This window comes from Paenibacillus sp. V4I3 (genome assembly GCF_030817215.1).
Lineage (GTDB): Bacteria > Bacillota > Bacilli > Paenibacillales > NBRC-103111 > Paenibacillus_E.
On sequence record NZ_JAUSZA010000001.1, the window covers coordinates 57,672 to 115,342 of the forward strand.

Here is a 57,671-nt window from a genome sequence, read left to right on the forward strand (position 1 = left end):
ATTGCTAAAATCGGTTACGATTTGAACCAATTTCTCATTTCCGCGGAGATGACTAATTTGCATGTTTTTACGAACCAGTGCAATCACTTTCGTGTATGCCTGATCTTCTAGAAGCAGCTTAATCAGCTCACGGCCAACTAATCCGGAACCGCCTGCTACAATGGCTGTGATTCCCATATAAGCCCTCCTAATTAAACTTCCCAATCGTTTCTGAGCTTCTCATAAAGTTGAGCTAAATATGCAGCAGGATCCAATGTAAACCCTAGGTCATGTTCTAACTTATTAGAAAAATGTTGAGCAATCGGTACGGCTAACTCCTGTAATCTTACATTGTGCATTGTCGGTATTCGCTCAACCCAGGCTTGTAAAAGCTGCCAGTCTATCGCAGTAATCTCTTGTCTTTTGGCTTCCTCTATCTCCACGGTGAGTATGGGGAAATTCTTTTTGGAGATTGCCTTATCGATATGTTTACGACGCTTCATTCGCTCAAAACGAGCCTCAATCACAACAATGGTTCCGGCTACCATATCACCAATGCGCTTATCTTTTGAACTAAAGATGATACTGACTGCTCCTATGAAGTAAAAAGTTGGCATCATATCCAGCAGACGAAACAAGTTACGAATCAAGATCGATAATAGTGTTGCAGACTGCCCGTTATTTTGGAGCACGCGAAGTCCTAGGATTCTTTTCCCTGGCGTTTGCCCTCCCATGAAGGCTTCCGTACAAACGAAATAGCCTAAGTTCACTACAATCCAAAGTATGATGGCAATCGCGATCAAATAATCAGCAAGAGCAGGCAGCCAATCACCCGAATATAACCTGCTCACCAAAATAGCGAATAAGAATAAAAGGCCATTCATCACAAGCAAAATCAAACAATCAAGTAGATGCGCTATCGCCCTGCTGCCAATGCCTGCGGTTTGAAATTGCAATTGCACCTGCTCAGGTGTAACTATGGTTAGTTCTTTATCCAGAGACTCGTTCATAGCATCTCCTTATGATTTCAAAATTATGGTAACGAATGTCATTGATATGCTAAAATGAACAAGCAAAACTCTTAGATTATGCTTACGATGCAAGTTTTGCCAAAGCAAAACTCTTAGGAGGTCCACCCCATGAATATCTCGCGCTTTATTCGAGAACATAAATCGCAATGGACAGAGCTTGAGCAGCTGCTGATTCAGCTTAGTAAGCGGAAGAGCAGTTTGCAGGCCAGCCAAGTGAATCGATTCACTGAACTTTACAAAGTCGCATCTGCTCATCTCGCTACCTTACAAACTCACATGCCTACGGATGAAACAACCCTATATCTGAATCATCTCGTGTCCCAAGCTCATAATGCGATGTATAAAGAAAATAACAAAAGCAGTAAACAGATGAAGGAGTTTTTCCTCCACTACTTTCCATCGCTAATACGCGCGAGAAGTCTATTTGTGGGCTTTGCCCTTTTCTTATTTTTGCTTGGTGGGCTGCTCGGCTTCCTGTCTGTATGGAACGATCCATTAAATCTATCCATGATCATGCCAGGGGCCATGGCCGATAGTATTGACCCTTCCAAAACCGCCGATCCACGCGGCGACCTGCATTCACCACTTGTATCAACAGCCATCATGACGAACAACATTCGAGTCGCCGTTCTCGCTTTCATAAGCGGTGTAACGCTTGGGATCGGGACCATCTATTTAATGATAAGCAACGGCCTTATTGTAGGAGCATTAGCTGCCGTTTTCATGCAATCTGGGAAAAGCTATGTATTCTGGGCTTACATATTGCCGCATGGCATTATTGAGCTTACCGCTATTTTCATCGCTGGCGGCGCCGGTTTGTATATGGGGTATCGATTCTTCGTTCCAGGGCCATATCCGCGCAAACTGCGCTTTCTGGAGTCGGCCAAGGAATCGGCCCAGCTCTTGATCGGCACGATTCCTTTATTCATCATTGCAGGGATTATTGAAGGTTACATTACACCGTCCACGATGTCGCTTGAGGTTAAATATCTCATAGCCGGAATGACTTTATTGTTACTCGCACTCTATTACGGATATGGCATTAGTCATCGATCTAAACAAAAACAATTAACGCTATAAACGATCTCGCGATTTCAAATCCAAATAAGCATTAACAGCGCTAAGTGTCAGTTGGTCGGCAGGGACATCCATCACCGGGATGCCACGGCCGGCCATTTTGGTTACATAGGCGTAACGGTCTGTTGTAAATTGGTGGGCAATACTTTGCCGATAAGCCTGGCGGCTATCCTCAGCGCGAATACGTACCCATTGATGAAGAAGCGGATCCTGCAAGGACAAGAGCAGCACATGGTGACTTCTGCGCAATCGCTGCACATATGGCAGCATCTCTTGATCATACAGATAACTTTCCATATCGGAAAATAGCACGACAAGCGAGCGTTTTTTCAGAAAGCGCAGCACATGAGAGAAGGCGATCTGTGTGTTAGACTCCACGAAATCCGTCCTCAGATCATACACGGCCCTCGTTAACTCCTGAAGATGGGAAAGCCCTTTTCCAGCCGGTACGTACACTTTCACTTGGCTTGCGTAAGCAATTAACGCTACTTGATCCCCTTGTTTAAGAGCTACGGCAGCAAGTGTTAATGCAGCTTCCAGTGTCCGGTCAAGCTTCACTTGTCCCTCAAGCTCGATAGCCATTTGCCGACCACAGTCCAACACTAAGGTCACAATCTTTCCTTTTTCCGGCTGGAAAAGGTTCGTCATCAGCTTCGTCGTGCGAGCAGACGCTTTCCAATTGATATGTCTCATATCGTCGCCTTGCACATAATCACGGATATAATGAAACTCCGAGCCGATACGCTGCTTTTTGAATAGTCGCTGGCCTTCTAATATTAATGCATCCTGTACAGCGCCTAGTACACCTCGTACCTGAGATAAATCAGGATAGATATCAATCTTATCTACCTGTTTCAATCGCACTTGCTTCTTCCAAAGCCCCATGCCTCCGGAGTAGCGCAAGTATACATGTTCGAAGAAGTATTCCCCTCTTTCGAGAGCCATCGTTGTATAAAAGAAAGAGGCTGAAGTTCCTCGGAACGCGCCGCTCAAATGGTTGCTTACCATGCTGAATGTTTGGGGCAAATGATCCATTAATTCAACGTGAACAGACGGCTGTTCCTCGGATTCAAGCTCAAGACCCACCTCAAAGCTGCTTCTGACATCCATCTGCTCCGGAAGTTTGCGCCGGATTCCCCAACTGCTGCGTTTAGGAAGCAGTAAAAGATCAATGCCACTTAACACGCAGAGCAGTGCATTCCAGCTCCAGAATACAGGTAGGGCGGCATCAAATATAGAGGCTATTAACGTGACTACTGCACCTACGAATACGAGTACAATGAATCGGTTCGTTGGCAGGATAAAGTCCTGAAGCAGGAATTTATCGAGGAACCGGAATAGAGCCGAGCGTCTCTTGGATGATGTGGTCACTTGTTCCGCCCTCCAATTCCGCTTGCGGTGTTAACAGCAGTCTGTGCCGCAGTGCAGGTCGCGCTACAAGCTTAATATCGTCAGGCGTCACATACGTTCGTCCATCCAGTAAGGCCCAAGCTTTACTTGCCATCAGGACGGCAATTCCTGCCCGGGGACTAGCTCCCAGCTGTATGCGTTTGGACTCGCGGGTCTTGCGAATAATTGTGGCAATATAGGTGTATAAGGATTCCTCCACAACCACATCGGAAAGCCTGCGCTGCAGCTCTGTGATGCGTTCTGGGGTCAGTATGGCCGCGAGTGACTCCTCTTGATGCTGCCCAAACGGTACGTGGCGGCGAAGAATTTCTACTTCAGCTTCTTCACCAGGATAATCAAGCACCAGCTTGAACAAGAAACGATCGAGCTGTGCTTCTGGTAGCGGATAGGTACCTTCGTATTCAACGGGATTTTGGGTGGCTACGACAAAAAAGGGATTTGGGAGCTTGTACGTATTCCCCTGAATCGTTACTTGGCGCTCTTCCATTGCTTCTAGGAGAGCCGCTTGTGTCTTCGGTCCGGAACGGTTAATTTCATCAGCCAATAGAACATTCGTGAAAATAGGACCTTGAATCGTAGTAAATGAATGATCCTGCATATGATAAATGACGCTGCCCGTAATATCTCCGGGCATCAGGTCTGGCGTAAATTGAATACGGCGGTAATCGCCGCCTGATAATTCCGCAAGGGTGCGCGCCATCTTGGTCTTTCCTAGACCCGGCACACCTTCCAGCAGTACATGACCGCCAGCCAATAGGGCGGTGACGAGCAGCCTTATGTTCAGCTTTTGGCCGAACAAGCGCTGCTCCATCGATTGGATTAATTCATTCATTGCGCTCACTCCTTCTCCAAGTAGGCGATCATCTCGCCCATCTCCCGCGTTCGCTGCACGAACGCTTGGGTGCTCACGCCCCGCTGCTTCGCAGCGCGGGGCCCAGCAGAGCCGCCGCTAGCAGGCGGCTCCTCCAGCAGGCGCGCGAGCTGCGCCGCCTGCGCCTCAGACATGCGGCCGTGTGCAGCTTCTGCGGCCTGCAAAGCACTTGCGCTGGGGCTAAGCCCCCAGCGCTGATGCAGCAGCTGCCGCAGGAACAGCTGCTGGTGCGCAAGCGCCTCGTGCTGGTAGCCGAGGCGCTCGTACCAAGCGGCGACGGCGTGCACGCCTTCGTCGCCGCGGCGAACCGTCCACGCCCGCGGCGTGTAGACGGGGCCAAAGCGCTTCCCGCGCAGCCAGAGCCACAGCAGCAGCGCGAGACCAAGCTGGCTGCTTGCGAGCACGAGCCACGCGGGGTAGACGGCAAGCAGTCCGGCCTTCGTCCCGAAGCCGTGATGGGTCTCATCAACCCACACGGCGTCCCAGGACTTCGCGAACAGCGGCCAGATCAATGCGAAATGGGACTCCTGATCAATCGTCCCATTCTGCATCCAGTTCGGGGTCAGCACCACGGTGATGCTGCCCGAACCTTCTTCTATACGGCTGGCGAGCACGCCGTGTTCATCTTCGAACAGCACCCGCCCGTTTCCACCGGGCTTAATCCGGTACGGTGTATCCACCCGTCCCGTCAGCAGCCCCTCTGCTGGCGTGTAATCCGGCGAGACCCTAATCGTCGAGACAGACGTCCTCTCTTCCGTACTCTCTTTCGCACTCTCTTTCGTACTCTCTTCCGTACTTCCCTTCCCAATCTCCCCCGCCAACACAGTCCCCCAAGGCTCCCACCCTTCGGGCTTGCGATCAAACAGAACAACATCATTACCCTTCCGAACCCAACCCAACAGCTGCTCGCGATCTGCCTTGGTCACAGCCGACGGCTGTAAGGCAACCAACAGCATCGCTTCACCATTGGGCAGGTTTTTCCAGTTGAGACGCCATTCCTTTACAGCCTTCTGCTTTGTACTCAGCAGTTCTTTCCAAGCTTTCGTGCCGTCGATATCCGCCGAGAAGGACAGATAGGGAGGTTGATCTGGGTGCTTTGGCTTTACTAGCCAGTAGCCTAATGCGAGAAATAACAGGATGCTGAGTGCTAGTCCCACATGCAGCTTATTCAGCCCTCTCATGTGCAAAGCCCTCCTCCCTGCCGATAACACGGGCAATCTGTTCATACATAGAAGTAAACTGTTCCTCTGTTACAACTTCCTTGCCATACCAAATGCGTTCAAATAAAAGCGAGCTATCATGGAACAAAGGGACTAGGGAAGAAGCTGAACCTCCCAGCTCCTCCGCATACTCCCAGTTCGTCTTCCATTTCTCCACACGAATCATACGTTTAGCTTCCATAAAGAACAGAAGTGACAGAAAGACCGAGCGTACGCCCTCTCTCCAGTCCCCAGTTCCCCTTAGCTCCGCTGCTTGCTGCCAATAGAAGCGATAAGAACGGCTAATTTCTCCTACAGGCAAGTAAGCATCAGAGCGGATTCTCTTTTGCCAAATAATTTGCTTCAAGAACCAATAAATCGCAAATGCAGCAATTCCAAGAAGTGTAACGACAACACCAACTGTCATCCAGTCCGTTACCGAATCAGAAACTTGAAAATCTGGCAGCCAGCTCCGTATTTTACGAAAAAGCGGCTTCAACCATGCCCAGAACGAGCTGTTCTCTTTGACCTTATAAGCCGTATATTCGCTTTGATTTAAGATTTGATTTAATTGCTCTTTATCCTCTTGCAAAGAAGTCGCTAAAGCTGCATTAATCATTCTTTTTATCCAAGTCTATCGGACGAAGATCTTCAAAAGTATCAAACGGCTCCAGTTCTTCCGCTGGTTCAGTTGGAGAAGTTTGTATGGTGCTTTCAATCAACGACTCAAGTCCCAGCCCCTCATTACGAACCTTTAGATCGAAATAGCTAACCGCATAAGGCAGAAACCATAGGGACATGATCAATATTGAAATTAAACTTTGTAATAACTGAGCCCCTAGTCCTAAACCCAAGACTGCAGCAATAATCAACTGAATGACGAATAGGAAAAGATACAAAATGAGCGAAAGTACGAAGTACATCAAAAATAGACGCCAGAAGCTTTTGCGGGTCAATTTCCAACTGCGGCCTAGACCAACAGACTCTTCTTCCAGCGCGACAAAAGGCAAATAATAACACCAGCGAATGAAAAAATAGGAAAAGGCGAAGATGGCTCCAAGACCAAGGATGACGAAGAAGACAATGGTTAGTGCCATCGCACCTCCACCAAAACCTCCTACCGAACTGGATAAGCTTCCTCCTATTGCAAAGACGATAGCAAAAATGGCAATAATAATAACGAGACCTATGTATATTCCGAACATGATAAGGCCATACAAAAACGTACTTCCTGCTAATGGCCAAAATCGACGGAACGATTTGCGCAATAGCCCCCCAACTCCCGGTGTTCCTTCGCCGAAAAGGTTCGCTTTAACCAAATGTAAGACAGAAGCTACCGAAGCTGGCATAAGGCCAAGAATCATGATTGGTACTAAAACCAACACAAAGAGGAGTGTCTTCCCTATGTCTTTCGGCGTCTGATTATTTTTCATAAAAGAACCGGATCCAAACATATCCTGCATGGATGCTCCACTGCGAATCTGCTCAAGAATGGATGATGACGTACTTGCCGTCTCTTGATACGTCAGCAAATGCTGCAGTAAGTAAAATGGACCATACAAGATCAGCATGATAATTGTCAATGTCACAAAATGCTTGCGGTACAAATGGAAACTGCGATCTAATATTCTTCCAATTCCCATTGGTCTTAATGATGCGTTTTGCATGGAGAACCCCCTAAATGTTGGTAATTCAAATACTCTCTGACTATTATACACTAAACCCTCAAATTTCTGACCATCAAATTCTACACAAAAAAAACTAGATCAATACCTATCATTGATCTAGTTCTACTCTGTTTCTTCCACCGGATTTCGCGCGATAGAGTGCATGGTCTGCTCTGGAAACCATATCTTCAAGTACCATCGTACCGAACACCAGAGTAGGAGAATATTCAGCTACACCTATGCTCGCTGTTAGTCTTACGGTAACCTGCTCATCCGAGTATGGTTCTTCCATGATATGTCGTCTCAGATCCTCTGCCAAGCTTACACTTTCTTGTGCATTTTTACGCAGGGCAAGCAGGATAAACTCTTCGCCTCCATAGCGTGCAACAATCGTATCTGTTCCCGAATGCCGCTGTAGTATAGAAGCAACGTGATGAAGGACGCGATCACCCACCAAATGCCCATAGGTATCATTGATTTTCTTAAAATGGTCAATATCGAACATCATAACGGAGCACATTTGCCCTGCAGCAATACTGGCTTGAAGCTGTTTATTTCCTTCTTGCATCATATAACGGCGATTATGAATTTCTGTCAATTGATCCACCAATGCGGAATGCTCCAATAGCGAAATATTCTTCTTGAGCTTATCAGACATCAGGTTGAATGTATTGACCAACTGCCGCAATTCAATCGGAGCCATTCTAATTTTATCCGCATCAATCTGATAGTCGTAGTTCCCGTTCTGAATGATCTTTGTACCGCGAAGCAAGTATCTAATCGGTCTCTCCATTCTAGATGCAATCGTAACGGCAGCACCGATACTGAAAATAAGTGCTATAAGTGAAATGATAATAATCGCAATACTTAATTGATTTAATTTTTGAAATACTTCTCTCTGTGTGATCTCGCCTACGACAACCCAGCTTTTTCCCGTAGACCATTTATACTGGCCATATACCCTTTCACCGCGAAATCCGATGTAGGAATCATTCGAAGTGTTCCCTGTCTTGGCTCTTTGCATAATTTCAGTTTTCATCGGGGCATTGACAAATTCTTCGTTTTTACTTGTATCATTTGAGGCTGTGACAATATTCCCGTCCGAATCCAACACATAAACTTCCCCAGTTTCACCAAAACTTAGCTGCTTCATTAAACTATTCAGCATTTCCAATGTTACTACGCCTAGCACAGCACCTTTGAAATCATTATGGTCGCCAAGCACGGGGGCAGAGAACGTTATGATGGGTCTTCCTGAATCTTTGGATATGATAACGCCGGAGATAAAGCTTTTCTTCTCAAGCGCTTGTTTAAAATAAAGTCTATCTCCGACATACAACTGGCTTCTAGGATCCGTATCTGAACGAATATATCCATCTTTTTCTATGTAACTAATCGACAAGAATTCAGAATTCACTCGTGAATAATCTTGAAATTCTCTTTTCAAATCGCCTATTTCATGAAATTTGGCATGGTCGGATACGGCGAAGCGTTTAATTGTATCCAGTTTTTCCTGATTCCATCTTTCAATATACAGACTTTGTAAGGTGATTACTTGTTTTAACTGATTTTCCGCTTCATCTAAACGATCTTTCTTCTCTATAAAATAAAAAGGGACAATAATTGAAAAGGCTAGTGCTACAATGGCAACGCCAATCCATAATTGAAACCTCATTTTAATCGTTTGATTGGAAAAAAAAGAATATATGGGTCTCATTACGATTTTACTCCTTCTCATCCCTTATTTCATCATTATACCCTTATATTAGGACAAGAACAGACAATTTTCTCCTTTTTTTCAACAATAAAAAAGCTCTCATCCGAATCGATTTGAGCTTCAGTTTCGAGCTGCAGCGCATTGAAAAGCATGCTTTTTTCGCTTATGCTAATTTGTAAGCAGAAATGAGGTCATTTTCCCTATGAAAATTCTAGTGCTCACCGAAAAACCAAGCGTAGCCAAAGAAATTGCCCGCGTCCTTGGCTGCAACCAAAAGCAAAAACACCATTACGAAGGTGCCAAATATGTCGTCACTTGGGCACTGGGCCATCTCGTTACCCTTGCCGAGCCTGATGATTACGATCCCAAGTACAAAACTTGGAACCTGGAAGATCTCCCCATCATCCCTGAGCGTATGAAGCTTAAGGTGATGAAGGAAACATCACAGCAGTACCGTGCGATTGAGCAGCTTAGCCGCCGGGGTGACCTCGCAGAGCTGGTCATTGCGACGGATGCGGGGCGCGAAGGCGAGCTCGTCGCGCGCTGGATTATGGAACTGATCCGCTGGAAGAAGCCGTTCAAACGGCTTTGGATCTCGTCGCAGACGGATCAGGCGATTCGCGAAGGCTTCGCGCAGCTGAAGCCGGGCACGGACTACAACCGGCTGTATCAAGCAGCCGTCTGCCGTTCCGAGGCCGATTGGCTAATCGGCCTGAATGTCACCCGCGCGCTGACCAGCAAGTTCGGCGCGTCCTTGTCCGCTGGGCGTGTGCAGACGCCCACGTTGGCCATGATGACGGGCCGCGAGGCGGAAATCCGGGATTTCCGATCCGTCGACTATTGGTTGATCGAAGCCGATCTGGGCTCTTTCCGCGCGGTGTGGCGAGACCCCAAAACAGGCGATTCGCGCATTTTTGACCGCGAGCGCGCAGATGCCTTAAAAGCGAAGCTGCAGGGCCAGAGCGGCAAAATCCTGCACGTGCAAAAAACCGAAAAGCAGATTCCGCATCCGCTTGCTTATGACCTAACCGAATTGCAACGCGATGCTAACCGCAAATTTGGTTTTTCAGCTAAGCAGACGTCGAATGTGCTGCAAAGATTGTATGAGCAGTACAAGTTGGTCACCTATCCGCGTACCGATTCACGTTACTTGACCTCGGACATGGTGCCGACCCTGCTCGGCAGGCTCAAGGGTGCAGCCATTGGCCCCTACGCAGCGCTAGCGGCTCCTTTTATACGCAAACCGTTAACGATTACGAAACGCATTGTCGACGATACCAAGGTAAGCGACCACCATGCGATTATTCCTACTGGAGAAGCCATTTCACTCGCCACCTTAAGCGCTGACGAACGCCGTCTCTATGATCTCATTTTGCGGAGATTTCTAGCCTTATTCTGCGGTCCTTGCCGCTATGATGAAACCAAGCTGACTGTGGAAATAGCCGGAGAGAAGCTATATGCATCGGGTAAAGTGGTTAAACAAGCCGGTTGGAAAGACGTGTACGGAGCCACTGATTTCACCGATCCAGATCGGGAAGATACCGAGTCTGATGAAGACTCTGCTCAGCTGCTGCCCCAAGCTGCCGAAAAAGACGCCGTAACCGTCCGTAACGCCCGTCAATTAAGCCGCCAGACGAAACCGCCTGCTAGATACAACGAGGCCTCCTTGCTTTCTCAAATGGAAAAATGGGGCCTCGGCACGCCCGCTACACGCGCTGACATTATTGAGAAGCTTGTGTCTTCCGACACCATTGAACGTCAAGGCTCCTTACTCGTTCCAACTGGCAAAGGGACTCAGCTCATAGAGCTCGCTTCGGAGGAGCTGCGTTCTCCTGAGCTTACAGCCCGCTGGGAGCTGGAACTAGAACGCATTTCCAAAGGCAAAGGAAGCATGGAGCAATTCCTAAGCGGCATTCGCAAAAAAGCAGCCGAGCTGGTCGATGAGGTCAAGAAAAGCTCTGCGGCCTATAAGCCGCATAATTTAACGGGCAGCAAATGCCCGGATTGCGGGGAGTTTCTCCAAGAAGTAAAGGGGAAACGAGGCCGCTACCTCGTTTGTTCCAGCCGCGAATGCTCCTATAAACGCGAAGCTGATGGACAACTGACCAACCACCGCTGCCCGCAGTGTCATAAGAAAATGGAGATCCACACCGGCAAATCCGGCAAGTATTTCCAATGCCGTCCTTGTAACGTTGTCGAGAAAATAGACAATGAATCAACTGGCGGCGGCCGGCGCGCTTCTGCCAAAGCGAACCGTCAGTTGATCGAGAAGTTTTCCGATCAAACCCAGCTTGGCAACTCACTTGCTGACAAATTGATGGCTGCGCTGCAGCAGAAGAATGACGAGTAGCCAAATAAAAAAAACCAAGCGAGACTGCTGTCGTCGCTTGGTTTAACTCTCTATTTACTACTCACAGCTACTGTTCCTTTTACCGCTAGTTGAAGCTGTTCCAAACTCGTAATTCCCAAACTAATGAGCGCTTCTCCCGCTTCCATGTGGACATTCGCTAGCATATGCATACTTGTATTGGGTACAAGTGATTTTCGGAATTCATGAAATAAGACAGCGTTGTACGTTTTAAGAACTGTCATGAATTCTACCGTTGGAGGGATAAATGAACGGATTTCGGAAGCTTTCCAGAAAAAATCCCTCACTAACATAATATCAGCACCCGTGCGGGTCAACTTTCGAATCATTGCAAAAAATTCATCGATCAATATCTGTTTATCCGGCCTCATGTGACCATCCTCCAGTTCAGCGTCTTCTCGTTCAAAAACCGTCTACTTGAAGGATATCATAAATAGTACTTTTGATCTACCTGTATAGTTTAATATACCTATATTATTGAAAATTTTTCTGTTTTGGTAACAGCTTATGCCGATATGAGAGAAACATATCCAGTACAAAAAACACCACACCCAAATTAATCGCTAAGTCAGCCAAATTCATCACACCATGGCCAGATCGAAAAACGATGAAGTCGGTCACTTTACCAAATAATAATCGTTCGATGTCATTACCAATAGCCCCGCCCACGAAAAATGCGGCACCAACCTCTTTGAAGAATCCTTGAAAGCTTCCTTTTTTTCTGTAATACAAAATAACAGCAATAATCACAACAGCAAGAATTCCTAAATAACGCGCTGAGCCCTGCAGCGAACTGCCTGCTGCTCCACTATTTTGATAATGCGAAAACGAAATGATGTCTTTATAAAACGGCATAGATTCGCCTACTTTTAAGATAGACCGAATCCACACCTTCGAAATTTGATCCACGGCTGTCACTACAAATATGATGAGATAAAATAACATTAGACGCCTCCTCCCGCAAATATCACCTCATAGATTCTATATTACATGATGACACCACTCGACTGCGAATGTTGCCAATAGCTCTTATAAAAGCAAACACAAATAACTACCTCAGACTCTGTCTGTGATAGCTATTTGCGCCCTCTTTTACCCTTCCTATCAGGTTAAGGACAGAAGTGTTTTTAGCAGCTCTCCGGGAGAGTTTACTAAGTAATCGGGCTTTCCACTGAGCAATAAATGCTGAGAATCATAGCCCCATGTAACGGCAACTATGGGAACGCCTAGTTTCCTGCAAGCTTCGATATCCCTTAATTCATCTCCAACATAGATCATCCGCGAGGGGGAAGTCCCCCATTGTTTCATTACTTTGCGAATCGAATGATGCTTACCAAAAATATGCTTAGCCGAAATGATTTCCTTGAACGCGCCATCCAGCTTATTATTTTTAAGAATCTGACGAATATTCACCTCGGAATTGGAAGAGAGTATGGAGCTTCTCATCCCTTGTGAGGAAACTCTGGCAATAACTTCTTTCATCCCAGGTACAATGTGAAGTGTACGAATATTTTCTTGATAGAGCTGTCTACCGGCCGTTACTAGCTTTGGAATTTGGAGTACCGGTACACCTAAGCGATCCACCCGCTCAGAGATTGAAAGTGATCTCAGAAGCGCAAGGTCTTGGTCTCGAATCCTGCGAAATTGATACTGCACGGCCATTTCATTATATAGCTTAACAAGTAATGCTCTAGAATCGACCAGTGTCCCATCAAAATCAAAGAGGATGTGTTTTACCATTCTGTTGTATATAGAAATAAGGCCGGACCCTCGGGCGGCACTTGGCGAATTTGATTATGAATAAACTCCTCTTGCGGATCCACAGCGATATGCGGATTGCTAACGACCCGTACATCTTCCCATACACAGGATACACCAAGTCCATGTTCATCGGCATCACCGGCAAACATTTTGCATCCTTTGCAAAATTGCTCTTTCTGTTGGTCGTCAAGCTTCACAATTTTATTACGAAGACAGCAGTAAATTTCATTCTCTGTATTACATACATTAACATGGGTGATTAGAGCCATTGACTGTCAACTCCTTGCGGCACTTTTTGTGTGTAATAGTAAGTTTATCGCGCTATCATTAAGTGTATGACTGTTTTTTGTAAACGAAATATTTTTTTCGCTGACAACCTGCCTAATTTGTTACAATAAGGAAAAAATACGTTTCTCTTGGAGGAAATCTCATGCAAAACTGGATGCACTATGCCATTCCTTTCCTACTCATTGGCCTTTTTATCTATCGAAGAACGAAGCGAACCATTGGTTTTCAAAAGTTATCACGAGGCAGACTTAAATTCCGACTCACTCTCTTTAGTATCCTCGGAGCTGTCATCTTCCTGCTAGGCTTTGTCCATCCCATCCATTTCATTGGTTATATAATCGGCCTAGCAGCAGGTATCGCACTCGGACTCACCGCGATTCGCCACACCCTTTTCGAACATCGTACGGACGGATGGTACTATCGCACCCACTTATGGATCGAAATTACGGTTCTGGTGCTATTTCTTAGCCGGATCGTTTATCGCTTGGCCTTTATCAGTCTTTCATCCAACTCAGCGAGCATGAATCCGGTAGATCCAACTCAATTTACCAAAGACCCACTGACCGCAGGTGTATTCTTCATCATTTTGTCTTACTACGTCTTATTTTTCAGTTATCTCCTTCGCGAAGAAGCCAAATTGGATCCAGCTCCTTTAGTCTCTGATGATACAAGTGATCTTTCGAATCCACAGGCAAACGTTAATGTGGTTAAGTAATCCCTAACTTCAAAGAAAACAAAGAGCAGTCCAAAACTAGAAAATATAGTTTTAGACTGTTTTTGTATTTATTGTATAAACGATGGATTAATTGGAATAATAAGCACTTAACATGAACAAAGGAGTTCGAAATCCCTTGGTTGCGATTTTATACTCGGTTTTATGGTTACTAGCAGCTCTTCGGTTTGCGGACCGAAAATGGGAGCAGTACTATCCAACACTCCTCTTTGCTGCGTTATGTAATGGTCTCTATGAGTTGATCTGTTATCAATATCAACTTTGGCAAATGGAGCCGAATGGGCTTCCGGTTGCCACGATTCCGATCCTATTGCTTATTCTGATTGGCATGCCTGTATCGACTTGGGTATACCTATCGAACTACCCGCGAAATCATAAACTTCTTTCCCAGGCTTATTACATCATCTTTTTCACTGGTATTTTTGTTTTGCTTGAATTTGTATCTGTGAAATGTGGAGCAATAACGTATCATAATGGATGGAACCTACTTTGGTCCTCATTTTTCGATATGATCATGTTTATCATGCTGCGTATTCATTATCGCAAACCGTTATTCGGCTTGCTCATGTCGGTACCCTATACCGGATTATTAATGAGTATTTTTGATGTAGGTTTTGATAAAATGAAATGAACCTCGAAGCCGATTGGTCAGCTGCTTCGTTCTGACTCTGCATTCACAAGATTATTATTGTCTTTATGCGTGTAAAGGTGAAATTTAAAAAGCGCGATGCTAAAATGACATCGCGCTTTTAATGCTTGGGCCAGTTCCTATTCAATCCTGAAATGCCGCCCTTTGAAAAATGTTGCTTAAACTTGTTCATTAAATACCTTTGTTTCTACATCCAAAGAACTAACCATAGACTAGCTCTTTTTCGCTTAGACCAAGCGTCTCTGCTGTTGAAGTATGAATTTCGTGCAGAAGCTCTGGATTTTCCATTAGTGACACGCCATAAGAAGGAATCATTTCTTTAATTTTCGGTTCCCACTCTTTCATATGTTGCGGGAAGCATTTTTTAATTACCTCAAGCATAACGTGAACAGCAGTAGAAGCACCTGGAGAAGCACCTAGTAATGCTGCAATCGAGCCATCAGCGGAACTAATAACTTCCGTGCCAAATTGAAGTGTACCTTTACCGCCTGCTTCAGTATCTTTGATAACTTGCACACGTTGGCCCGCTGCTACTAAATCCCAATCCCCGCTTTTGGCGTTCGGGATAAACTCTCGCAACTCTTCCATGCGCTTTTCTTTCGATAACATAACTTGCTCGATCAGGTATTTTGTCAATGACATATTTTTTGCACCTGCCGACAACATCGTTACGAGATTATCCGGTTTTACGGAAGTTACCAAATCAAACATTGAACCTGTTTTTAAAAACTTTGGTGAGAAGCCGGCAAATGGTCCAAATAGCAATGATTTTTTATTGTCGATAAATCTTGTGTCAAGATGCGGAACAGACATTGGAGGAGCTCCAACCTTAGCTTTACCGTATACTTTTGCATGATGCTGCGCTACAACATCCGGATTATTACACACCATAAATATTCCGCTTACCGGGAATCCTCCAATATGTTTTCCTTCAGGAATGCCGGATTTTTGCAGTAAATGCAGGCTTCCTCCCCCGCCACCGATAAAGACGAATTTTGCAGTATGGCGTTCGACGTTACCGCTGTCATTTCGTACTTTCAATTCCCACGAGCCGTCTCTAGTACGTTTAATATTATCAACGCTATGTTTGTATTTGATATCGACGTTTTTACTCTTTAAGTGGTCAAACAAAATGCGCGTTAAAGCGCCAAAGTTGACATCAGTTCCAGAGTCGATTTTTGTTGCAGCTATAGGTTCATTCGATGGACGATCTTGTATAATAAGCGGAATCCATTCCATCAGTTTTCCAGGATCATCGGAAAATTCCATCCATTGAAATAGAGGATTATTTGACATCGCTTCAAAACGTTTCTTTAAAAACGTTACATTTTGTTCCCCTTGTACCATACTCATATGTGGCAATCGCATGATAAAGTCCTGCGGATTACGTATCAGCTTGCTGTTTACAAGATAAGACCAAAACTGCATTGAAAGCTGAAACTGTTCATTAATTTGGATAGCTTTGCTAATATCTATAGATCCGTCTGGTTTTTCGACAGTGTAGTTAAGCTCGCATAGTGCCGCATGCCCTGTTCCTGCGTTATTCCATTCGTTAGAGCTTTCTTCTCCTGCATTTTCGAGCTTCTCAAACACTGTAATTTCCCATTCCGGTACTAATTCTTTCAGAAGTGTCACTAAAGTCGCACTCATGACTCCGGCACCAATTAAGATGACGTCTGTTTTAGTTTCTCTGTTGCTCATTTTTACCATCCTTATACCCTAAATTTGCAGAAAGGATGTAGGCGCTCCTGCTTAGGCGTCACACCAAACCAAGGCGCGAACTAGTCACACACCTTTTCTGTTTCAATTATAACCATATCATAGTGTATTACAATTATTTATAGATTAAAATATCTACTATTATCTGATTATTATAAGCTATTTAATAGCTGGTGAAAAGTGAGAAATCCGTCCACAAGGTCCTAGGAACACACAAAAACCAAAGCCTTAACCCAGCTTCTTGCAAGGATTAAGGCTTTGGTTTGCCGTTAACATTACTTATTCACTTTAATATGGTTATCATACCATTCCCTACCAGAAGCCCACTTTTTAGAAGCAGGATTCTCTTTTAGTATTTCAGAACAGGCGATTGCCATAATATATTCTTCTAATCCATTTTTATCACTATTAGCAAATTTGTCGAGCATATAATTTAAAGACTTTTCTCCTTGCATAACAATGTATTTGTAATCCTTATTACTATCTACACCCTTAATATAGTCATAAGGATTAGAGGATAGTGATACTGTATTATCTTTTGGATTAGTAATATTGTTAAGTTTTTCATCGATTGTTTGCTCAAAGGTTATATCCGATGTATCCGATGCAACTTTCTTTACAGAGCAACCAATCAAACTAAATAAAAATAAAACAGTGAGACTTATAACCATCACGTTCATTAACTTTTTTCTCATAAATTTCTCCTTTCTATTCCTCCAATCTTTCATTTTTTTTGCTTATATAACCGTTCAGATTGTTATTATCATGTAATCTAATCAGTCTTTTTCAATTATAGCTATATACTTCTATTTTGCCTGAATGTACCCTTCCGCTTTAAGCAGTTCGGCGATCAGAACAGCACCGCCAGCTGCTCCGCGTAATGTATTATGTGATAGTCCTACAAATTTAAAATCGTATATTGAATCCTCGCGCAATCTCCCCGCAGAAACACCCATTCCGCGCTCAATCTCACGATCAAGTTTAGTCTGTGGCCTGTTCTCTTCTTCAAAATAAGTAATGAACTGTTTTGGGGCGCTTGGCAGACCAAGCTCCTGCGGTCGACCTTTGAATTGCAGCCAGCGATTAAGAATTTCTTCCTTAGAAGGTTTTTTCTCAAACGATACAAATACGGTAGCCAAATGCCCATCCGTTACTGGAACGCGAATACACTGCGTTGTAATTAAAGGCGCACTTGCTTTAATAATTTCATCATTTACAATGCTGCCCCATATACGCAGTGGCTCCTGCTCGCTTTTTTCTTCCTCACCGCCAATATAAGGAATGACATTATCTAACATGTCAGGCCAATCGGTAAAGTTTTTACCGGCTCCGGAAATCGCCTGATACGTCGATGCAACCACTTTTGTAGGTTTATAATCTAGCAGTGCATGAAGGGCTGGCACATAGCTCTGGATTGAACAGTTGGGCTTAACGGCAATAAAACCGGTTGAGGTTCTAAGCCGCTTTCTCTGTGCAGCAATCACTTCAATATGCCCTGGATTAACTTCCGGAATGACCATCGGGATATCAGGCGTCCAGCGATGAGCCGAATTATTGGAAATAACGGGTGTGCCCGTTTTTGCGTATGCCTCTTCCAACGCTTGAATTTCATTCTTTTTCATATCCACTGCACAAAAAATAAAATCGACCTGACCGGCAACTTCCTCCACTTTCGATGCATCCTGAATCACGATATTTTTCACTTCTTCAGGTATTGGGCTAAACAACTTCCATCTGCCTTGCACAGATTCTTCATATGTTTTACCTGCCGAACTGCTACTAGCGGCGATGGCCGTTACTTTAAACCAAGGATGCTGATCCAGCAACTGAACAAACCGCTGACCAACCATACCTGTTCCTCCGACAATACCAACCTTCAGTTTTTCTGACATAAGATATTCAAATCCTTTCAAAATAGCATGATTAAGGGGAGCCCCTAAAATATATATTCAAACAATCTGATTCGGTGTACCGCATATTACACATGAGCTGTACTTCATCTGCTCAATAAAAAAAATCCCACCCCCAAGACTATAGTCAGTCTTAGGGACGAGATTGTATATACTCGTGGTACCACCCCAAATTCGCTAATATGTCGCCATATCAGCCTCTTCAAGTACGGCACTACCATGTAATGCGTATACTTTAGCTCTGTAACAGGAGCTCCTGACACACCATCACCCTTTTCAAAAGGATCCGATGTGCTGCTCTGAGGCTTTTTTCAATAAAGTACTCTTTACTCCTTTTCAGCAAACGGAGCTCTCTGTGAAAGATTTCATTTATTTACTCTTCTCTTCATCGCATTTGAATATTGCGATTATATTATCAAATAACCATTGTAAGGTAAACATAATTTTTGAAAAATTCGAAAACTTTACAAAGTTTGAACATAACTACCCTGTACAGCTTGCTTCGAAGAGCTGACACCTTTGAATTTAATAAAACTAATGATCCGCCATGTTGCGATGTAGCCAAAGGTCATCAGGTTGCACATAAAGCTAATTGTGCTTGGATCAATTGATTTTATAGTCGCAATCGCAAACCATACTGTTTAATTAAATTGTACGAGCTTGTTAATTCAGAAACAATAAATTATAATAGCCAAAAACTGACCTATCGTGCTTTTTAAGGAGATGCAAGATGATTCAATTAATTAGTTGCGGATATAATTTTAAACATTGGGATGGGGTCACTATTGACCGTCCGGTAGGAGCAGGGAATTATGCCTTTGTTCTTTTTAAAAGCAATTCAGAAGTTATTCTCGACGGCAAGTCATTCGTGGCCGAAAAAAATTCCTATCTCATATTTCAACCTTCAACCCCCCATCTTTACAGGGAATTGGAAAAACCATTTGTCAACGACTGGTTCCATTGTGACGGCACTGAAATTCAGGATTTCCTTTTGGAGTTGAATTTCCCCCTTGACACGCCCGTCAAGGCTGCAGATCCGCTATTAATTACAAAATGCATCATGGAATTACATAGCATCAACCAGTTGGGCGGCCCGCTGCGCGATAAAATCATTGATTCGGATATAAGAACTCTTTTTATGAAGCTTCGTAATCTGCTTGACAGACCCACCTTGCCCGACAAGACAAGTCGATATTTTAGCCAATTTTCCGAGCTGCGCAATGAGCTCTACAGTTCGCCTCAAACGAATAGGTCCGTAGAAAAGCTTGCTTCGTGCATGAATTTAAGTAAATCTTATTTCCAACATATTTATAAGGAACTATTCGGGTGTTCTGTGGTTATAGACATCATTAACAGCAGGCTGGAATACGCCAAGTATCTTTTGGAGAACAGTTCGTTATCCATCGCCGCCATTTCCAAAATGTGCGGATATGAGAATGATACCCACTTTATGCGCCAGTTTAAAAAATTCGTTGGCTTTACTCCTAGTCAATTCAAGTCCGGACGCAAATAAGGTGACTTGTTGATGGGAAGAAACTCTAAATTCCAAAACAAAAAACCGCTAAACCCAGCACGAAGTCATCTTCATGTCGAGGTTGCGGTTAAAAAAACATGGATGTTTTTTCTTACTCAGTCCCGCCTATCATTGGCAGGGCTGCGTAACTAGGAGATGAGAGCTCGTTTTGCATTTTCTTAAAATGAATTTGTAACGAGCCAAAAAATACTTTTCCCTGATTGTAGTGAAGCTCACATTTATACCCGTACGAACGGGATGCCGATTGCAGCGCTTTATAACCTGGTAATGCAGTGACCAAAGTGGTAATCCGTTTAATAATATGGTTAGGTACTTTCGTAAACATCGTCGCGTGTATCCCATCGGCAACCGATACAAAGCTAGGAAATGTACGCTTGTCGAAATGCGAAAGTGTAACAAAATCGGCGCCAATTGCCAGCATATCTTTGTTCAAACGGTTTAAATTTATGGTGATATCCTTGTAAAAATAAATGCCAAAACCGATTTTGTTCGTTAATGGGTTCAAGCATTTTTTCCATCTCAACAATGTAGCTGCTGTATAAGTCTCAAGTTGATCCATAAATGAATGCCAGTGAATTAGTGATCTCAAACTTTTTTTCATTAAGTTCTCCTTCATTTCTATATGTTTACGTAATTTAGGTGTTTATTTTATTTGACTCTAGAACAAGAAGGATTGTTCACAAATAGCATTGGTAAATGAAGGGAGTGCCCTTGAGGGCAGCCTCTTTTCATCTATTTGCCGTAAGTTGTCGGGTCTAGGGTGAATGCAAGACTTTTCCAGTTGAAATCTCCTCGCGCTCCACGGAGTCGGTTTTCATGAGCAATGTTCCGGTAAAGTTGAAGCGCCTTGCGGTCGGTTAACTGTAGAGTGTCTTGACCTAGGTGTTCGGACAATAGTTGACGGCGGAGTGAACGCACCACTTTGGGGTCCCAAAACGCAGCGTTCATCTCCGTATGACCAAAGAGTGAATTCCAGTGAAGGTTGCAGGAACCGATTGTCGCCCACGCGTCGTCGATCAGCATTATTTTGGCATGTACATAAATATTGCTGCGCTCCCCCTGTCCATTCAGCCCTGCTATTCCGACAAGTGCGAAATTCTCGTATCGGCCAAGCGCTTCTAAAGAATCGAAGAAGCTTTTGCTATCCGGATGTTGACGGGATGCGCGCACGTATGGCTCGGGCTCAGCTGGAACGAGGAGGACGACGTCCACGCCACGTTTTAGTGCCTCCTCCAGTCTGGCAGAGATCTCCGGAACTGGGAGAGCCTGATTCTCAATGTAGATTGAGCTGCGAGCGGCATCGATCGCTTGTTTGTACTGCCCGAAAATGGATCGCTCGCCTGCAGCAATATCGAAGGAAGAACCCCCGGGAGTTGGATAACTATTACTGTAACGGCCCGCATACACGTTCCTTTGAATCTGCACCTGGCTGTCTCCTCGAGGAACGGATACGCGTGTAGGGAAAGTCAACTCGTCATCGCCATTGTGGCCCCACACTCCGCCTTCCTCCATTCTCTCGCTAGCCTCGTTCCATCTTTGCACGAAACTATGGTGCACGTCGGTCGCGGATGGTCCTATTACTTCGACAAAGACGTCGTGGCGTTGCCCCTCGCCCATGTGGCCTGGTTCGAAGGACTTGAATGTCGGATTAATTCCACCGATAAATGTCGTCTCGGACGAATGTCCTGCATCGATCAGCCAACATTTTTGATGTTGGCAGAAGTAACCATGAGCACGGTCCCAACGGGCACGGAAAAGCGAACCACGCGCAGCGAGCATTTCACGGTTATCGTGAGATCCTGGGAAGGCTTGGCCATACCCACTGCTCTCCAAATTTGGGCGCCAGAAAATGACGCGTACATCCAATCCACGAGCAACCGCACGGTCCAGCACATCGAACAGGGTACCGCGATCATCCGGCATCTGGAAATCCGGATCCATGAAAGTAATGTTGAGCCAGATACTGTGCTGTGCTGTTTCGATAGCCTCACAAATGCGCCGAAAAGTGGGAGCACTATCCACAAGCGGACGAACAATATTACCGTGCCGTACGGGATAAGAACCGGATTCGAGAAATGGTATATGTGGCTCCGAACCGGCGACGGTTGAGACCTCGGTTTTGCTCATAATTTCCCCCTTAATACTCATCTCACCAAAATCGATTTCTAATTTTATTGCAGGTTTTCGAGCGATACTACTTCTATATATGTGTTCAGTAGATTCCGAAGTTGTTGCATAACAAACCCTACATGTTTACTATCTCTGCTCAATTTGCTTGCCATCACACTGCCTTCGAGTGAAGAAATGATAAATGATGATAGTGACTCAACATCTACATCTGATCGGAATTCTCCAACAGATATCCCATGTTTTAAAATACCTTGGACGAGGCTTAACATCTCCTCATACGCGGCTAAAGCTTTATCACGCAGGATTGGAAAGGTATCATCGCTTTCAACTGCCGTATTAAGCAAAGGACACCCGCCTTTTATTGGGGGATTGTTTACGGGATCAATATGTACATTACATACAGCCATTATTTTGTCTATCGCTGTATCCGCATTATTTATGGCCGATGATAATTGTTCCATCAAAACCTGCCCCGCATATTCAAACGCTTCCACCGCGATTTCATCTTTGTTAGAGAATCTTCGATAAATCCCTCCTTTTGTTAATCCTGTAGCCTCTATGATGTCTTGTATCGATGACCCGGCATACCCCTTTTGATTAAATAATTCAGCGGATTTACTAATGATATGTTGTCGTGTTTTCTCATCTTTACGCATTTTCCAGTCCCCCATACATCCCAAATAGCATTTGAAATACATTGTAACATTTCTCTTGCATTTAACTAAATATTGGAGTAGCATAATACCGAACCGTACGGTTCGGTTCGGTATTTTTATCTTGGGTTAGTCACCAGAGAGGACAATGAAATTATGAACACTGTAAAAATCGTCCGCATTCCAATCCTCCCCATGCACATGGTAAATTCCCACTTACTTGTGGGCCCTGACGGATGCATTCTAATCGATGCGGGACTACCTGGGTCTGAGAATAAAATTAAAAAGGCCTTAGCTAAAGAAAGACTTACTTTCAAAGACATCAAACTCATCGTCGTGACCCATGCGCATGTAGATCATGCCGGAAGTGCAGCAGTAATTCGCGAGCTATCAGGAGCACCTATATTGGCTCACGAGGGGGATGCTAAACATTTTAATCGAGAAACGCCAATGACTTTTTGCCCAACCGGTTGGTTTGGCCGTTTATTTATCAAGACACCATTAATGCTCGAGCCGTATATCGGTTTTGAACCCGATATTCTGCTTACAAAGCATGATGTTATCGACTTGGAGCGGTACGGAGTTCCGGGGATGGTTAAGCACACACCTGGGCATACAGTTGGCTCTGTCTCCATAGAGCTTGCTTCTAATGAAGCTTTGGTCGGTGACCTTGTCGCTTCAGGAATTTTGTTAGGCGGTATCGTAAGAACCAATCGTGCCATACGTCCACCATTCGAAGATGACCCGCACACAGTAGCCCGTGAATTGACCCGCCTGCTTGATTCTGGAATCGAAAAATTCTACATGGGGCATGGTGGTCCGTTAAAGGCTTCCGAGATCCAACGTCATACCCAGTCTCTCATGATGCTGCCAAAAAAATAAAATGCGCCTACGTCCACGCTATTCTTTGGTGAGCAAAGGCTGCCATAGAATCATCCTCCGGCAGCCTCAAACTAATCATATGATTCACTCTTGGAACTAAAGTAAGGACCACATAAGCCAGTTTCGTGGGTTATTACATATGTGTATTTAACACATTTAAGATTTTATCTCTAGTTTCTCCTAAACGTTTTTCTGCACCATTTGGGAATAGCGGTTCGCTCCAGGTGAATCCGTCACCCTTGTATCTTGGAATAATATGCATATGATAATGCGTTAAGTCGTTAAACACTCCGCCGTTCTGGCATAAAGAAATGCCGTCTGGCTGAAATATTTGTTTTAATATCTTAGATATTTTCATTGAAGTATCCATTATGCAGTGAGCAGTGCCAGTATCCATATCCTCGAAATCCCAAAAATGTTTTTTGGGGAGTATTAGCGTATGACCCTCGTTAAATGGAGCGATATCAAGAACACAGGTTATCAACTCATTCTCGAAAATAATATTTACGTTTGGCTCCATCCCATTAGAAATGCGACACCCCAGGCAATCCATCCCTATCTCTCCATTCTTATAGAATTCAACACTACATCTAGCCCCAAACCAGCACAAAAGCACAATGGATCAGGAACTATTTTCTCCTGGTTCATTGTGCTTTTGTGTATCTGGCCTAGAAATGAAACGCCTCAATAATTACCCTTCCAGCACATCCGCCGCCAATTCGCCCGCAACCTCAATCATCTTGGGAATTACTGCTTCATTTGTTCCGGATACGTAAATATCTCCCTGATAATGCCGAAATGGGACCATTATATCGCCATAGCTCCACAAGAAAAAATCTCCCTCAATGGACATGCTGGTAGAGCCTGTTACCGTAAACACTGATGTATAGGAAAAATCAGGTTTGGACGTAAAATACTGCTTGCACTCTTCTAAAGATATTATTTTCGACGAATTGTCCTTTTCCTGAAATGCTCTTGTAATTCGATAGCGTTGACTCATTGAAATTCCTCCATGATCGTTCAATATAAAAATAACCCATGTGTAGAAACATGGGGGTTCTCAACAATTTTAGTTAAGCAAGCATGCGCTTATTTTTCAAGAAATCCTGTTGAAGGGTTCGTTATGAAAAAACCTTCTTCAGGTACATGAAAATATTGAATCCAAACCCCATCTAAAAGGTCTTCTCGTTTATCTAGTAAAATTTTAATATCTTTGTCTGTTTCTACGATCTCATCATGTTCAGTAGGTGTATCCAGCATCACATCATAATGAGCATGTTCTCCATGATTCAGTGTAATAAATACACGAATCATCTTCCCTTCCGCTTCTTCACTACTCAACATATTTTTTAAGACCTTAGCGGCATTTCGATTGATTTTACATTTCATGTTTTACGACCCCTATTCATTTTTTATACTGTAATACTATTAGTTACAGAAAAGTTTGTCAAGATATTCGAATTTTAGCTACCTATCTCTTTCTCATCAAATGATAATCCTTTTACTTCAATAAGCCGTGACACCTTTGTTAATCTTATTCCCCTGATGTTGAGTCGTTATTCTTTAAGTTATTTCTTCCCGTGTAACAGAATATCAAGCGTAAGAGCAATAGGCACCCTCTTGGACTCTAAAATCATTCTAGCTTCTTCAATAGTCTCACAATCCTTTTTGTTGGTACATTTATGAAAAGTGGCTGTCTCAAAAAGTCTATTGACCTTTTGGGACAGCCTCCCTACCATGACTTATCAACCGCCGTAACCGCGTACAGCCTACTCCTCAGCAGCGTGAGCGAACTGCGTGCTGTACAGCCGTGCATACAGCCCATCCTGTGCAAGCAGCTCGCTGTGCGTGCCCCGCTCCACGACGCTGCCCGCTTCGATCACCAGAATGTGATCGGCGGCCAGCACCGTGGAGAGCCGGTGCGCGATCACGAGCGTCGTGCGCCCTTGCATCAGCTCCTCGAGCGCCGACTGCACATAGGACTCGGACTCCGAGTCCAAGTGCGACGTCGCCTCATCGAGGATGAGGATGCGCGGGCGCTTTAGGATCGCGCGAGCAATCGCGATCCGCTGGCGCTCGCCGCCGGAGAGCCGGTGGCCGCGCTCTCCCACCATCGTGTCGTACCCTTCGGGAAGCGACACGATAAAGTCGTGGATGTAGGCCTGCCGACAAGCGGCCTCCATCTCCTCACGCGTTGCGTCCTCCCGCGCGAAGCGCAGGTTGTCGCCAATCGTCGCGTGGAACAGAAACGACTCCTGCGTCACATACGCGATCTGCTCGCGCAGCGAAGCCAGTTGAACGTCGCGGACGTTCACGCCATCGACCTCGACGACACCCGACGTCGAGTCATACAGCCGCGCGATCATGCCGATCAGCGTCGATTTCCCCGCGCCGCTTGGCCCGACGAGCGCGACCATTTCACCCGGCTGCGCCTCGAACGTGACGTCCCGCAGCGCGTACTGCCCTGGCTTATAAGCAAAAGAAACCTGCTTATAAGCCACCCGACCCGCGACCTTCGTCAGCGGCGCGGCCCCGACTGAGTCCATGACATCCGGCACCATGTCCTGGTACTCGAAGATACGCTGGAATACGCCAAGCGCAGTGGCTACCTCGACATGTAGGTTCAGCAGCATACCTACAGGCATGTACAACCGCCCAAGATACGCCGCGAACGCTACGATCGATCCCAGCGTCATGCTGCCGGATATGACGGAGTAGCCGCCATACATATAAATAATCGCTGTGCCTAACGGCCCCAGCGTACTCGTCGCCATCCCGAACCAGCGGCCAACCAGATTGAGCCGCAGCTCCAAATCCATAACCTTCTGGTTCATGGCCGTAAACTCGATCTCCTGCTGCCGTTCTCTACCGAAGATACGCGTCAACAAGGCACCGGAGATTCCGAAATTTTCACTAAGTTGAGAAGTAATATCGGAACGCACTTTCTGTGTTTCCGTGCGCAGCGATTTCCTTAACCTCGATACTTTTTTCACAGGCAGCACAAACAGCGGAAGAATAAGCACGGAGATAATGGCCAGCTTCCAATCAAGGGCAAACAAAATACCAATGGTCGAAACAACAATGACAATCTGTGTAATCGAGGACACAACCAGCGAAGTCACGACACTCTGCACAGCCTGTACGTCTCCCGTAATCCGTTGAACAATTTCTCCCGACCGAGCATCCGTAAAGAATGCCATCGATTGCCGCTGCAAATTATGAAACAAAGACTGTCCTAAATCCCGAATAACCCCTTGGGTTACTTTGGTATTGAGATGATTTTGCCACACCCCAAGTACTCCGCTTAGAACGGGAAGTACAATCATAAGCATCGCCATTCCTGCCAAAAGCTTCATATTGCCCAGCGGGATCGCTTTATCAATAATTTCTTTCATAACAAGAGGTGGGATTAAACCTATCAAGGCTGCAAACAGCGCCAACCCTATTATCGCCATTAGTTGTCCCCAATACCCTTTGAACAACCGTAAAATCCTTCTAACCGAAACATCCTTTAACTTCGCTTTAGGCCGATTCCTATCGGAAAGCCGCCCCATTCCACCTGGTCCCACTAATCATCTCTCCGTTCTACCCTAAGCTGCCTTCTAAATGGGAAAAGCATGCTCGATTGCCTTCGTCACTTCATTTGCCATCTTCAACACGCTGTACAGCGATGTCGTTTGTAGAACACTATACTGCCTAGGACCGTCTGCATTGACGATAGCAGCGATCGTATAATCTCCAACTTGAGGCAGCACCTTCCCTACTGACTTCCCCGGAGCCAAAGGCTGATTAGACACCTGATACATGCCCACTGACAGCTTTTGTCCCAAACAAGCATCAATCGCTATCACCACACAGCCATGTGGAATTCCCTGCAAACGCGCTGCTAAGTTACTAGCATCACAAGGCGCTTCAAGTGTTCCTATCACATGCGGATACCCCAGTTCCATAAGTCTGCTCCCTACAAGCGGGCCCAGTGAATCGCCTGTAGATCGATCTGTTCCTATACATACAAAAGCCAACGAATCCGGCTTCATCACCGACTTTTTCCCAATCGCCTTGAGAAAGATGGCCAATTGTTCGCCATTCATCTTTTTCCAATACTGCTCCCGCGGTTCAATCCGTTCTTCCCCCATCAGATCCTCCCTTAACACGCACCCAGCAAAATTTCCCCTCACTCCTGATGAATGATATAATGCGGTCAACTTCTATTCTTTCACAAGGAGGCATACCATGTCCACCCTAGGAATTATCGCGATTCTGACCCTCCTCTACTGGCTTTATATCACTTTTGATGTGCATAAAGGCATACATTTACTGCATACACTGCCCAAATCCACGAAGCTCCCGGACAAGCCTCCACTCGTTTCGGTCATTATCGCCGCCAAAGAAGAGGAGAGTACCATCCTAGAAACCGTTCGACATCTACTCACGCAAAATTATCCGCGCCTTGAGATCATCGCCGTCAATGACCGCTCTCAGGACGCTACCGGCGTCCGGCTTGAAGAGCTGCGGAAGTGGTCACAGCACAAAACGGATATTCACACACCGCTGCAAATCATTCACATCACCTCTCTGCCTGAAGGCTGGCTTGGCAAAAATCATGCCCTCTACCAAGGGTATCAGCAAGCGAGAGGCCAATATTTACTTTTTACAGATGCCGATATCATTTTTGCACCAGGAACGATTTCAGATGCGGTTACTTATATGAAGGAACATGACGTACAGCATCTCACGCTGACCCCTAACATGATTGCACGAAGCACACTGCTCAGAGGGTTCGTTCATTTCTTCCTCTTCTCATTTTCCTTATTCGTACGCCCGTGGCGTGCCAACCTTGACAACGCTCGTGAACCGGGCATCGGAATTGGTGCCTTTAACATGGTCAGCCGCAGCGCTTATGAAGCGATTGGCACGCACAAATCGATCGCCCTAAGACCTGATGATGATCTTCAATTAGGCATCTCCCTCAAACGAGCTGGATTTAGGCAGAAGGTTCTGTCTGGCAAACACATCCTTCAAGTCGAATGGTACCGCTCTCTCAAGGAAGCGATCGTCGGCCTGGAGAAAAACCTTTTCTCCGGCTTTCGCTACAGCTACACCATTGCTTTACTGGCTTGTCTGGGTCAGCTTATCTTTTTTATATTCCCTTGGCTCGGTCTTATCTTCTTTTGGGACTGGAGAGGTGCCGTCTATGCTGTCACTGTCATTTTACAAATATGGCTATACCGCAAGCTAATGTTCCGCCTCATGAGCAAACGCGGAGATGAAGCTTTCTTGCTCCCTATCAGCGCTTCCCTGCTCCTCTATACGATTGTCCGCTCCGTTTGGCTAACTTGGAAACAAGGTGGCATCAATTGGAGAGGAACGTTCTACTCCCTGCGCGAATTAAAAAAGAAGTAAATTCAGAAAGGATGATAGCTGCCATGCCTCTTGCGCGTTTCCGCATTCGTACTTACACCGCGATGCTCAGCTGTCTGCTCTTAGCAGACGTTATCTTCCCAGTATCTACTTCTGCACAAGGTACCGTACAAACACAAAGCCGAACGATTGCTCATAATGGCAAGTCGTTTACTGTACAATGGGTCACCATTGATCTCACCGATCCCTACTTGCGCGTTAAGCCTGTTACGGCTGAGGGCGGCATTGGCCATGATGAGTCCTTCTCCTCCATGTTAACGAGAAACCATGCGATTGCAGGGATCAACGGAACTTTTTTTGACGCCTATGAAAAAGATGATACCCAGCGCTACCCGAATGGTTTACTCGTTGGCTCCGGCGAAATCATGCACTCAGGCATTAATCCTGCCTTTCTGGTTCATGCCGACAAAACCGCTAGCTTACAACGAATCCAAACAGAGCACCAAATAAGCGTTACTCATCAGAGCAAAGCCTACACATTCACTGCTTGGGGTGTGAACAAATATTACGGCGATTCCGCCAATGATCAAGTCGTCTGGTACAACCGCGCTTTTGGGCCGACGATCGACTTTCCTAACTCAACCAAAGTTGTTCTCCGCGAGGGCAAAGTTACAGCCGTTACGACGCAGAGTGTCGATATTCCCGAAGATGGGCAGCTGTTCCTACTCGGAAATAGTGCCAACAATAAGACCTACGTGCTGCCTAATATCCATATTGGCGATATGGTGAAGCTGACTTCATCTCTCCATAATCAAGATACCGGAGAAAGCTCTATGCTTACAGCGGTTGATGCCGCTATTGGAGCAGGGCCACATTTGCTAACGAATGGCGCAGTTGATTTGGATACCAAACGGGATGGCTTTACCGATCCCAAAATCACAACAAGTGCGAACGTACGCAGCTTCATTGGGTTAGACGCTTCCCATCAGTTTGTAATGGGGACACTCTCGACTGCTACGATGGCGGATATGGCGCAAGTTCTTCTAAAGCTAGGCTTAACGGATGCAATGAATATGGATGGTGGTGCAAGTTCATCTCTGTATGCGAACGGCTCCATGCTGCGAAGTCCGGGTCGAGCGCTCAGCAACGCACTTGTCGTGGAACGTCTCGATCATCCACAAATCCAATTAGAGGTAAATGGACAATTCGTTTATGAGTTCCGCGGATATTTATTGCAAGAAACAAGTATGGTACCCTTTCGGGGTATTCTAGAAAGAATCGGTGCCAAATTCGAATGGAACGGGACAACACGTACATTAACCGTTCATCATGGTTCTAATAATCTTGAACTTCGACCGGATCATTCCGTGATGACTGTGAATGGGCAATCGGTCACACTACCTGAAGCACCTACCATAGTAGATGGTCATATTTATATGCCCTTACGAGCCATTATTGAATCCTTAGGCGGACAGATCCAGTGGGATCCACAGCTTTACCGGGTTTCACTTCGCTTTTAGTGCACGCGATTCATTCGTACAATTCGGTAATACAGTTGGCTGCTCACCTCTTGCTCCACTTCCAAATAACCTTCCACATGCACATAATCACCCAATATAAAGGTGGATGCATCGGCAGACCCGGAGTGTGTCAGAAAGAGGAGAGCGGCTTTTTCATTTCCAACCACGAACCCCATTTGCTCATTCACTTGAAACTTATCTAGAACTTTCCCATGGTGAGACCTTGCAATATGATGAAAGCGCCAAGACTGATCCTCTTTTATTAGAAAATAAAGCACGCGATTTCTCTGATTATTACTGAATTCCCTCGTCACACCAATCATGCAAACCTTCTCGCCTATGCTAAGATACTCATCGACAACAAAGGATTTTAATCGCAAGCGATTCACATTTTTCTGCTGAATATAGGCTTCCATCTCTTCAATCGTTCTTTGATCCTTCGGATCCTGTTTCGTTGCGTAAAATACTTCTTTTATAAACGTGTCCGTCTGTAGGCTTCTAGCCCCTTTGAAATGATTATACGTAAGGAAAAATCGATCAATAACTCCCCGAATCTCCTCTGGTATGGCAGGACCTTTTTCCACGATATACATGCTATCTGCTTTATTCGAATGTCTTTTTTTATAAAACCAACTTTTCCAGACACTTAATTGCATGCCGTTCGTGTCACCTGCTTTCTTCCAAACATTTCTTCATTATAGGCTAAAAACCATAAAATTTCGATAAAAATCGCAATATTTCGCGCAAAAAAAAAGAACATCTGCCTTCTATGCTTTCATTCGAAAGATTCATAGAAAACAAATGTTCGATGATTTAATCCTTTTTCATCACATGGCTTATTTACAGAACTCTTTTGGCACCCACATATCTGGATCCCCAGTATGAACTGGCGAGACTATCTATCGTTACACCTCTAGACGTTGTCGCCGAAATGAATTGATCATTCCCCAGATAAATACCAACGTGATTTACACTGCCTGCTGCAAAAAACACAAGATCTCCAACCTTCAAGTCCGTAACTCTGGTTCCTGCTTGATCGTACATTTGAACTGAAGTTCTGGGTAGATCAATGCCTTTAGCTTCGTACAAATAGCGCACAAATCCGGAACAATCAAACCCTCTGGGTGTTGTGCCTCCCCAAACGTATGGCGTACCCATGAACGTATTTGCTGTTTGCACGATTTGATCAGACATGGATGGTTTAGCCACCGCTACTGCCTTTGGAGCTGGTGATGGTGGTGGCGCAATCCAGGCTGGCTTGTGGGACTTGCCATCGACATTCACAATCGCGATACGATTCGCTTCATTCCACTCAATTGGGGAACCGAATGTTTCAGTAATGAAACGCAAGGGTACATACGTATTACCTTGATAAAGCGTTGGACTGCTTTCCAGACTAATTTTCTTGCTGTTCACAATCGCCTGCTTTTCGTCGGTTGTCAATTGAATTGTCTGCTGCTTGTTCATCAACGTGACCACTATTTCGCTTTCCTGCTTCGCCCAGCCTACTTGATAACCCAATTTCTCAGATAGTACTCGCAGAGGAACTTGCAGCGTTCCTGCGTTGTCAATAAATGGCTGTACTTCTGGGAACTGAATCAACTCATCGTTGACCTGTACTTTCACAGTGGATGTAGATGATGCGGCTTGAACTGAGGGAGCGGAAAACATGGATACTGCTGCACAAACAAATGCGCATGAACAAATAAAGCTTTTTGTGAAAAATTTCAAAAACTTTTCCTCCTTGAAGCCTCCGAGGTTAGTTGACGGGTTCGGGAAGAGGTTTCCCTAGCGCGCTCAGTTTATTAAACAGCTGAGCATTCATTCACCCCAAGTAAAGAAGTCCCCCGTACCAGAGCTTTTGCTGCTCCAAGATTCGGCATTTTTTGTCTATGTTAGACTAGCATAGTTGGACTGTTAGTTTCAACTTTTGCATAGTGGTAATAGTTTCCACAAGAAAGTCTCTCGTATTAATTGCTTATCGTTTCAACTTCGGCAGCGAGCACATATTTGATCTTCTTGATTTTGGTGTAAACAGTTGTCGTACGATGTTTGTCTGCAGTGGAAATTACCAACTGAATTTGTTGGTTCTCGTTTAAGTCCTTGATTTTGATATGCTTCACCTTCATGTATTCTGCGCTGATTTGATCGATAAGTGTAGACATGTCCCCTTCAGGACTGAATATAATATTGATCGCCAAGTCCTTCTCCCTCAGCTTTTGAGGGCCGAGCAGCTTAATAAAGATCGGAAACAGATTGATTGCGAAAATAATAAGAATAACAGCCAAAGTCGCCTCTTGATAAAATCCTGCTCCCGTTGCGATGCCAAGAGCGGAAGCCGCCCATACCAATGCCGCGGTCGTAAGTCCTGAAATAATCTCATTACCTCGTCTTAAAATAACGCCAGCCCCGATAAAGCCTACTCCGCTTATGATTTGAGCCGCTAGCCTCATAGGGTCCATATTTGTATATCCGGGGATAGAGTACTTTTGAACAGCTCCTATCGATACAATAGTGATTAAGCAGCTTGCCACCGAAATCACCATACTCGTTTTCATACCCAATGGTTTATGCTTGAGTTGACGGTCAATCCCGATCAACAGACCTAATAACAGCGCCATCCCTAGTTTCTCCAAAACAAGAAGACTCATTTCATGTCCCCATTCCTAAAGATAAAATGAAAGGTAAAGCCCCGGAATCCGGGGCTTTTTGCATAGAAATTTTTTCACTTGGAATCATGCGTTTGCAACAAATCTTTTAACCTTCCAGGGAAGTCCGTAATGATACCCGAAACCCCAAGCCCAGTTAGATGCAGCAGATCATTTACTTCATTTGCCGTATAAGGGTAGATATAAAGCCCGCTCTCTGTCGCCTTCATCACATCCTCGGCATCCAACATTTGAAAGTAAGGATGAAGCGAGTATACCTTCACATCAAAACTGCGCGCGTATGCGGTAGGATCAAGCAATTTGGATTGATACAAAAGACCGATCTTGGCTTCCGGTTCCGTTTGTTTGATCCTTCTGACACACTTATGGTCGAATGATGAAACGATGACATTATTCAAACGGTTACGCCTGCGCAGAAATTCAACTATCTTATGCTCCATTCTGCCATCGTAGGAGTATTTGATTTCCACATTAATCATAATGTTATCGGGTACAAGATCAAAGACTTCGTCCAAAGTAGGTACGGTCTCCCCTTTGAACTCATCGCCAAACCAAAGACCAGCATCATAGGTTTTGATTTCCGATAAGCTTTTCTCCACTATCAGGCCTTTCCCGTTTGTGGTCCGGTCTAACGTCATATCATGACAAACGACAATTTCATCTTCGGCGGTCAAATGAACGTCAAGCTCAATCCCTTCGCATCCCTGGCTTAACCCAAGCCGGAAAGCAGCGAGCGTATTTTCTGGAGCCATTCCTTTGGCCCCACGATGTGCAATAATCATCGGTTTGTTACTAAGCATTCCTGTTTCCTTTCCGGCAAGTGGACTTAAGCCTCTTTACATAATTATTTGACTGTTTTGTTGTAAGTTTGAATCTTCGAAGTGATCTCTTTTTCCGCTGCATCCAATGCTTCCTTCGGAGTTTTCTTGTTGTTAAGCACTTCTTCGATCGCCCCTTCAACAATTTGTCTTGCTTCAGGGAATACACCCATTACCGCGCCCTGCGTAGCTGTGTTTAACTTCGTTTGGTGCAGTTGATCAATCGCCGTCTGGAATTGAGGGAACTTTTTCAGGTTTTCCTTTACAAGGTCTTCGTCATAGGCTTTTTTGGTAATCGGGAAGTACCCCGTATTGACGTGCCAGTAAGCCTGCTCCTTAGGTGTAGTCAGAAATTTGATGAAATCCCAAGTGGATTTCTGCTCATCATCTGGGCGGTTATTCATGACCCATAAGCTGGCTCCACCGACAATAACACCACCTTCTTTCGCATCTGCCGGCTTCGGCAAGAAGCTGGTTCCCACTTCGAATTTACCGCTGGCGCTGTCAACAAGACCCTTAAGCGCCGCTGTGGATTCCAGAATCATACCTACCTGACCTGCGGAAAATGCTTTTTTGGAATCGTCTGTTTTGCGTCCCAGATTGTTAGCCGCTTTGGTGTCAATAAGATCCTTCCACCAAGTCAGTACCTTCACACCTGGCTCCGTGTTCACCTGCGATTGGGTTGCATTAGAGGTGCGACCGTTTCCGTTGTTTACGTATTCGGCGCCTTGATTGGCAAAGAGCTGCTCCATGAACCAGCCATAAATCGCAAAGTTTGCCCCGGTAGCTTTACCTGATTTGGTAATGGCATCAGCAGCAACTTTCAATTCCTCGAATGTTTTTGGAGGTTTCGCAGGATCTAGACCAGCTGCTTTAAACAAATCTTTATTATAATAAAGAACCGGATTCGACGTGTTGAACGGCATCGAGTAAAGTTTGCCACCTAAAGTATAGTAACCGGCAATGTTCGGCTCCAGCTGTGTCAAATCCCACTTATCCGCATCAATGAAGTTTTGCATGGGTGTAATTGCTTTGGAATCAATCATGAAGCGGCTGCCGATCTCATACATCTGGACGACCGAAGGGCCTTCGCTTGTACCCATCGACGCCTTTAATTTGCTAAGCAGGTCGTCGTAATTTCCTTGGTACACCGCTTCTACCTTGATTTTATTCTGAGAAGCATTATAATCGGCGACCAGTTGATCAACAACTTTCGTATTTGCTCCACCCATCGCATGCCAGAAAATGACTTTCTTAGGTCCGCTTGCCTCAATTGCTCCAGATTTCGTTGCTTCTGGTTTCTTGCTTTCTGTACTTTCCCCCATATTTACGCTGCATGCCGCAAGGAAAACCATCGATGCCGTTAAAACTAAACCCGTTAACTTTTTTTTCCCCATTGTCTCTATCTCTCCTCGCTCAAAGTGGATACATATATATGATAAGCCTGTTAGGTAACAGACGGATCATCGCTCGCTTAACCTTTAACAGCACCCGCGGTAATTCCACGTACTAATTGTTTCACACCTAAAGCCAATAAAAGGAAAGAAGGAAGCAGAACGATCGTAACTCCCGCCAAAATCAAATTCCACGACATGACTTCCGCATGCTGCAGCATAGAAACCCCGATTTGCACCGTTCTCATGGACGCCCTATTTGTAATTAACAGGGGCCATAAATAGTGGTTCCAGTGCGTAAGGAAGACATAAACCCCCAAAGTAGACAGCGCAGGACGGGATAGCGGAAGTACGATAGAGAAAAAATTCCGGAGATGCCCGCATCCGTCGATTTTTGCCGCATCAAACAGCTCATTAGGCAGCTGAAGGAAAAACTGGCGAAGCAGGAAAACCCCGAAAGCTCCCGCCATAAAGGGAACGATCAGCCCCTGGTAGCTGTCCATCCATCCCCAATTTTTGATGGTCAAATAATTAGGAATAATGGTGACTTCCCATGGAATCATCATGGTCGAAAGAAAAACGGCGAACAATACTTTCTTTCCTTTGAAATTCAGGAACGAAAAAGCGTAAGCGGCCAAACTGGACGTGATAACCTGACTTACCGTAATCCCCGAAGATACAATAAAGCTGTTCAGGATAAAGCGCACGATTGGAAAGCCCGAAATAGCGTTCTTGAAGTTCTCAAGATACAACTGAGAAGGAAATAATGGCGGTGGGAAGTTAGAAACTTCCTTCTCTGTCATAAACGATGAGGATACCGTAAATAAAAGCGGATACAAAACGACAAGGGCCAGCACAAGCAGCAACAAGTAATTCAGGGTGGGTGCGATCCTTTTCGCGATCATTGATAATGCACCTTCTTTTCTAAAACTTTAAACTGCACCACAGTCAAAATCATGATAATCACAAAGAGAACCAAAGCCTGAGCACTTCCGATTCCGAAACGGAAATTAACGAAAGCGTCCTGATAGATGGAATACACGATCACATTGGTCGAATTCATCGGACCACCTTTTGTCAAAATATGAATCTGTCCAAAGGCTTGGAAGGCTCCGATCACTGACACAATAAGGGCAAAAAATATCGTGGGTGACAAAAGCGGAAGAACGATTTGGATAAATGTCCGTGTTGGGCCTGAACCATCAATTTTAGCGCTTTCATAAATTTCTTCCGGAACCCCTTGAAGACCACTGGATAGCACAATGAACAGAAATCCCATATTCATCCATATCGTCAACAGGGAGATCGAAACCAGTGCCCACGAAGGGCTCGTTAACCAAGGGATCGGTTCAATATGTGCAATGCTTAGAAAGTAATTCAGCATCCCTGCTGTCGGATGGAACAGCAAGAACCAGATAATCGACCCCGTACCTACCGATATGACGATAGGCAGAGAAAATATGAACTGGAATACTTTCATGCCCCGCAGTTTGTTGTGGGTGATCGCTGCCAAAAATAAGGACCATACGATTGAGGTAGGTACCGTAAACAAGATAAACAACAACGTCACTTTTAAATTCGAATAAAACTGTCCCGATGCAAGTAAATCGATAAAATTATCAAGCCCGACAAATTCAACGACCCTACCGCGAGGGTCCGTGAGCGTCATACTCAGGTAGACTGATTTGACCATCGGATAAAAAAGGAATGCAGCAAACAAGACTAAGGAAGGTGCCAGAAATAAATAAGCTAATATGTTCTCCTCCCACTTCTTTTTCCTTGCTGATACACTTTCAGTTGTCTCTCGATTTAAAGCGCTTTCATTTACTAACAAAATAGCATACCCCTCTCTTTCAAAAAGTTACATTTTCACGCTAAGGGCATTCGGTTTCCCTGTATCGCTTTTCGTAACTCGTTAATTTCCGTCTCGCACATTCGGAGGAAACGGGTGAAAAGAGCGAAAAAAAACACATAAACTGACATGCCCGTTTGACATGCAATCTACGTGAATCTCCTTGTCTCCATCACAATTATTAACTTGTTCACATCATACACGCTAGTAACGGATACTGTCAACCAAGATTTTCCATGAGTTATCATTTATTTGATTAGAGCACATGCTACCCAATATTCTTCGAGCAGAAGCAGTGAGAATTCATGCACGCATCCCCTTCTTCCTTCACGGATCATAAGAAAACGGCTTACGCCATCCTTGATTGAGAGAGTTTATAAAGTTTGATGCAAAGCAATCTACGCCTAATTAATGTCGTGCTGAAACATTCGCATACTTATCCCTGTAAAGTTGTACTTTGTACAACTTTAAGCAAGCTAATCCGTGTTTTCCAACCGAATGTTACAAAAAATACAACACTTTTAGCCTAAAGCAACTCTATAGCCAATAAAAAGGATAAATTGTTGTAGCACATACAACATTCTGAGCTGTCCAAGCAGAAATCAAGGAAATTGTTGTACGCAGTACAACTTGTCTTCCCAATTCTCTATTTCTTAAAAAAATCAGAAACAAAGCGCTAGAAAAGAATAGTTAGCTTCGTCGCTTTACCCCTAACCAATAATACTGTAAAAAAAGACCACCCGAAGGTGGTCTTTTTCTGTGAAGCGGGCGGCGGGAATACTCCAAATTCTTATTTAAAATGCTTCCTACGGAAGCGGCTAGTAGTATATTGGGACGCGCGTCCTACTTGGGTATATTCTATGATGTCTTCACGGACGGTCGAACCCATACGGCTTCTCTTCCTTTTCCGTTCAAACGAAAAAGATCACCCGAAGGTGATCTTTTCCTGTGAAGCGGGCGGCGGGAATCGAACCCGCGCGATCAGCTTGGAAGGCTGAAGTTCTACCATTAAACTACGCCCGCGTATTATAAAGGGATTGATGGTCGGGACGACACGATTTGAACATGCGACCCCCTGCTCCCAAAGCAGGTGCTCTACCAAGCTGAGCTACGTCCCGATGCGTTTTATGAAAATGGCGCGCCCTGAGAGATTCGAACTCCCGACCTTTTGATTCGTAGTCAAATACTCTATCCAGCTGAGCTAAGGGCGCAAATTAATTGGAGCGGAAGACGGGGATCGAACCCGCGACCCTCGCCTTGGCAAGGCGATGCTCTACCGCTGAGCCACTTCCGCATCGTATAATTGCATGTCATTCTCGCTTACGTTTCTCCGAGGCGACAAGGAATAATATATCAGGAATTAAAGACAAATGCAAATGTTTTTTATATCCATTTTTTATTTGATGAAAATACCGCCAAACGGCAGTACTTCTTTGGCTATGCGACGCAATAGACTGTCATTTCTCATATGCTCATCCAATTTGCGATCTGGCTTACAGGGCTGCATGAGAACATGACCTTGCCCCGTCATTTCCCAATGATAATTCATATGCTGACTGGCCAGTGTATTGCCGTACACACACAGACGCAGCTGAGCATTACGCGGATAGGCAACAAGGCAGTTTATATCGACATATAAAGGCTGCTTAACATCCAGTGCCATTTGGTAAATCGGTCCTGCAGTCAGAAGTCCTATTTTGCCTGGACCTTTAAACTGCATTTTCACAAGATCCTGCGTAATCAGTGTATTCTTAACATTTTGCAGATGAGAAGTGTAGCTGACTCCCTCAGTATAAAACAAAACATGTCGAAATTCATACAGAAGATCATCATCCGCTCCTATAAGTATTACAGCCATGCTATACCCTTCAGGGAGCCCTAGCATTACATTGGCAGGACCATGCAGCCGTGACTGGACAAAACGCCTCTTCCTATACATACTAGGCAGCTTCATTAACGAATCTTCTCTCTGCTCAGACTTCCCTTGGAAAGCAACAATTTGGTTCGGATGCAGCACATGAACAGACTCACCCTGTTCGATGCACATTGTAGCTATCTTTGCATGTGAGCTTACTTCTTCGAAAGATACCTCCATACACACCGACCTCCTCGTAAGACTACCTCTATCTCATTCCGCGCTTTTGCCTCCTCCAGACAATGAATCGAAACACGCGGCCCAGCACAAAATAAAAAAGAACCAGCAAAACAGCCGTCACAGCCATATAGGTTAATTTCCGATTTCGCTTTTCTTTATCTAGGGCTACTTGTTCCATGGCCTTCAAGCGTTCTTGCAATTGTTCATTTTCCCTTTTAAGAGTTTCGTTTTGCCCAAGAAGCCGTTCCTCAGTTTCTTCCGAATGCCGTATGGCTTCGGAAAGCTTGTCCTTCTGATCCTCTAATTGCTGCTTCGTAGTCTCATAGTCCTTCTGAATTTGTTCCACATTCTCTGGCAGTTGATATATGTCTTTCACCCGATCCAACCATGAGGCTTGGACAGCAGAAGCTGGATACATAATGGCCATTAAGATCACAAGTACGCCTAGACCTTTACCAATCCCAAAGATTTTACGTGTCCGCATCTGCCGTCCCTCCCCTAGTCTCGACATTTTCTTTTATTTTACCGCAAAAATCACCCCTTCACCACTACTGCAGCTGCTACCCCATCCATCCACCATAAGCCTTCCAGCTTGGCTACAGTAAAGTTTTTCTCCTCCTTCTTATAAATACCCTTGATGCTGTAGGAAAGCTTGTAAAGTGCTTCAGTGGCATTTGAGAAGGCTATGCCGTCCGGATCCCCTTGACCTTGAATCGTGACATACCAGATAGGCACAAATTCGAGCGATTGCGGGTTCGCGGGTGCTGCTGCATGTGTCAGCAGACATAAAAAAACTTACCCTTCGCCAAATTTCGCGAAACAGGTAAGTCTCATCCTCATAAAAGTCGTATGTAATTATACCGCTGCTGGTGGCGTGAATGAACGCTGAGCAAATTCAGCATCTAACATGTAGAAAGCGTTACTGTCTTTATCAATTCGTTTCAATTTATTAATAATGCTGTCGAACATTGCTTCTTCCTCTACCTGCTCATCAATGAACCATTTCAAGAACTGCATAGTCGCATGTTCTCTATCGTTCAATGCCAAATCTGATAAATGATAAATACGTCTTGTTACTTCTTGCTCATGTTGATAAGCATGTTCAAAAGCATCTAGGATCGATTTGTACTCATTCACAGGCGTATCCATACCAGCAAAGCTAACCTTTTTTCCACGATCATTTATGAATTTGAAAATTTTCATCGCATGGAATTTCTCTTCTTCAGCTTGTACAATAAAAAAGTTTGAAAAGCCGTCTAAGCTTTCCGCAGCACAATAACCAGCAATAGCCAAGTAGACGTGCGCGGAGTAAAACTCATAGTTCATCTGCTCATTGAGCGCTTCTGTAAGTGTATCATTTAACATAGATGCACACACCTTTCTGTATGGTTATCTCTTACGTATTCCCCATACATACAAGATTACCAGAACTCCGCATACAAATACAAACGGAAGTAACAATTTAAGAAGGGTTAAGTTCAAGCCATCACGCTTTCTGCCCTGGATTCAGCTATAATTTGTTTGATCTGAGCATAAAGTAAGTCAGGCGATGCTGCACACAACAGCTCCTTTTTACCGATCATGGCGATACATTCTTTCTTACAATGCTTACAATTACCTAAGCAGTCCTTCTTCTTCTGCTTCAGGTCCGGATATTCGTTTTTCAAGGACTTATATATTTGTTTGGATCCGAATTTCTCATTTCTACAGCAGTATTTAATCGTTTTCAATTCGATCTCTCCCCGCCATCGTCATTTACTACTATCATTGATATTAGTGATAATAATAATCAATGTCAACTGAAATATAAAGTTGCTTGTCCATAGAACGCAAAAAACTCAATAGCCGCTAGGCCATTGAGTTTTTTAAATCTTTAGAATGACGAGTAACACAGTCTATCATTGAACAGGTTTCTAAATGTGCAGGTGCAGAGAAGACAAAAGGTGTGCGACCCGCACTCCGGGCCATAAAGGTAACTATCTTAGGGCGATTCGGAATTAAATCAAAATAGTTATCATCAAATATGCCCTCTGTCGACGTAGATATTCGTACTTGTTTGGCCAACGTATCTGTTTCCAATACAAACCGGGTTCCCCCGCTTCCTTCCACCTCGGTTATTTGAATGGTTGGGTCAGCTAGTTTCATTTCCTTAAATGGCACCAAATAATGTTCGCAGCTTCCGATGACGGTTCCATCCTTCTCCAACTGTACAACGAGCAGAACGGATGTCTCATCGTTTCCTGCCAGCAACTCTTCTTTGTTCACCGAGATGGCTTTAACGCCTGATAAAGCATCTACCTCAACCAGCCCCACGCAGCACCATATAACATTTCCAGAAAAATCTAATAACTCGATCCTAAGCGTTCCGTGAATCGGAGATCGCATATCGGAAATAATGTAAACATCGAGGCGGCTTTCATCTGTATCATCCACCGAGAGAAGTACATCGCTGAAGCTGCGCCGTGCATAATATTGCAAGGCTTTCCATCTGCCATAGTAATCCATCCCAGCCCATGAGGCCACAGGCCAGCAGTCATTCATCTGCCAATATAGAGAACCCATACAGTATGGCTTACGGCGTCGATGCGCTTCAATGGCAGTTTTCATCGCCTCCGCCTGCAATACCTGACTCATATATAGAAAGGATGGGAAATCTTTCGGTTCCCTCATATAGATGTCCATGTATTCCTTAATTAATTGATTGCCAAGTTTGTGCTTCTGATGTGCCAGCATGACTTCAGATTCTAACGCCATATCTGTTTCCTCGGCATAGGTCTTAACCGACTCGTATTCCGGGAACGACTGGAAACCATATTCGCTCATAAAACGTCCAACATGCGCATTATACTTTTCAAAGGGCTCTACAGAATGCCATACGCCCCAGTAGTGTATATCCCCAGAGGATGAATTCTGGTGAGCATGTTGATCCTCATTCCCCTTAAGCCCACACATAGGTGAAGAAGGCCAGTATGAAATATCCGGAGCCAATCGGTTAACTGCTTCAGGTAAAATCATATGAAAAATTTGCTCATAGTCATGCCAAATACGGTCCCGCTGCTCGGTGCTGTAAAGCTTTTTCCATCCCCAGCCAGCTTGCTCATCATAATGTGACCACGCCGTATCGATTTCATTGTTTCCACACCACAACGCAATACAAGCATAGTTTCGGAGACGTTTAATGTTCTCCTCAGCTTCTAACTTAACATTGAGTAAAAATGCTTCGTCACCAGGATACATACTGCAGGCAAACATAAAGTCCTGCCACACTAGAAGTCCGTACTCATCACAAAGCTCATAAAACATGTCCTGCTCATAGATCCCGCCGCCCCAAACCCGAAGCATGTTCATATTGGAGGCTGCCGCTGTGGCAATTTCATGTCTATAGGTTTCGTAAGTAACTTCTGTTAAAAAGCTGTCATTCGGTATATGATTGGCACCCTTGGCAAACACCGCTACGCCATTTAATTCGATATAAAATGAGGTTCCATCGTCATCTTGATTCGTCACCAGTTTAACGGTTCGAAGTCCGGTTCTAATACTTTTCTGTGCTGCAGAACCCCTCAATCCTATTAATTCCACTTTAAAGCTATATAAATCCGGCTCTCCTAGCCCTCTGCACCACCACAAGCGGGGTTGATAGATAGACAAATTCAGCTCGACATGATTAATTCCACTTACGAGATCTACTTTCTTGGTCCAACTGAGAGATTCCGTGAAAACATGTAGTGATCCTTCCCATGCTTCTGTAACCTCAATTTCCAGAACAGCAGTAAGTTTGGCGATTAAAGGAGTAACTTCATCTTGCCTGATATATACATCGGTAATACGGCATTCCGACCAGCCCTCAAGCCTTACCTCACGCCATATTCCGCTTGTTACAAAGCGCGGACCCCAGTCCCATCCGTAATGATAAGGCGCCTTGCGAGCGAAGACACTAATCTTCTTGTCACCGAGGCCGCCTACATCCGACTGATCGTTTGCTGCAGGCAGTCCGTAACCCAGCCTCGAAAGCTTCGGTAAATCTTCATGAATCGGCGATCGGAAATGAACAGTCAGCTTGTTATCGCGATCGGTGAGCCATTGCTTCACATCAACTCTCCAGCTGCGGAACATGTTATCCGCTGAGAGAATGTGCCGATCATTCACATATACGTCTGCGTACGTATCTAATCCGTCAAATACTAGTTCCAGATGTGAGTTGGATTTCAGCTCCTCTGAAACATCGAAATAGCATTGATACACCCAATCTTTTTTGTCGATCCACTGCAGCTCGCTCTCATTCTTTCCATAAAACGGATTCGGAATAATGCCGTTATGATATAGATCCATATGGACACAACCAGGAACTTTAGCCGGCATCCAGTTATTTTCGTCATAAGCTTTAAACGTCCACTCTTTCCATACATTTGCTGTTTCGCTCATCCTGTCCTCCACATAAGCGGTGCTATCGAAAATCCGCTTTTATAATCTATAATCGAACATCGTTAGTGTTCGTGCCCTTACTTTCTTTCAGTCTCGCTTCTTCTATCTCATGTTCCCAATTCAGATGCCGGTATTCGGCCGTTTCATCAGAGGCGTCAAACCAATTCCTAAAGTCCTGCCAAAGAGCCGGTGTCCACATCCCATCGATTTGAGCTGTTGTATAGATTCCCTCATTCAGCCTTATAAAGCCGAAGACGTCGCGCACTTGCGATTTTTCTGCAAGCTCGACCGTCGTCTCAGCCAAATGCGGAGGAATAAAGATAACTCCAGATGGGGTTCCGAGTACAACATCACCCGGGAGGCATACAGCTCTTCCGATCCGGCATGGCACATTCATGCCGACCATTGTCACATCCTCGATAGCAGTTGGATCGCTTCCTCGATAATAAACATTGATTCCCTCAATTTTGACGACCTGCTGATTATCACGAATGCCTCCCCATATGACAGCACCGCCTCGCTTTGTGCGAGCAGATATGGCTGTTGATAGATTTCCGCCCACGAATGTTCCTTTGTAGACCTTATCGAACATGTCGACTACGGCCACATCATCCTCTTCCAGACAATCGATAATCCATTGATTGAAGAAGCCTTTTCTATTCTCTTGTTCATGTCCATAATTTAGGAGTGTATGATGCAAATCAGGCCGTAGAGGCAATAATACCGAAGTCACGGCACGTCCTACCATAACTTGTTCAGGATGAATAATCTTGAAATCCCCTTCAAATTGAAACTTGTAGCCGCTGTTCCACAGGGGGCCCCATGCTTCCTCCAACGTAATGCGGCGCATACGACGCAATACATCGTCGGGTACTTTTGGACGTCCATTTGGGAATCGTTCCCCTTCCCATAACGGCGTAAGTTGGATGATGTCTTCAGCATTATCGAATTTCATGAGTTATTCCTCCTGCGTTTTCGATTTTGTCAGCTCCATAAGCGGTCGTTCGACCAACGATGATTCCATTCATCCGTCGAAACCCATAAACCTTGATCTTCTGGATGCAAATGCTGCGCAATCACTTCGTCATTAAGCTCCTCAATACCGAGACCGGGAGCATCCGGCACGGTGATGAATCCATTCTGAACGAGCGGTTTCGTCACATAGCTAGAAATGATGAGATCGTCCCACCACGACACATCATCGGAGTGGAATTCCAAGGCAAGGAAATTCTCCGTTGCAGCAGCCACATGTGCAGCCGCTAGACAGGCAATTGGGCTTTCAGCCATATGAATCGCCATCGCTACGCCATATTCTTGCGCCATATCGCCAATTTTCTTCGTCTCTAGTATTCCACCAGCCGTTAGCACATCCGGATGAATGACGGATACTCCGCCAGCTTCAATGAGCGGTCTGAAATTTTCTTTTAAATAAATGTCCTCACCCGTACAAATCGGTGTTGTGACACTACTCGCTAGCTTGGCGTACTGCTGTGTATACGTCCATGGAATCATATCCTCCATCCAAGCCAGGTTGAACTTATCGATCCGACGCCCAAGTTTAATACAATCTTCAACACCGATATGTCCAAAATGATCAATAGCAAGGGGAACTTCATACCCGATAACGGATCGAACATCCGCTACATATTGTTCCAGCATATCGAGCCCCTTTTCTGTCACATGGATGCCTGTAAAAGGATGCGCGATATTGTACATATCATACACTCGGTTGCGCAGCGCTCTTTCTTCGGATTGTGACAGGCTTCCGGGCTGGCGTTTCCACCAGGAGCGCGATAGACTCTGCATGTCTTCTAGGAATCCAAGAGGCGCGCTTAAGGTACCCGGCTCATGAATAATTTGATTGATGCCAAGATCCATTTTCAAAAATGTATATCCTTTATTCATTCTTTCTTTCAACGCTAATCCCATCGCATGACCAGTGTCTCTGCCGTTCACGTCCGTATCGCAGTACATTCGAATATTATCGCGAAATTTGCCGCCCAGCATTTGATAGACAGGAATTTGATAGGCCTTTCCTGCCAAATCCCATAGCGCAATCTCCAACCCGCTGACGCCCCCTCCCTGACGAGCATGGCCTCCGAATTGCTTAATACGACGGAACAATTTATCAATATGACAGGGATTCTCACCTAGCAATCGACTCTTCAACATCTGAGCGTACACTTTATCCGCACCATCACGAACTTCTCCATAACCAACCAAACCTTGGTTGGTATACACCTTAATTAGGCTGCAATGCATCGGTGCGCTGACAATATCGGCAAAGCGGATATCAACGATCCTCAGCTCAGATGGATTTGAATGCCCGTTAACGTGGGCTAAAGTGCTTTCATAGGTATCTGGTCTCAGAATGATCCTCAATCCTTTCTTTACTGTAAATAAATTGCTTCTACCGTTAACATCAAATTGTTTGAGGCTGCTGCCTCCATCAAGCCCTTCATGTAACCAACCCCAAACAAACGGCCCAAAAGCTCGTAACCCGGATTCTTATTATCCTCTCCTGCCATTGTAGGCACATGATCGGGCCTTGCAGGGCCTTGATAGCCGTATTTATAGTAAAGCTTCATGGCTGCGAACATATCCGTTTTGCCGTCATCATGAAATGTTTCCTCGAAACGCTCCGCATTGCCCTTCACATCGCGAAAATGCACAAAAAATATTTTGTTCTGTTCCACAAAGTGACTGATGACAGACGGAATATGCTCACCAGCAGTAGCCAGTGTCCCTTGACATAAAGTAATCCCGCTATACTCGCTTGGAACTAAAGCAGTGCCTTAGCGCTCGTCAAAATACGTGATACTCCGCGAATTGGTGAAATGGGCGGATCATCCGGATGTAGAGCAAGCTTCACCTTGGCTTTCTCAGCAGTTGGCACAATTTTCTCCAGATAGTACTTGAGATTGTCCCAGAGACGTTCTTCCTCCACGATACCTGCCTCCGTCAAAGGTGCATCTTTCATCAAAGAATGATCATAACCGGATACAAGCGCTTCGCCACGTGTAGGAATGGTCGTTGATGTTCGGAACCAGCCAAACTGTGCCATAAAATTGTAGCAAAGGACAGGTATGCCAAGAGCACCCATGTTCGTAATCAACGTTTGCATGACGGCAATCTCTTCATCCCGCCCAGGTAACCCTAATTTAATTAAATTCGTCGAAGGAGCCGATTCAATAACCGCTAATACGATACCGTTGTTCTCGAATCTTTGCTTCATTAGAAGCAGATTATGATAATCCCACGGTTTCATACCGTTAAGTTCTCGGGGCAATGGACCCACCGCATAATTCACGCCCATTTGTTTGGCAAGCGACCAAAGCTGATCAGGTTCTGATGAAAAAAATTCAGCTAATTGCATGCTAACATGACCTCCCCCAATATTGAGCCACTTCAATTCTCAAAGGAGAACGGAAGTGGCTCAAGAGAAATGTATAGGATGATTAGTAGTGCTGACTTTATTTATTCAACTTGGCTTCCGCATCTTTTCCTTTATCTGTAATTGTTTTGAACGCTTGTTCAAGCGTCTGTTTGCCGAACATGACGGCTTCCATTTCCGATTTATACGTTTTCACGAAATCTTCACTGCCTGGAGGAGCCGGATAGAAAGGCAGCGCTTTGTCTTTGGCTACGTTCAATAAATCTTTACCGAATAGATCACCTTTTGACAATGTAGATTCAAGACTTTTGAAAATAGCTTCATTAATTGGAATTCCTCTCGTTGTACCCAGAGCTTTGCCAGCCTCTTGATTGGAAATGAACCACTTGATGAATTGTTTCGCTTGTTCTTTATTTGCTGAGTTTGCACCCACACTGAGGAAAATGGTCGACTGTGCCCAACCTCCCCCTTTCGAACCTATCGGATTGCTGTTCACTACCAATTTGCCTGGAACTAGTGCCTGGATAGCCGTTGCAGACCCCACGGATGCTCCTTTGAGCATCACTTTGCCGGCTGCCAAAGAGTCGAGTTTTGGATCGTTCTCCTTAAAAGATAACTGTAAATCGGCCGAAGGTACGATGCCGTCTTTGCGGAACCCAGCATATATGTTTTGGAATTGGAACCAAGTGTCCTTATCCAGATTGAACTTCGTGCCGTCTTGGAAAATAGGTCCTTTTCCTTGGGCCGTTTGATAATACTGATACCAGTCCCAAACATTTGATAAATCATCGATCGGATATTTGCCTTTAGGCAATTTCGTGCGTGCTTCTTTCGCAAAGGCAAAGAAATCATCATAGGACCAATTATTGAATGGCAGCTTGATGCCTGCCGCTTCAAGGTCAGGTTTGTTGTACACCATCCCCTGACCGTTCAAACTGAGGGGCACACCGTACAGCTTTCCGTTGATTTTAACATTTTCCAAAATTTTTGGATCGACGATGTCTTTCAAATCGAGATCCGACAAATCAGCGAGCTGCCCCCGCTTGACGTAGCTCTGAATATATGCCGCATCCATCTGCAGTACATCCGGGATCGAATTGGACGCCGCTAAAGTTGGAAGCTTCTCCCAAAATCCATCCCATGCCGTATACTCTGGGGCAAATGTCACTTTAGGCACTTGACTAGTGTATAGATCAAGCGCCTTCAAAGTGGCATCATGACGTGCCTGTGTTCCCCACCACATGATCTTCAGCTTAACGGCCTTGTCAGAAGCAGGCGCAGCCGTCGCTGTTTTCGCCGTCGTTTGCGGCTGTGTCGATGATTGAGCCGGCTTACTGCCGCTGCTGCATCCTGTAAGACCCACTGCTGCGGCAATCATTGTTAGAGATAAACCTTTGAGCCATGCTTGTCGTTGTTTCATGAATAAACACTCCCTTTTATATGTGAAATGATGTATTACCTACATGAGGTGCAGATTTTGGCATCAACCTTTGATTCCTGTTGTAGCGATGCCCTCCACGAAATGCTTTTGGGCCAAGAAAAACACGATGGCAGAAGGTGCGACTGAGAGAAGCGACATAGCCAACAATTGGCCCCACTGGATTTCAAATTGGTCAATAAACATCCTTAGTGCCAGACCGACTGTAAATTTCTCAATGGAGCTTAAATACAGCAATTGGGAGAAGAAATCGTCCCAGCTCCAAAGAAATGTGAAAATACCTACGGTTACAAGCGCTGGTTTTATTAAAGGTGCAATAACGAAGAGAAATATTTTATATACAGAGGCACCGTCCATTTGTGCGGCCTCGTCCAGATCTCTCGGAATGCCTCGAATAAATTGGACGACCAGGAAGATGAAGAATGCCCCCCCTCCAAAGAAATGAGGTAATATCAATGGAATATAACTGTTCACAAGACCCAGCTTGTTATACATAATGTACTGAGGCACAACCGTCACCTGAGAAGGCAGCATCATGGTAAGCAGCAACACGGAAAACCAGAAACCTCGTAGTTTAAACTGCAATCTCCCAAATCCATACCCTACTAGTGCCGCCGTGACTACGCCGCCTAATACGTTCCAGAATTCCATTAGAAGCGTATTGGCAAAAAAGGTGGTAAACGTGTACTCGGAAGAATACGTCCAGCCTTTGGTGTAATTTTCCCACATCAACACTTGCGGCCAAATCGTTGGTGAACCTAATTCCGCCAAACTTTTCAATGAGGCACCTATCCACCAAAAAACCGGGTAGAGCATGATCAGAGAAAACGGCAGTAGAATGAAATGTGCCTTCAATGAAGAATATCGCCGTATGATCATTTAGATTCTCTCCCATCGGATTCGTAATAGACCCAGTATTTGGATACAGCAAAATTAATTGCCGTTAATATTGCTATAATAAGTAACAATATCCATGCTAGTGCGGACGCATAACCCATTTGAAATTGTTTGAAAGCCTTTTCATATAAGAACATGACATACATGTAAGTTGAGTTTGCAGGGCCACCTGCCGTAATGACGAAGGCAGAAGTAAACATTTGGAAGGAGCCAATAATACCTAAAACTAAATTGAAGAACATGACAGGTGAAAGCATGGGTAACGTAATGGTGAAAAATTTGCGAACGTTTCCAGCACCATCTACGGAAGCGGATTCATATAAGTCTTTAGGAATTTGTTTCAAGCCCGCTAGGAAGATAACCATGGTGGACCCAAACTGCCAGGCATTCAGTAAGATAAGAGTACCAAGAGCTGTATCAGGGTTCGATATCCATCCAACTCCGGTAATATGAAACCATCCCAGAATGTGATTGATATATCCATCCAATCCGAACATGTTTCGCCAAAGCGCAGATACCGCAATACTTCCCCCAATTAACGATGGAAAATAAATAGCTGTCCGATACACATTCATCCCACGGAGACTCCGATTCAGCAGCATGGCCACTATTAGGGAAAAAAACAACTTGAATGGCACGGAGACGAGAACAAACGAAAAAGTTACAGAAAGCGATTTCAAGAATAATCGATCTTTTGTAAAAATCTCTGAATAGTTTTTTGAGCCAATCCATGACGGCGTATCAAGCAATGAATAATCTGTAAAAGATAAATAAAATGACTGAATAATCGGCCATAGCGTCAACAGTAGAAAGCCAATTAACCAAGGAGAAATGAATAGATATCCAGCAGTATTATGCTCATCTTTATTGCGAAAACTACGCTTTCTTATACTCATAGTTGTTACCTTCTCTCAGCTTAAAATAAAAATGAGTCAAAGTTGCTTAATGTATTCCGATTGTAACCCTAATGTTTTTTACTGTCAACCTAATATGTGAATAATGTTATGTTAAATAAACTATTTTTTTGTTTATTTTAATCGTTTACTTTCATAACGTAATACATTATTTACTTATATTTATGTTTATCTCCTGGATAAATCGATAAGCAACATAAAAAAGTTCCCGATTCAAGTTTACTTGTAAACTTGAACCGAGAACTTTGTAAATCGAGCCATTTCAATTATTCTTAAGTGTTACTTTCTGTGAGAGCACGGATACTTTCCCTAATAATTAAGTCGCTTTGCAGCAATACTTTTTCATAGGGCATATGCCTATTCTTCAATCTCCATATCAACAAGTCTACAGCTTTGATACCGAGTGCATCTTTCTCTGCATTGATTGTTGTAAGCGTTGGAAAGTCTTTAACAATATCGACATTGTTATCAAAACCGGTTAAAGAACAGTCTTCTGGCACACGAAGATTCATTTCCCTTAAGGCATTATGGACAAGCACAGCAATTTGATCATTTGCGCTCACGAATGCAGTAGGAAATTCGCTTGTTGGGATAGACTGCAAGCCTGTCAGCAGTAAATTCGTATTCTCTTCTCTCAGAGAAGGTATTACATTTAACAATGCATGATTTCTATGCAAATAAGGAAGCTCATTCTCCTCCATGATCGACCTGAAGCCTGTCCAACGGTCAAAAAAACTTCGCGAATAACGCAAATTGCCGACGAATTGGATACGAGTGTGACCCTTGCCAATCAAAAAATTAGTAAGCTTGCGCATAATATCCACATTATTCATGAAAATAGTATCCGACTCAATCATCTCATCTTCATGATCGACCATTACAAAGGGGATTGCCTTACTTCTTAGCTCCATCAGCATTGGAGTTGATACAAGCCCAACACCAATGACCCCCAACAGCCCCTCTGGTTTCATAACCAGATTAAAGTTTCTAGGATTGTCATCTGAGACAATGATCGAGCCTATTCCTTCAGATTCAAGTGTTTTGGAGATGCCGTCTAGCACTTTCCCCCAATAGCCGGACTCTTTATTCTGGCTGCGAATGTTTGGAATCAGAATACAAACGATTTTATCACTTTGCTCCGAAGTGGACTGACTCTGAATTTTTTTAATCGTTTTCTGGTTCAGATATCCTAATTGGGAAGCGATTTCAAAAATTTTTTCTCTCGTTACTGCACTAATGCCAGATTTACCGGACAATGCTTTCGATACTGCATATTTAGATACACCAACTCGATCCGCAATCTCCTGCATGGTAATTTTATTCGTTTTTGTCAAAGCTATCACTCCAAATCAGTATCCGACACTCGCGTTGATTTTGTAAACCAAACAATGTATTCATAATAATAACAAATTAGCATAGATAAGTATACAGAAGTGTTATCCCTTGTAGATGGAGAAAATAAAAAGAAGAGTAGGCGCTTATTAGCAACCTACTCTTCTTTACCGATAATGCGGTCAAGAGGACTCGAACCTCCACGGGGGGTTAGCCCACACGGACCTGAACCGTGCGCGTCTGCCAATTCCGCCATGACCGCGAAACAGAGAACTTTAGACTACGTCTAAAGCTCCCCATAAATACTGAGTCATGTAGGATTCGAACCTACGACACCCTGATTAAAAGTCAGGTGCTCTACCAACTGAGCTAATGACTCATGTCCAGAAATAAAAAAATGGCGGAGCTGACGGGATTCGAACCCGCGGTCTCCTGCGTGACAGGCAGGCATGTTGGGCCACTACACCACAGCTCCACACTATGTAAGACATCTAATATAGGGATCTTTTTGATATTATCAAAAGTCTCTCCTTATATAAGAGGTTGGTTGCGGGGGCAGGATTTGAACCTGCGGCCTTCGGGTTATGAGCCCGACGAGCTACCGGGCTGCTCCACCCCGCGACATTACTAGCATGATATTTTATTATCCCCGAAAAATGTTTAGCTAATGCGTTACACTTTTTAAGGTAAAATGGTGGAGGCTGACGGGATCGAACCGCCGACCCTCTGCTTGTAAGGCAGATGCTCTCCCAGCTGAGCTAAGCCTCCATGGGATAAAACTAGAAAATAGATGGTGACCCGTAGGGGACTCGAACCCCTGTTACCTCCGTGAAAGGGAGGTGTCTTAACCACTTGACCAACGGGCCTCGTAAACAGGCTTTTCTTATGTAAAAGTTTATAGGTGGCGGAGAGAGAGGGATTCGAACCCTCGAGACGCTTGTGACGCCTACACGATTTCCAATCGTGCTCCTTCGGCCAGCTCGGACACCTCTCCATGAAAAGCCTGGTATGTTATAAAAAATGGCTCCCCGAACAGGACTCGAACCTGTGACAACTCGATTAACAGTCGAGTGCTCTACCAACTGAGCTATCAGGGAAAACTGCTTGGCAACGTTCTACTCTCCCAGAACCCTGCGGTTCAAGTACCATCGACGCTGGAGGGCTTAACGGTCGTGTTCGAGATGGGAACGCGTGGGTCCCCTCCGCCATCATCACCAAACAGTCAAAGCGTGTTTGCGCCTTGAAAACTAGATACGAAACTTGCGTAAAGGTAGAGCTCTTAGGTTTTCTGGGCCCCGAGAAAGTAGTCGGAATCAGCTACAAAGCTTATCTTCACTTTCTTGGGTACATTTTGGTTAAGCCCTCGACCGATTAGTATTCGTCAGCTGCATGCATTGCTGCACTTCCACCTCGAACCTATCAACCTCGTCGTCTACAAGGGGTCTTACATACTGGGAAATCTCATCTTGAGGGGGGCTTCGCGCTTAGATGCTTTCAGCGCTTATCCCCTCCGTACATAGCTACCCAGCGATGCCTCTGGCGAGACAACTGGTACACCAGCGGTACGTCCATCCCGGTCCTCTCGTACTAAGGACAGCTCCTCTCAAATTTCCTACGCCCGCGACAGATAGGGACCGAACTGTCTCACGACGTTCTGAACCCAGCTCGCGTACCGCTTTAATGGGCGAACAGCCCAACCCTTGGGACCTACTTCAGCCCCAGGATGCGATGAGCCGACATCGAGGTGCCAAACCTCCCCGTCGATGTGGACTCTTGGGGGAGATAAGCCTGTTATCCCCAGGGTAGCTTTTATCCGTTGAGCGATGGCCCTTCCATTCGGTACCACCGGATCACTAAGTCCGACTTTCGTCCCTGCTCGACTTGTAGGTCTCGCAGTCAAGCTCCCTTATGCCTTTGCACTCTGCGAATGATTTCCAACCATTCTGAGGGAACCTTTAAACGCCTCCGTTACATTTTAGGAGGCGACCGCCCCAGTCAAACTGCCCACCTGACACTGTCCCCATACCGGATCACGGTACTAGGTTAGAACTCCGATACGATCAGGGTGGTATCCCAACGATGCCTCCACCCAAGCTGGCGCTCAGGCTTCAAAGGCTCCCACCTATCCTGTACAGATCGTACCAAAGTCCAATATCAAGCTGCAGTAAAGCTCCATGGGGTCTTTCCGTCTTGTCGCGGGTAACCTGCATCTTCACAGGTATTAAAATTTCACCGGATCTCTCGTTGAGACAGCGCCCAAGTCGTTACGCCATTCGTGCGGGTCAGAATTTACCTGACAAGGAATTTCGCTACCTTAGGACCGTTATAGTTACGGCCGCCGTTTACTGGGGCTTCAATTCATAGCTTCGGAACCGAGGTCCCTAACCACTCCTCTTAACCTTCCAGCACCGGGCAGGCGTCAGCCCGTATACTTCGCCTTGCGGCTTCGCACAGACCTGTGTTTTTGCTAAACAGTCGCTTGGGCCTTTTCACTGCGGCCCCCTCGGGCTATTCACCCTACCGAGGCACCCCTTCTCCCGAAGTTACGGGGTCATTTTGCCGAGTTCCTTAACGAGAGTTCTTCCGCGCGCCTTAGAATTCTCTTCTCACCCACCTGTGTCGGTTTGCGGTACGGGCACCTTCGCCTGGCTAGAAGCTTTTCTTGGCAGTGTGAACTCATGACCTTCGGTACTTAAAGTTTCCCTCCCCATCACAGCCCAGCCTTACGATGTGCGGATTTGCCTACACATCAGCCTCACTGCTTGGACGAGCATCCATCAGCTCGCGTCACTATCCTTCTGCGTCACTCCATTGCTCATAACGGCTACGGTGGTACAGGAATTTCCACCTGTTGTCCATCGACTACGCCTTTCGGCCTCGCCTTAGGTCCCGACTTACCCTGAGCGGACGAGCCTTCCTCAGGAACCCTTAGGTTTTCGGCGGATCAGATTCTCACTGATCTTTTCGTTACTTATACCGGCATTCTCACTTGTATGCGCTCCACCTGTCCTTACGGTCAGAATTCTACGTACATACAACGCTCCCCTACCCATGCACATACGTGCAAGCCATAGCTTCGGTGGCGTGTTTAGCCCCGTTACATTTTCGGCGCAGAGTCACTCGACCAGTGAGCTATTACGCACTCTTTCAATGGTGGCTGCTTCTAAGCCAACATCCTGGTTGTCTGTGCAACTCCACATCCTTTCCCACTTAACACACACTTGGGGACCTTAGCTGATGGTCTGGGCTGTTTCCCTTTTGACAATGGATCTTAGCACTCACTGTCTGACTCCCGGATTTAAGTTTGTGGCATTCAGAGTTTGACTGGACTTGGTAACCCTTGGCGGGCCCCGCACCCAATCAGTGCTTTACCTCCACAACTCAACATCCGAGGCTAGCCCTAAAGCTATTTCGGGGAGAACCAGCTATCTCCGAGTTCGATTGGAATTTCTCCGCTACCCCCACCTCATCCCCGCATTTTTCAACATGCGTGGGTTCGGGCCTCCAGTGAGTGTTACCTCACCTTCACCCTGGACAGGGGTAGATCACACGGTTTCGGGTCTACGTCCACGTACTAAAGCGCCCTATTCAGACTCGCTTTCGCTGCGGCTCCGCCTTTTCAGCTTAACCTCGCACGGGAACGTAACTCGCCGGTTCATTCTACAAAAGGCACGCCATCACCCATATAGAGGGCTCTGACTTTTTGTAAGCACACGGTTTCAGGTTCTTTTTCACTCCGCTTCCGCGGTGCTTTTCACCTTTCCCTCACGGTACTGCTTCACTATCGGTCACTAGGGAGTATTTAGCCTTGGCAGATGGTCCTGCCGGATTCCGACGGGGTTTCACGTGACCCGCCGTACTCAGGATACCTCTAGGGGTTTCGTTCGATTTTGGCTACAGGGCTTTTACCTTCTATGCCGGACCTTTCCAGATCTCTTCGCCTACCGAACTAACCCCATAACGAGGTCCTACAACCCCAAGGAGCAAGCTCCTTGGTTTGGGCTATTCCGCTTTCGCTCGCCGCTACTGACGGAATCACTTTTGTTTTCTTTTCCTCCAGGTACTTAGATGTTTCAGTTCCCTGGGTATGCCTCTACTATTGCTATGTATTCACAATAGAGTAACTGCGCATTACCACAGCTGGGTTCCCCCATTCGGACATCCCCGGATCAAAGCCTGCTTACGGCTCCCCGAGGCATTTCGTCGTTCGCCACGTCCTTCTTCGGCTCCTAGTGCCTAGGCATCCTCCGTGTGCTCTTTCTAGCTTAACCTAGAAAAAACTTTAAAGATTTATGTGCAATCGTTAGATTGTCACAACCTAAGTTCTTACTTTACGTTTTGTTTCGTTATCTAGTTTTCAAGGAACAAAGTTGAAGGTAAATTCATCCTTCAAAACTGAACACGAGTGAGTAAGCGATTGTGTATCCGAAGATACTTGACTGGGTCTATCAGACCCGAGTCTCCATAGAAAGGAGGTGATCCAGCCGCACCTTCCGATACGGCTACCTTGTTACGACTTCACCCCAATCATCTACCCCACCTTCGGCGGCTGGCTCCCTTGCGGGTTACCCCACCGACTTCGGGTGTTGTAAACTCTCGTGGTGTGACGGGCGGTGTGTACAAGACCCGGGAACGTATTCACCGCGGCATGCTGATCCGCGATTACTAGCAATTCCGACTTCATGCAGGCGAGTTGCAGCCTGCAATCCGAACTGAGATCGGCTTTTAAGGATTGGCTCCACCTCGCGGCTTCGCTTCCCGTTGTACCGACCATTGTAGTACGTGTGTAGCCCAGGTCATAAGGGGCATGATGATTTGACGTCATCCCCACCTTCCTCCGGTTTGTCACCGGCAGTCATCTTAGAGTGCCCACCCGAAGTGCTGGCAACTAAGATCAAGGGTTGCGCTCGTTGCGGGACTTAACCCAACATCTCACGACACGAGCTGACGACAACCATGCACCACCTGTCTCCTCTGTCCCGAAGGCCTACGATATCTCTACCGTATTCAGAGGGATGTCAAGACCTGGTAAGGTTCTTCGCGTTGCTTCGAATTAAACCACATACTCCACTGCTTGTGCGGGTCCCCGTCAATTCCTTTGAGTTTCACTCTTGCGAGCGTACTCCCCAGGCGGCATACTTACTGTGTTAACTTCGGCACCGAGGAATCGAATCCCCGACACCTAGTATGCATCGTTTACGGCGTGGACTACCAGGGTATCTAATCCTGTTTGCTCCCCACGCTTTCGCGCCTCAGCGTCAGTTATAGGCCAGAAAGTCGCCTTCGCCACTGGTGTTCCTCCACATCTCTACGCATTTCACCGCTACACGTGGAATTCCACTTTCCTCTCCTACACTCAAGTCAACCAGTTTTGGATGCGAACCGGGGTTGAGCCCCGGGCTTAAACACCCAACTTAATTAACCGCCTGCGCGCGCTTTACGCCCAATAATTCCGGACAACGCTTGCCCCCTACGTATTACCGCGGCTGCTGGCACGTAGTTAGCCGGGGCTTTCTTCTCCTATACCGTCACACAAAGAGCAGTTACTCTCCTTGCTGTTCGTCTAGGGCAACAGAGCTTTACGATCCGAAAACCTTCATCACTCACGCGGCGTTGCTCCGTCAGACTTGCGTCCATTGCGGAAGATTCCCTACTGCTGCCTCCCGTAGGAGTCTGGGCCGTGTCTCAGTCCCAGTGTGGCCGTTCACCCTCTCAGGTCGGCTACGCATCGTCGCCTTGGTAGGCCGTTACCCTACCAACTAGCTAATGCGCCGCAGGCCCATCTATAAGCCACAGATTGCTCCGTGTTTCATAATTCTCTCATGCGAGAAAACCAGTTATCCGGTCTTAGCTATCGTTTCCGATAGTTATCCCAGTCTTATAGGCAGGTTACCTACGTGTTACTCACCCGTCCGCCGCTAACTTATCCCGAAGGATAAATCCGCTCGACTTGCATGTATTAGGCACGCCGCCAGCGTTCGTCCTGA

General features: G+C 45.4%; 52 protein-coding genes, 12 tRNA genes, 3 rRNA genes, 1 riboswitch and 1 other annotated feature (2 of these 69 cut by a window edge). Of the genes, 8 read left to right on the plus strand and 59 right to left on the minus strand.

Annotated features, from left to right (window positions below; all coding sequences use genetic code 11):
- Window positions 1-177, minus strand: the 5' portion of a protein-coding gene (locus QFZ77_RS00310; protein WP_307434465.1) for an NAD(P)H-binding protein. The gene continues 504 nt to the left of window position 1, outside the view; the window shows 177 of its 681 coding nt (coding positions 1-177); the start codon lies at window positions 175-177; its stop codon lies off the left edge, out of view.
- Between the two features lie 14 nt (window positions 178-191).
- Window positions 192-989, minus strand: a complete 798-nt coding sequence (locus QFZ77_RS00315; protein ID WP_307434468.1) for an RDD family protein — start codon at window positions 987-989, stop codon at window positions 192-194.
- Window positions 990-1,118: 129 nt separating this feature from the next.
- On the opposite strand from QFZ77_RS00315, the gene QFZ77_RS00320 reads away from it, so the two are divergent.
- Window positions 1,119-2,090, plus strand: a complete 972-nt coding sequence (locus QFZ77_RS00320) for a stage II sporulation protein M (RefSeq protein WP_307434471.1) — start codon at window positions 1,119-1,121, stop codon at window positions 2,088-2,090.
- Here the strand turns inward: QFZ77_RS00320 and QFZ77_RS00325 are convergent.
- The 6 genes from QFZ77_RS00325 to QFZ77_RS00350 all read right to left on the minus strand — a co-directional run bounded on the left by QFZ77_RS00325 (window position 2,085) and on the right by QFZ77_RS00350 (window position 8,951).
- The gene (locus QFZ77_RS00325; protein WP_307434475.1) at window positions 2,085-3,458 is read right to left on the minus strand and encodes a DUF58 domain-containing protein; all 1,374 of its coding nucleotides are present in this window, start codon (window positions 3,456-3,458) and stop codon (window positions 2,085-2,087) included. The genes QFZ77_RS00320 and QFZ77_RS00325 overlap by 6 nt on opposite strands.
- A complete protein-coding gene (locus QFZ77_RS00330; protein WP_307434478.1) occupies window positions 3,409-4,329 on the minus strand; it encodes an AAA family ATPase in 921 nt (306 codons plus the stop codon). The genes QFZ77_RS00325 and QFZ77_RS00330 overlap by 50 nt, the downstream gene beginning before the upstream one ends.
- 5 nt (window positions 4,330-4,334) lie before the next feature.
- The gene (locus tag QFZ77_RS00335) at window positions 4,335-5,549 is read right to left on the minus strand and encodes a DUF4350 domain-containing protein (RefSeq protein WP_307434481.1); all 1,215 of its coding nucleotides are present in this window, start codon (window positions 5,547-5,549) and stop codon (window positions 4,335-4,337) included.
- The gene (locus QFZ77_RS00340) at window positions 5,533-6,186 is read right to left on the minus strand and encodes a DUF4129 domain-containing protein (protein ID WP_307434483.1); all 654 of its coding nucleotides are present in this window, start codon (window positions 6,184-6,186) and stop codon (window positions 5,533-5,535) included. The genes QFZ77_RS00335 and QFZ77_RS00340 overlap by 17 nt, the downstream gene beginning before the upstream one ends.
- Window positions 6,179-7,234 carry a DUF7847 domain-containing protein gene (locus tag QFZ77_RS00345; protein ID WP_307434487.1) on the minus strand — a complete coding sequence of 352 codons (1,056 nt, stop codon included), beginning with the start codon at window positions 7,232-7,234 and terminating at the stop codon, window positions 6,179-6,181. Before QFZ77_RS00345 ends, QFZ77_RS00340 begins: the two co-directional genes overlap by 8 nt.
- Before the next feature lie 109 nt (window positions 7,235-7,343).
- Window positions 7,344-8,951, minus strand: coding sequence for a sensor domain-containing diguanylate cyclase (locus QFZ77_RS00350; protein ID WP_307434490.1), 1,608 nt, complete (start codon window positions 8,949-8,951; stop codon window positions 7,344-7,346).
- A gap of 202 nt (window positions 8,952-9,153) precedes the next feature.
- Here QFZ77_RS00350 and QFZ77_RS00355 point away from each other — a divergent pair, with 202 nt between their 5' ends.
- On the plus strand, window positions 9,154-11,301 hold the full coding sequence (locus QFZ77_RS00355) for a DNA topoisomerase III (protein WP_307434494.1): 2,148 nt from the start codon (window positions 9,154-9,156) through the stop codon (window positions 11,299-11,301).
- A 50-nt stretch (window positions 11,302-11,351) separates the two neighbouring features.
- On the opposite strand, the gene QFZ77_RS00360 is transcribed toward QFZ77_RS00355, so the two are convergent.
- From QFZ77_RS00360 to QFZ77_RS00375, 4 genes are all read right to left on the minus strand, one after another.
- Window positions 11,352-11,690 carry a hypothetical protein gene (locus tag QFZ77_RS00360; RefSeq protein ID WP_307434497.1) on the minus strand — a complete coding sequence of 113 codons (339 nt, stop codon included), beginning with the start codon at window positions 11,688-11,690 and terminating at the stop codon, window positions 11,352-11,354.
- Window positions 11,691-11,793: 103 nt separating this feature from the next.
- Window positions 11,794-12,264 (minus strand): signal peptidase II, encoded by a 471-nt coding sequence (lspA, locus tag QFZ77_RS00365; RefSeq protein WP_307434500.1) that lies wholly within the window; start codon window positions 12,262-12,264, stop codon window positions 11,794-11,796.
- A gap of 159 nt (window positions 12,265-12,423) precedes the next feature.
- The gene (locus QFZ77_RS00370; protein WP_307434503.1) at window positions 12,424-13,059 is read right to left on the minus strand and encodes an HAD hydrolase-like protein; all 636 of its coding nucleotides are present in this window, start codon (window positions 13,057-13,059) and stop codon (window positions 12,424-12,426) included.
- Complete coding sequence (locus QFZ77_RS00375; protein ID WP_307434506.1) at window positions 13,053-13,349, minus strand: hypothetical protein; 297 nt, start codon at window positions 13,347-13,349, stop codon at window positions 13,053-13,055. The genes QFZ77_RS00370 and QFZ77_RS00375 overlap by 7 nt, the downstream gene beginning before the upstream one ends.
- Before the next feature lie 161 nt (window positions 13,350-13,510).
- On the opposite strand from QFZ77_RS00375, the gene QFZ77_RS00380 reads away from it, so the two are divergent.
- Window positions 13,511-14,083 carry a CcdC protein domain-containing protein gene (locus QFZ77_RS00380; protein ID WP_307434509.1) on the plus strand — a complete coding sequence of 191 codons (573 nt, stop codon included), beginning with the start codon at window positions 13,511-13,513 and terminating at the stop codon, window positions 14,081-14,083.
- Window positions 14,084-14,219: 136 nt separating this feature from the next.
- The gene (locus QFZ77_RS00385; protein ID WP_307434512.1) at window positions 14,220-14,732 is read left to right on the plus strand and encodes a CBO0543 family protein; all 513 of its coding nucleotides are present in this window, start codon (window positions 14,220-14,222) and stop codon (window positions 14,730-14,732) included.
- Between the two features lie 219 nt (window positions 14,733-14,951).
- Here the strand turns inward: QFZ77_RS00385 and QFZ77_RS00390 are convergent, their stop codons facing one another.
- The 3 genes from QFZ77_RS00390 to asd all read right to left on the minus strand — a co-directional run bounded on the left by QFZ77_RS00390 (window position 14,952) and on the right by asd (window position 18,361).
- Window positions 14,952-16,451 (minus strand): malate:quinone oxidoreductase, encoded by a 1,500-nt coding sequence (locus QFZ77_RS00390; protein ID WP_307434515.1) that lies wholly within the window; start codon window positions 16,449-16,451, stop codon window positions 14,952-14,954.
- 293 nt (window positions 16,452-16,744) lie between these two features.
- Entirely contained in the window at window positions 16,745-17,164 is a 420-nt protein-coding gene (locus tag QFZ77_RS00395; RefSeq protein WP_307434519.1) for a hypothetical protein, read from the minus strand.
- A 111-nt stretch (window positions 17,165-17,275) separates the two neighbouring features.
- Window positions 17,276-18,361: an aspartate-semialdehyde dehydrogenase gene (gene asd, locus QFZ77_RS00400; protein ID WP_307434522.1), complete on the minus strand. Its 1,086-nt coding sequence runs from the start codon at window positions 18,359-18,361 to the stop codon at window positions 17,276-17,278.
- 150 nt (window positions 18,362-18,511) lie between these two features.
- Window positions 18,512-18,777, minus strand: a binding site (T-box leader).
- A gap of 332 nt (window positions 18,778-19,109) precedes the next feature.
- On the opposite strand from asd, the gene QFZ77_RS00405 reads away from it, so the two are divergent.
- On the plus strand, window positions 19,110-19,892 hold the full coding sequence (locus tag QFZ77_RS00405) for an AraC family transcriptional regulator (protein WP_307434526.1): 783 nt from the start codon (window positions 19,110-19,112) through the stop codon (window positions 19,890-19,892).
- Window positions 19,893-20,004: 112 nt separating this feature from the next.
- Here QFZ77_RS00405 and QFZ77_RS00410 read toward each other — a convergent pair whose 3' ends face one another.
- The 3 genes from QFZ77_RS00410 to QFZ77_RS00420 form a co-directional block, all read right to left on the minus strand.
- Complete coding sequence (locus tag QFZ77_RS00410; protein ID WP_307434531.1) at window positions 20,005-20,514, minus strand: hypothetical protein; 510 nt, start codon at window positions 20,512-20,514, stop codon at window positions 20,005-20,007.
- A gap of 131 nt (window positions 20,515-20,645) precedes the next feature.
- Entirely contained in the window at window positions 20,646-22,061 is a 1,416-nt protein-coding gene (locus tag QFZ77_RS00415; RefSeq protein ID WP_307434536.1) for a phospholipase D-like domain-containing protein, read from the minus strand.
- Between the two features lie 23 nt (window positions 22,062-22,084).
- Window positions 22,085-22,699: a TetR/AcrR family transcriptional regulator gene (locus QFZ77_RS00420; RefSeq protein WP_307434539.1), complete on the minus strand. Its 615-nt coding sequence runs from the start codon at window positions 22,697-22,699 to the stop codon at window positions 22,085-22,087.
- A 153-nt stretch (window positions 22,700-22,852) separates the two neighbouring features.
- On the opposite strand from QFZ77_RS00420, the gene QFZ77_RS00425 reads away from it, so the two are divergent.
- Complete coding sequence (locus QFZ77_RS00425; RefSeq protein WP_307434542.1) at window positions 22,853-23,578, plus strand: MBL fold metallo-hydrolase; 726 nt, start codon at window positions 22,853-22,855, stop codon at window positions 23,576-23,578.
- Window positions 23,579-23,711: 133 nt separating this feature from the next.
- On the opposite strand, the gene QFZ77_RS00430 is transcribed toward QFZ77_RS00425, so the two are convergent.
- The 5 genes from QFZ77_RS00430 to yyaC form a co-directional block, all read right to left on the minus strand.
- Entirely contained in the window at window positions 23,712-24,131 is a 420-nt protein-coding gene (locus QFZ77_RS00430; protein ID WP_307434544.1) for an HIT family protein, read from the minus strand.
- Between the two features lie 138 nt (window positions 24,132-24,269).
- Entirely contained in the window at window positions 24,270-24,578 is a 309-nt protein-coding gene (locus QFZ77_RS00435; protein WP_307434547.1) for a hypothetical protein, read from the minus strand.
- An 89-nt stretch (window positions 24,579-24,667) separates the two neighbouring features.
- Entirely contained in the window at window positions 24,668-24,967 is a 300-nt protein-coding gene (locus tag QFZ77_RS00440; RefSeq protein ID WP_307434550.1) for an iron-sulfur cluster assembly accessory protein, read from the minus strand.
- Window positions 24,968-25,347: 380 nt separating this feature from the next.
- Entirely contained in the window at window positions 25,348-27,033 is a 1,686-nt protein-coding gene (locus QFZ77_RS00445; protein WP_307434554.1) for an ABC transporter ATP-binding protein, read from the minus strand.
- Between the two features lie 147 nt (window positions 27,034-27,180).
- On the minus strand, window positions 27,181-27,714 hold the full coding sequence (gene yyaC / locus QFZ77_RS00450) for a spore protease YyaC (RefSeq protein ID WP_307434556.1): 534 nt from the start codon (window positions 27,712-27,714) through the stop codon (window positions 27,181-27,183).
- Window positions 27,715-27,811: 97 nt separating this feature from the next.
- On the opposite strand from yyaC, the gene QFZ77_RS00455 reads away from it, so the two are divergent.
- Window positions 27,812-28,981, plus strand: a complete 1,170-nt coding sequence (locus QFZ77_RS00455) for a glycosyltransferase family 2 protein (protein WP_307434561.1) — start codon at window positions 27,812-27,814, stop codon at window positions 28,979-28,981.
- Complete coding sequence (locus QFZ77_RS00460; RefSeq protein WP_307434564.1) at window positions 28,936-30,459, plus strand: stalk domain-containing protein; 1,524 nt, start codon at window positions 28,936-28,938, stop codon at window positions 30,457-30,459. The genes QFZ77_RS00455 and QFZ77_RS00460 overlap by 46 nt, the downstream gene beginning before the upstream one ends.
- Here QFZ77_RS00460 and QFZ77_RS00465 read toward each other — a convergent pair.
- From QFZ77_RS00465 to QFZ77_RS00640, 36 genes are all read right to left on the minus strand, one after another.
- Window positions 30,456-31,115: a hypothetical protein gene (locus QFZ77_RS00465; RefSeq protein ID WP_307434567.1), complete on the minus strand. Its 660-nt coding sequence runs from the start codon at window positions 31,113-31,115 to the stop codon at window positions 30,456-30,458. The genes QFZ77_RS00460 and QFZ77_RS00465 overlap by 4 nt on opposite strands.
- Window positions 31,116-31,299: 184 nt before the next feature.
- Window positions 31,300-32,190 carry a C40 family peptidase gene (locus QFZ77_RS00470; RefSeq protein WP_307434570.1) on the minus strand — a complete coding sequence of 297 codons (891 nt, stop codon included), beginning with the start codon at window positions 32,188-32,190 and terminating at the stop codon, window positions 31,300-31,302.
- A 2-nt stretch (window positions 32,191-32,192) separates the two neighbouring features.
- Window positions 32,193-32,351, minus strand: a riboswitch (cyclic di-AMP (ydaO/yuaA leader).
- A gap of 78 nt (window positions 32,352-32,429) precedes the next feature.
- On the minus strand, window positions 32,430-33,110 hold the full coding sequence (locus tag QFZ77_RS00475; protein WP_307434573.1) for an MgtC/SapB family protein: 681 nt from the start codon (window positions 33,108-33,110) through the stop codon (window positions 32,430-32,432).
- Between the two features lie 74 nt (window positions 33,111-33,184).
- Window positions 33,185-33,928 (minus strand): glycerophosphodiester phosphodiesterase, encoded by a 744-nt coding sequence (locus tag QFZ77_RS00480; RefSeq protein ID WP_307434576.1) that lies wholly within the window; start codon window positions 33,926-33,928, stop codon window positions 33,185-33,187.
- Window positions 33,929-33,972: 44 nt separating this feature from the next.
- A complete protein-coding gene (locus tag QFZ77_RS00485; RefSeq protein ID WP_307434579.1) occupies window positions 33,973-35,343 on the minus strand; it encodes an ABC transporter substrate-binding protein in 1,371 nt (456 codons plus the stop codon).
- Between the two features lie 77 nt (window positions 35,344-35,420).
- On the minus strand, window positions 35,421-36,245 hold the full coding sequence (locus QFZ77_RS00490; RefSeq protein ID WP_307434582.1) for a carbohydrate ABC transporter permease: 825 nt from the start codon (window positions 36,243-36,245) through the stop codon (window positions 35,421-35,423).
- Window positions 36,242-37,096: a carbohydrate ABC transporter permease gene (locus QFZ77_RS00495; protein WP_373462716.1), complete on the minus strand. Its 855-nt coding sequence runs from the start codon at window positions 37,094-37,096 to the stop codon at window positions 36,242-36,244. The genes QFZ77_RS00490 and QFZ77_RS00495 overlap by 4 nt, the downstream gene beginning before the upstream one ends.
- Before the next feature lie 1,048 nt (window positions 37,097-38,144).
- A tRNA-Gly gene (locus QFZ77_RS00500) sits at window positions 38,145-38,215 on the minus strand.
- An 18-nt stretch (window positions 38,216-38,233) separates the two neighbouring features.
- A tRNA-Pro gene (locus QFZ77_RS00505) sits at window positions 38,234-38,310 on the minus strand.
- Between the two features lie 16 nt (window positions 38,311-38,326).
- Window positions 38,327-38,403: transfer RNA gene (locus QFZ77_RS00510), tRNA-Arg, on the minus strand.
- Window positions 38,404-38,411: 8 nt separating this feature from the next.
- Window positions 38,412-38,486 (minus strand) — tRNA-Gly (locus tag QFZ77_RS00515).
- A 102-nt stretch (window positions 38,487-38,588) separates the two neighbouring features.
- Complete coding sequence (locus QFZ77_RS00520; protein ID WP_307434588.1) at window positions 38,589-39,287, minus strand: AIM24 family protein; 699 nt, start codon at window positions 39,285-39,287, stop codon at window positions 38,589-38,591.
- Window positions 39,288-39,315: 28 nt separating this feature from the next.
- Window positions 39,316-39,771 (minus strand): hypothetical protein, encoded by a 456-nt coding sequence (locus QFZ77_RS00525; RefSeq protein WP_307434592.1) that lies wholly within the window; start codon window positions 39,769-39,771, stop codon window positions 39,316-39,318.
- A 50-nt stretch (window positions 39,772-39,821) separates the two neighbouring features.
- A complete protein-coding gene (locus QFZ77_RS00530; protein WP_307434595.1) occupies window positions 39,822-40,022 on the minus strand; it encodes a hypothetical protein in 201 nt (66 codons plus the stop codon).
- 120 nt (window positions 40,023-40,142) lie between these two features.
- Window positions 40,143-40,652, minus strand: coding sequence for a ferritin (locus tag QFZ77_RS00535; RefSeq protein ID WP_057307929.1), 510 nt, complete (start codon window positions 40,650-40,652; stop codon window positions 40,143-40,145).
- Window positions 40,653-40,765: 113 nt separating this feature from the next.
- Entirely contained in the window at window positions 40,766-41,017 is a 252-nt protein-coding gene (locus QFZ77_RS00540; protein WP_029197887.1) for a DUF1450 domain-containing protein, read from the minus strand.
- Window positions 41,018-41,135: 118 nt separating this feature from the next.
- Entirely contained in the window at window positions 41,136-43,709 is a 2,574-nt protein-coding gene (locus QFZ77_RS00545; RefSeq protein WP_307434600.1) for a beta-mannosidase, read from the minus strand.
- A 46-nt stretch (window positions 43,710-43,755) separates the two neighbouring features.
- The gene (locus tag QFZ77_RS00550) at window positions 43,756-44,664 is read right to left on the minus strand and encodes an RraA family protein (RefSeq protein ID WP_307434601.1); all 909 of its coding nucleotides are present in this window, start codon (window positions 44,662-44,664) and stop codon (window positions 43,756-43,758) included.
- 29 nt (window positions 44,665-44,693) lie between these two features.
- The gene (locus tag QFZ77_RS00555) at window positions 44,694-46,091 is read right to left on the minus strand and encodes a mandelate racemase/muconate lactonizing enzyme family protein (RefSeq protein WP_373462548.1); all 1,398 of its coding nucleotides are present in this window, start codon (window positions 46,089-46,091) and stop codon (window positions 44,694-44,696) included.
- Window positions 46,092-46,099: 8 nt separating this feature from the next.
- Window positions 46,100-46,471, minus strand: coding sequence for a mannonate dehydratase (locus QFZ77_RS00560; RefSeq protein WP_307449146.1), 372 nt, complete (start codon window positions 46,469-46,471; stop codon window positions 46,100-46,102).
- 20 nt (window positions 46,472-46,491) lie between these two features.
- The gene (locus QFZ77_RS00565) at window positions 46,492-47,085 is read right to left on the minus strand and encodes a mannonate dehydratase (RefSeq protein WP_307434604.1); all 594 of its coding nucleotides are present in this window, start codon (window positions 47,083-47,085) and stop codon (window positions 46,492-46,494) included.
- Window positions 47,086-47,182: 97 nt separating this feature from the next.
- On the minus strand, window positions 47,183-48,523 hold the full coding sequence (locus QFZ77_RS00570; RefSeq protein WP_307434608.1) for an ABC transporter substrate-binding protein: 1,341 nt from the start codon (window positions 48,521-48,523) through the stop codon (window positions 47,183-47,185).
- A 63-nt stretch (window positions 48,524-48,586) separates the two neighbouring features.
- Entirely contained in the window at window positions 48,587-49,420 is an 834-nt protein-coding gene (locus tag QFZ77_RS00575) for a carbohydrate ABC transporter permease (RefSeq protein ID WP_307434611.1), read from the minus strand.
- The gene (locus tag QFZ77_RS00580) at window positions 49,417-50,334 is read right to left on the minus strand and encodes a carbohydrate ABC transporter permease (RefSeq protein ID WP_307434614.1); all 918 of its coding nucleotides are present in this window, start codon (window positions 50,332-50,334) and stop codon (window positions 49,417-49,419) included. The genes QFZ77_RS00575 and QFZ77_RS00580 overlap by 4 nt, the downstream gene beginning before the upstream one ends.
- A gap of 290 nt (window positions 50,335-50,624) precedes the next feature.
- The gene (locus QFZ77_RS00585) at window positions 50,625-51,686 is read right to left on the minus strand and encodes a LacI family DNA-binding transcriptional regulator (protein ID WP_307434617.1); all 1,062 of its coding nucleotides are present in this window, start codon (window positions 51,684-51,686) and stop codon (window positions 50,625-50,627) included.
- A 175-nt stretch (window positions 51,687-51,861) separates the two neighbouring features.
- Window positions 51,862-51,946: transfer RNA gene (locus QFZ77_RS00590), tRNA-Leu, on the minus strand.
- A 44-nt stretch (window positions 51,947-51,990) separates the two neighbouring features.
- Window positions 51,991-52,063, minus strand: a tRNA-Lys gene (locus QFZ77_RS00595).
- A 19-nt stretch (window positions 52,064-52,082) separates the two neighbouring features.
- Window positions 52,083-52,159: transfer RNA gene (locus QFZ77_RS00600), tRNA-Asp, on the minus strand.
- 69 nt (window positions 52,160-52,228) lie between these two features.
- Window positions 52,229-52,305: transfer RNA gene (locus tag QFZ77_RS00605), tRNA-Met, on the minus strand.
- A gap of 71 nt (window positions 52,306-52,376) precedes the next feature.
- A tRNA-Val gene (locus QFZ77_RS00610) sits at window positions 52,377-52,452 on the minus strand.
- A gap of 23 nt (window positions 52,453-52,475) precedes the next feature.
- A tRNA-Glu gene (locus QFZ77_RS00615) sits at window positions 52,476-52,550 on the minus strand.
- Window positions 52,551-52,586: 36 nt separating this feature from the next.
- Window positions 52,587-52,678: transfer RNA gene (locus tag QFZ77_RS00620), tRNA-Ser, on the minus strand.
- Between the two features lie 27 nt (window positions 52,679-52,705).
- A tRNA-Asn gene (locus QFZ77_RS00625) sits at window positions 52,706-52,781 on the minus strand.
- Window positions 52,782-52,786: 5 nt separating this feature from the next.
- Window positions 52,787-52,903, minus strand: a 5S ribosomal RNA gene (gene rrf, locus QFZ77_RS00630).
- Window positions 52,904-53,035: 132 nt separating this feature from the next.
- A 23S ribosomal RNA gene (locus QFZ77_RS00635) occupies window positions 53,036-55,955 on the minus strand.
- Window positions 55,956-56,152: 197 nt separating this feature from the next.
- Window positions 56,153-57,671: ribosomal RNA gene (locus QFZ77_RS00640) — 16S ribosomal RNA — on the minus strand; it runs 23 nt beyond the window's last position.
- Together the 16S, 23S and 5S rRNA genes with 8 tRNA genes alongside form the textbook arrangement of a ribosomal RNA operon.

Bases quoted from the DNA above. Each gene is read 5' to 3' on its own strand.
- QFZ77_RS00315 (WP_307434468.1), bottom strand. From the start codon at position 989: ATGAACGAGTCTCTGGATAAAGAACTAACCATAGTTACACCTGAGCAG.
- QFZ77_RS00320 (WP_307434471.1), top strand. From the start codon at position 1,119: ATGAATATCTCGCGCTTTATTCGAGAACATAAATCGCAATGGACAGAG.
- QFZ77_RS00330 (WP_307434478.1), bottom strand. From the start codon at position 4,329: ATGAATGAATTAATCCAATCGATGGAGCAGCGCTTGTTCGGCCAAAAG.
- QFZ77_RS00335 (WP_307434481.1), bottom strand. From the start codon at position 5,549: ATGAGAGGGCTGAATAAGCTGCATGTGGGACTAGCACTCAGCATCCTG.
- QFZ77_RS00340 (WP_307434483.1), bottom strand. From the start codon at position 6,186: ATGATTAATGCAGCTTTAGCGACTTCTTTGCAAGAGGATAAAGAGCAA.
- QFZ77_RS00345 (WP_307434487.1), bottom strand. From the start codon at position 7,234: ATGCAAAACGCATCATTAAGACCAATGGGAATTGGAAGAATATTAGAT.
- QFZ77_RS00350 (WP_307434490.1), bottom strand. From the start codon at position 8,951: ATGAGACCCATATATTCTTTTTTTTCCAATCAAACGATTAAAATGAGG.
- QFZ77_RS00355 (WP_307434494.1), top strand. From the start codon at position 9,154: ATGAAAATTCTAGTGCTCACCGAAAAACCAAGCGTAGCCAAAGAAATT.
- QFZ77_RS00360 (WP_307434497.1), bottom strand. From the start codon at position 11,690: ATGAGGCCGGATAAACAGATATTGATCGATGAATTTTTTGCAATGATT.
- lspA (WP_307434500.1), bottom strand. From the start codon at position 12,264: ATGTTATTTTATCTCATCATATTTGTAGTGACAGCCGTGGATCAAATT.
- QFZ77_RS00370 (WP_307434503.1), bottom strand. From the start codon at position 13,059: ATGGTAAAACACATCCTCTTTGATTTTGATGGGACACTGGTCGATTCT.
- QFZ77_RS00375 (WP_307434506.1), bottom strand. From the start codon at position 13,349: ATGGCTCTAATCACCCATGTTAATGTATGTAATACAGAGAATGAAATT.
- QFZ77_RS00380 (WP_307434509.1), top strand. From the start codon at position 13,511: ATGCAAAACTGGATGCACTATGCCATTCCTTTCCTACTCATTGGCCTT.
- QFZ77_RS00390 (WP_307434515.1), bottom strand. From the start codon at position 16,451: ATGAGCAACAGAGAAACTAAAACAGACGTCATCTTAATTGGTGCCGGA.
- QFZ77_RS00395 (WP_307434519.1), bottom strand. From the start codon at position 17,164: ATGAGAAAAAAGTTAATGAACGTGATGGTTATAAGTCTCACTGTTTTA.
- asd (WP_307434522.1), bottom strand. From the start codon at position 18,361: ATGTCAGAAAAACTGAAGGTTGGTATTGTCGGAGGAACAGGTATGGTT.
- QFZ77_RS00405 (WP_307434526.1), top strand. From the start codon at position 19,110: ATGATTCAATTAATTAGTTGCGGATATAATTTTAAACATTGGGATGGG.
- QFZ77_RS00410 (WP_307434531.1), bottom strand. From the start codon at position 20,514: ATGAAAAAAAGTTTGAGATCACTAATTCACTGGCATTCATTTATGGAT.
- QFZ77_RS00415 (WP_307434536.1), bottom strand. From the start codon at position 22,061: ATGAGTATTAAGGGGGAAATTATGAGCAAAACCGAGGTCTCAACCGTC.
- QFZ77_RS00420 (WP_307434539.1), bottom strand. From the start codon at position 22,699: ATGCGTAAAGATGAGAAAACACGACAACATATCATTAGTAAATCCGCT.
- QFZ77_RS00425 (WP_307434542.1), top strand. From the start codon at position 22,853: ATGAACACTGTAAAAATCGTCCGCATTCCAATCCTCCCCATGCACATG.
- QFZ77_RS00430 (WP_307434544.1), bottom strand. From the start codon at position 24,131: ATGGATTGCCTGGGGTGTCGCATTTCTAATGGGATGGAGCCAAACGTA.
- QFZ77_RS00435 (WP_307434547.1), bottom strand. From the start codon at position 24,578: ATGAGTCAACGCTATCGAATTACAAGAGCATTTCAGGAAAAGGACAAT.
- QFZ77_RS00440 (WP_307434550.1), bottom strand. From the start codon at position 24,967: ATGAAATGTAAAATCAATCGAAATGCCGCTAAGGTCTTAAAAAATATG.
- QFZ77_RS00445 (WP_307434554.1), bottom strand. From the start codon at position 27,033: ATGGCGATAATAGGGTTGGCGCTGTTTGCAGCCTTGATAGGTTTAATC.
- yyaC (WP_307434556.1), bottom strand. From the start codon at position 27,714: ATGGGGGAAGAACGGATTGAACCGCGGGAGCAGTATTGGAAAAAGATG.
- QFZ77_RS00455 (WP_307434561.1), top strand. From the start codon at position 27,812: ATGTCCACCCTAGGAATTATCGCGATTCTGACCCTCCTCTACTGGCTT.
- QFZ77_RS00465 (WP_307434567.1), bottom strand. From the start codon at position 31,115: ATGCAATTAAGTGTCTGGAAAAGTTGGTTTTATAAAAAAAGACATTCG.
- QFZ77_RS00475 (WP_307434573.1), bottom strand. From the start codon at position 33,110: ATGAGTCTTCTTGTTTTGGAGAAACTAGGGATGGCGCTGTTATTAGGT.
- QFZ77_RS00480 (WP_307434576.1), bottom strand. From the start codon at position 33,928: ATGCTTAGTAACAAACCGATGATTATTGCACATCGTGGGGCCAAAGGA.
- QFZ77_RS00485 (WP_307434579.1), bottom strand. From the start codon at position 35,343: ATGGGGAAAAAAAAGTTAACGGGTTTAGTTTTAACGGCATCGATGGTT.
- QFZ77_RS00490 (WP_307434582.1), bottom strand. From the start codon at position 36,245: ATGATCGCGAAAAGGATCGCACCCACCCTGAATTACTTGTTGCTGCTT.
- QFZ77_RS00520 (WP_307434588.1), bottom strand. From the start codon at position 39,287: ATGGAGGTATCTTTCGAAGAAGTAAGCTCACATGCAAAGATAGCTACA.
- QFZ77_RS00525 (WP_307434592.1), bottom strand. From the start codon at position 39,771: ATGCGGACACGTAAAATCTTTGGGATTGGTAAAGGTCTAGGCGTACTT.
- QFZ77_RS00535 (WP_057307929.1), bottom strand. From the start codon at position 40,652: ATGTTAAATGATACACTTACAGAAGCGCTCAATGAGCAGATGAACTAT.
- QFZ77_RS00545 (WP_307434600.1), bottom strand. From the start codon at position 43,709: ATGAGCGAAACAGCAAATGTATGGAAAGAGTGGACGTTTAAAGCTTAT.
- QFZ77_RS00550 (WP_307434601.1), bottom strand. From the start codon at position 44,664: ATGAAATTCGATAATGCTGAAGACATCATCCAACTTACGCCGTTATGG.
- QFZ77_RS00565 (WP_307434604.1), bottom strand. From the start codon at position 47,085: ATGCAATTAGCTGAATTTTTTTCATCAGAACCTGATCAGCTTTGGTCG.
- QFZ77_RS00570 (WP_307434608.1), bottom strand. From the start codon at position 48,523: ATGAAACAACGACAAGCATGGCTCAAAGGTTTATCTCTAACAATGATT.
- QFZ77_RS00575 (WP_307434611.1), bottom strand. From the start codon at position 49,420: ATGATCATACGGCGATATTCTTCATTGAAGGCACATTTCATTCTACTG.
- QFZ77_RS00580 (WP_307434614.1), bottom strand. From the start codon at position 50,334: ATGAGTATAAGAAAGCGTAGTTTTCGCAATAAAGATGAGCATAATACT.